Consider the following 55,398-nt stretch of genomic DNA (forward strand, 5'->3'; position numbering starts at 1 on the left):
CCTGCGGCTCGGCACGGCCGCGTTGACCACTCAGGGCATGGGCGAGGCGGAGATGGCACGGCTCGCGGTGCTCTTCGCGGGCACCCTGCGGGACGGCGGCGACGGCAGGCGGGCCCGTGAAGAAGTGCGGGACCTGGCCGGAAGATTTCCGCCGTATCCGCGCTGAGGTGGGGTAGACGCACCACCAGGCACAGCATCACGTGCAACCATCGTCGCTACCCGGATGTCCTCCACCGTATGCGTGCATCGCCGCGCGCATCGCTAGGGTGTGAGGCTGTGATGGCCAGCGAGACCTGTGGGGAAGCCCGTGCGTGAATACCTCCTGACGCTCTGCATCACGGCCGCGGTGACGTACCTGTTGACAGGGCCGGTACGGAAGTTCGCGATCGTGGCCGGAGCCATGCCGGAGATCCGTGCGCGTGACGTCCACCGTGAGCCCACGCCCCGCCTCGGCGGCATCGCGATGTTCTTCGGGCTGTGCGCGGGTCTGCTGGTCGCCGACCACCTGACCAACCTCAGCGAGGTCTTCGCCGAGTCCAACGAACCGCGCGCCCTGCTCTCCGGGGCCGCGCTGATCTGGCTCATCGGCGTCCTGGACGACAAGTTCGAGATCGACGCCCTGATCAAGCTCGGCGGCCAGATGATCGCGGCCGGTGTGATGGTCATGCAGGGTCTGACGATCCTGTGGCTGCCCATCCCCAGTGTGGGGATCGTCGCGCTGACCCAGTGGCAGGGCACCCTGCTCACGGTCGCCCTGGTCGTCATCACCATCAACGCGGTCAACTTCGTCGACGGTCTCGACGGTCTCGCCGCCGGCATGGTCTGCATCGCCTCCGCCGCGTTCTTCATGTACGCCTACCGCCTCTGGTACAGCTACGGCATCGAGGCCGCGGCCCCCGCCACGCTGTTCGCGGCCGTCCTGATGGGCATGTGCCTGGGCTTCCTGCCGCACAACATGCACCCCGCGCGGATCTTCATGGGCGACTCCGGCTCGATGATGATCGGCCTGGTGCTGGCGGCCGGCGCGATCTCCATCACCGGGCAGGTCGACCCGGACGTGATGAACCTCTACGGCTCGGAACGCAGCACGGTCTACTCGATGGTGCCGGTCTACATCCCGCTGCTGATGCCGCTGAGCATCCTCGCGATCCCGGCGGCGGACCTGATCCTCGCGATCGTGCGCCGCACCTGGCGTGGCCAGTCGCCGTTCGCCGCCGACCGGGGGCATCTGCACCACCGGCTCCTGGAGGTAGGGCACTCGCACAGCCGGGCCGTGCTGATCATGTACTTCTGGTCCGCGGTGATCGCCTTCGGCACCCTCGCGTACACGGTGAACTCGGCGTCCATGTGGATCGTCCTCGCCATCGCCATGCTCAGCGGGGTCGGTCTCTTCCTCCTCCTGCTGCCCCGCTTCACCCCCCGCGCGCCGCGCTGGGCGCAACGCTTCGTCCCTCCCCGCTACCGCCGCCGCGCGATCCCGGCGACCGCCCCGGAGCCCGCCGCCGACTGGGCGCCCTCCCTCAACGGCGCCACGGCGATCGGCGGCCGCACCCACGAACCGGAACGCAGCCCGGCGGGCGCGCGCAACTGAGCGAGGGCTCCGCGCGGAGCCGCCGTCGCCCCGATCGAGGAACCGGCCGGAGGCCGTGCGCGAGGTGTCGCGCACGGCCTCCGGCCGTCCGTCGTGCGGGCGTGCGGGCGGGGCGCGGCGCTGACGGCAAGGTAAGAATCTGACTAACACTTTGCCGATGCCATGCGAGCGCGTGACGGAGCAAAACGGCTTTATACCAGACAAGTCGGCGGGGTTTCTGCACAGACGGGCAGGTTCACTCTCATGTGTGACACCTGGCACATCGTTCAGGTAAAGACCTCATCAAATAGTTTGTGATACGGTTCACGAGAACCCGGGACAGAGTCGAAGGACCGCGCTACGACGGTCCGTTGGCGCGAGATTCTCGCTCGCCCCCGGGGTCTACGCTCGTCCATGACGACACCCTGCCCCCTTAGCAAGCGGAGTTGCCGCCATGCCGTCCAATGACGTCCGGACCCTCCTTCAGGCCGCCGTGCCCACGGCAGCCGCCGGCGCGATCGCCGCTGTCGTCAGCGGCGCGGTCGTCGGAGGAAAGGGGGCTCTCGGCGCCGTCGTGGCGGCGGTGATCACGATCCTCTTCATGGGGATCGGGCTCTACGTTCTGCAGCGCACCGCCAAATCGCTTCCTCATCTGTTCCAGATGATGGGCCTCATGCTTTACGCGGCGCAGATTCTGTTGTTGTTCATCTTTCTGTCCGCGTTCAAGGACACCACTCTGTTCCACCCCAAGGCCTTCGCGTTCACGCTCGTCGCCACCACGCTCGTGTGGATCGCCGCACAGACGCGCGCCCATATGAAGGCCAAGATCCTCTATGTCGAACCCGATGCGCCGACGGGCAACAAGCCCGAAAAATCGGGGCACTCGTCGTGAGGAGTAGGGCCGGGATAAGGGCGTGTGCGAACTCCTGCTATCGTCCGGTGCCAACTGCGGCATCGCGGGCGCGGGCATCTGAGCTGACGCCTGCTCAATCGCGAGGCTTGATGCCCCCCAGCCGCCCCCACATCCGTAACACCAGTCCAGTGCCGACCCGCGGCTGCGCGCCGCGCCGACACAACGAGGTTGCCGTACCCATGCGTCACGCCGAAGGAGCCCGTGGTGAGTGCTGACCAGACCCAGCTCGCCTTTGACTGGAGCTGTCGGATCATGTCCGACAACGGCTGTGGCTTCCCGGCTCCGGGCCTGCACTCGTTCCTCTTCAAGCCGATCGCCACGGTCGGCGGGTTCGAGTTCAACAAGGTGATGCTGCTCGCGCTGATCACCACTCTCCTGGTGATCACCTTCTTCACCCTCGCCTTCGGCAAGGCGAAGGTGGTGCCGGGCAAGCTGCAGATGATCGGTGAGGCGGGCTACGACTTCGTACGCCGCGGCATCGTCTACGAGACGCTGGGCCGGAAGGAGGGCGAGAAGTACGTCCCGCTGATGGTCTCGCTGTTCTTCTTCATCTGGATCATGAACATCTGGTCCGTGATCCCGCTGGCCCAGTTCCCGGTGTCGTCGATCATCGCCTACCCGATGGTCCTCGCCCTGGTCGTCTACGTGGTCTGGGTCTCGCTGACCTTCAAGAAGCACGGTTTCGTCGGGTTCTTCAAGAACGTCACCGGCTACGACAAGTCGCTCGGCCCGGTGCTACCGCTCGTGGTGGTCATCGAGTTCTTCTCGAACCTGCTGGTCCGCCCGTTCACGCACGCGGTGCGACTCTTCGCCAACATGTTCGCCGGTCACCTGATGCTGGTCATGTTCACCGTGGCCTCCTGGTACCTGCTGAACAGCTGGATGATCCCGGCGGCCGGTGTCTCCTTCATCATGACCATCGTCATGATCCTCTTCGAGCTCTTCGTGCAGGCCGTCCAGGCGTACGTCTTCGTGCTCCTCGCCTGCTCGTACATCCAGGGCGCGCTCGCCGAGCACCACTGAGCCCCGCGCCTCCACTACCCCCAAGAACGTCCGGTGGCCAACCCCCGCCGGTCCATGAAAGAGAAGGAAGAATCAGCATGGCTGCCATGGAGACCCTCGCCGCCCTCGAAGGCAACATCGGTTCTGTCGGCTACGGCCTCGCCGCCATCGGCCCCGGCGTCGGCGTCGGCATCATCTTCGGCAACGGCACCCAGGCTCTGGCCCGCCAGCCCGAGGCCGCCGGCCTGATCCGTGCCAACCAGATCCTCGGCTTCGCCTTCTGTGAGGCGCTCGCCCTCATCGGCATCGTCATGCCGTTCGTCTACAACTGACGAGCCCTGACGAGCAAACCTTTCAACGAAAGGCACTGATGTGATCGCCAACCTGGTACAGCTGGCGGCCGAGGAGGAGCAGAACCCGCTCATCCCGCCGGGCCCCGAGCTGCTCGTGGGCGCCATCGCCTTCGCCATCGTGTTCTTCTTCTTCTGGAAGAAGGCGCTCCCGAACATCAACAAGGTTCTGGAAGAGCGCCGCGACGCGATCGAGGGCGGTATCGAAGAGGCCGACCGCATGAAGGTCGAGGCCCAGAGCGTGCTGGAGCAGTACAAGGCCCAGCTCGCCGAGGCTCGGCACGAGGCCGCGCGGCTGCGCCAGGAGGCGCAGGAGCAGGGCGCCGAGCTCATCGCCGAGATGCGGGCCGAGGGCCAGCGGCAGCGCGAGGAGATCATCGCCGCCGGTCACTCGCAGCTCGCCGCCGACCGCAAGGCCGCCGCTTCGGCGCTGCGTCAGGACGTGGGCAAGCTCGCCACCGACCTGGCCGGCAAGCTCGTCGGTGAGTCCCTGGAGGACCACGCCCGGCAGAGCCGTGTGATCGACCGCTTCCTCGACGACCTCGAGGAGAAGGCCGAGGCCACGCGATGAACGGAGCGAGCCGAGAGGCCCTGGCAGCCGCACGGACGCGTCTCGACGCGCTGACGGACTCCACGTCCGTCGACGCGGCGCGGCTCGCCGAGGAGCTGGCCGCCGTCACCGCTCTGCTCCACCGCGAGGTGTCGCTGCGTCGGGTCCTCACCGACCCGGCGCAGTCCGGCGAGGCCAAGGCCGAGCTGGTCGGCCGCATCCTGGGCGGTCAGGTTGGCGCGACCACCGTCGACCTGGTCTCCGGTCTGGTGCGTTCCCGCTGGTCGCAGCCCCGCGACCTGGTGGACGCGCTGGAGCAGCTGGCCGATGTCGCCGACCTCACGGCCGCGCAGCAGTCGGCCACGCTCGACGACGTCGAGGACGAGCTGTTCCGCTTCGGCCGGATCGTCGCCTCGAACACCGAGCTGCGGGCCGCGCTGACCGACCGTGCCGCGGGCGGCCAGGCCAAGAGCGCGCTGCTGAGCAGCCTGCTCGGCGGCCGTGCCAAGGCCACCACCGAGCGTCTGGTGACGCGCCTCGTGACCGCGCCGCGTGGACGTAGCCTGGAGGGTGGACTCGAGTCCCTGTCCAAGCTCGCCGCCGAGCGCCGGGACCGCATGGTCGCCGTCGTCACCTCGGCGGTCCCGCTGAGCGACCCGCAGAAGCGACGCCTCGGCGCCGCCCTGGCGAAGCTCTACGGCCGACCCATGCACCTCAACCTCGACGTGGACCCCGGTGTCCTCGGCGGGATCCGGGTCCAGGTCGGTGACGAGATCATCAACGGCTCGATCGCGGACCGACTCGAGGACGCCGGCCGCCGCCTGGCGAGCTAGCACAAACTTCATAGCAGTACGTACGTGTACCTACGGCCCGGTTGGGCCGTGCAGAGGATTCACCTCGTTCAGGGGGGAGTCCCCATCCCCCCAAGTGAAACTTCGGGCCCAACAAGGAGAGCAGGGAACCCAGATGGCGGAGCTCACGATCCGGCCGGAGGAGATCCGGGACGCGCTGGAGAACTTCGTCCAGTCGTACAAGCCGGACGCGGCCTCGCGCGAGGAGGTCGGTACGGTCACCCTTGCCGGCGACGGCATCGCGAAGGTCGAGGGTCTTCCCTCGGCCATGGCCAACGAACTGCTGAAGTTCGAGGACGGCACCCTCGGCCTCGCGCTCAACCTGGAAGAGCGCGAGATCGGCGCCATCGTCCTCGGTGAGTTCAGCGGTATCGAGGAGGGTCAGCCGGTCACCCGTACCGGCGAGGTCCTGTCGGTCGCGGTGGGCGAGGGCTACCTCGGCCGCGTCGTCGACCCGCTCGGCAACCCGATCGACGGCCTCGGCGAGATCGAGACCAGCGGTCGTCGTGCCCTGGAGCTGCAGGCCCCGGGCGTCATGGCCCGTAAGTCGGTGCACGAGCCGATGGAGACCGGCTACAAGGCCGTCGACGCGATGACCCCGATCGGCCGTGGTCAGCGTCAGCTGATCATCGGTGACCGCCAGACCGGCAAGACCGCCCTGGCCGTCGACACGATCATCAACCAGCGCGACAACTGGCGCTCGGGCGACCCGAAGAAGCAGGTCCGCTGCGTCTACGTCGCCATCGGCCAGAAGGGCTCGACCATCGCGTCGGTCCGCCGCGCGCTGGAGGAGAACGGCGCGCTGGAGTACACGACCATCGTCGCCGCCCCGGCGTCCGACCCGGCCGGCTTCAAGTACCTGGCGCCCTACACCGGTTCGGCCATCGGTCAGCAGTGGATGTACGAGGGCAAGCACGTCCTCATCATCTTCGACGACCTCTCGAAGCAGGCCGACGCCTACCGCGCCGTGTCCCTGCTGCTGCGCCGCCCGCCGGGCCGTGAGGCCTACCCGGGTGACGTCTTCTACCTGCACTCCCGTCTGCTGGAGCGCTGCGCGAAGCTCTCCGACGAGTTGGGCGCGGGCTCGATGACCGGTCTGCCGATCGTCGAGACGAAGGCCAACGACGTCTCGGCGTTCATCCCGACCAACGTCATCTCCATCACCGACGGCCAGTGCTTCCTGGAGTCGGACCTCTTCAACGCCGGTCAGCGCCCCGCGCTGAACGTGGGTATCTCCGTCTCCCGAGTCGGTGGCTCCGCCCAGCACAAGGCGATGAAGCAGGTCTCCGGCCGTCTGCGCGTGGACCTCGCCCAGTTCCGTGAGCTGGAGGCGTTCGCCGCCTTCGGTTCCGACCTGGACGCCGCGTCGAAGGCGCAGCTGGAGCGCGGTCAGCGCATGGTCGAGCTGCTGAAGCAGGCCCAGTACGAGCCGATGTCCACCGAGGACCAGGTCGTCTCCGTGTGGGCCGGCACCACCGGCAAGATGGACGACGTACCGGTCGCCGACATCCGCCGCTTCGAGAAGGAGCTGCTGGAGTACCTGCACCGCAAGGAGCAGGGCCTCATGACCTCCATCAAGGAGGGCGGCAAGCTCTCGGACGACACGCTGACCGCTGTCGCCGACGCGATCACCGACTTCAAGAAGCAGTTCGAGACCGCGGACGGCAAGCTGCTCGGCGAGGACGCTCCGGCCGTCAACGTCTCCAAGTGACGTAAGGAAGGGACCTGACTCATGGGAGCTCAGCTCCGGGTCTACAAGCGTCGCATCCGATCCGTCACCGCGACCAAGAAGATCACCAAGGCGATGGAGATGATCGCCGCCTCGCGCGTCGTCAAGGCGCAGCGCAAGGTGGCGGCCTCCACGCCCTACGCGACCGAGCTCACCCGCGCGGTCACGGCGGTGGGCACTGGTTCGAACACCAAGCACCCGCTGACCACGCAGGCCGAGAAGGTCACGCGTTCCGCAGTGCTGCTGCTGACGAGTGACCGCGGTCTCGCCGGTGCCTTCAACTCCAACGCCATCAAGGCGGCGGAGAAGTTGACGGCCCGCCTCGAGGCCGAGGGCCAGCAGGTCGACACGTACATCGTCGGCCGCCGCGGTGTCGCCCACTACAACTTCCGCGAGCGCAAGGTCGTGGAGCAGTGGACCGGCTTCACCGACGAGCCCACGTACGCGGACGCCAAGAAGGTCGCGGGCCCGCTGATCGAGGCCATCGAGAAGGACACGGCGGACGGTGGTGTGGACGAGCTCCACATCGTCTACACCGAGTTCGTCTCGATGATGACGCAGCAGGCGCTCGACGCGCGTCTGCTGCCGCTCAGCCTCGAAGAGGTCGCGGAGGAGGCGCCCAAGGGCGAGATCCTTCCGCTGTACGACTTCGAGCCGTCGGCGGAGGACGTCCTCGACGCCCTGCTGCCGCGCTACGTCGAGAGCCGTATCTACAACGCGCTGCTGCAGTCGGCTGCCTCCAAGCACGCCGCCACCCGCCGCGCGATGAAGTCGGCGACCGACAACGCGGGTGAGCTGATCAACACGCTCTCCCGTCTTGCCAACGCGGCCCGCCAGGCCGAAATCACCCAGGAAATCAGCGAGATCGTCGGTGGCTCCGCAGCCCTTTCCGACGCGACCGCGGGGAGTGACAAGTAATGACGACGACTTCTGAGACGGCCGTTGCCACGGGCCGCGTCGCCCGGGTCATCGGCCCGGTCGTCGACGTGGAGTTCCCCGTCGACGCGATGCCGGAGATCTACAACGCCCTTCACGTCGAGGTGGCCGACCCGGCCAACGCCGGCGAGCTGAAGACGCTGACCCTGGAGGTCGCCCAGCACCTGGGTGACGGCCTGGTCCGCACCATCTCCATGCAGCCCACCGACGGTCTGGTCCGCCAGGCCGCGGTCACCGACACCGGCGCCTCCATCACCGTGCCGGTCGGCGACTTCACCAAGGGCAAGGTGTTCAACACCCTCGGTGAGGTGCTGAACGTCGACGAGCAGTACACGGGCGAGCGGTGGGGCATCCACCGCAAGGCTCCGAACTTCGACGAGCTCGAGTCGAAGACCGAGATGTTCGAGACCGGCGTCAAGGTCATCGACCTTCTCACCCCGTACGTCAAGGGTGGAAAGATCGGTCTGTTCGGTGGTGCCGGTGTCGGCAAGACGGTGCTCATCCAGGAGATGATCTACCGCGTCGCCAACAACCACGACGGTGTCTCCGTGTTCGCCGGTGTCGGTGAGCGCACCCGTGAGGGCAACGACCTCATCGAGGAGATGTCGGAGTCCGGCGTCATCGACAAGACCGCGCTGGTCTTCGGTCAGATGGACGAGCCCCCGGGCACCCGTCTGCGCGTGGCCCTCGCCGGTCTGACCATGGCGGAGTACTTCCGCGATGTGCAGAAGCAGGACGTGCTGTTCTTCATCGACAACATCTTCCGCTTCACCCAGGCCGGTTCCGAGGTGTCGACCCTGCTCGGCCGTATGCCCTCCGCGGTGGGTTACCAGCCGAACCTGGCCGACGAGATGGGTCTCCTCCAGGAGCGCATCACCTCGACCCGTGGTCACTCGATCACCTCGATGCAGGCGATCTACGTCCCCGCGGACGACCTGACCGACCCGGCCCCGGCCACCACCTTCGCCCACCTCGACGCGACGACGGTTCTCTCCCGTCCGATCTCGGAGAAGGGCATCTACCCGGCCGTGGACCCGCTGGACTCCACGTCCCGCATCCTGGACCCGCGCTACATCGCGGCGGACCACTACAACGCCGCGATGCGCGTGAAGTCGGTCCTGCAGAAGTACAAGGACCTCCAGGACATCATCGCGATCCTCGGTATCGACGAGCTCGGCGAGGAGGACAAGCTCGTCGTCCACCGTGCCCGTCGCGTGGAGCGCTTCCTGTCCCAGAACACCCACGTCGCCAAGCAGTTCACCGGCGTCGACGGGTCGGACGTGCCGCTGGACGAGTCGATCGCCGCGTTCAACGCGATCATCGACGGTGAGTACGACCACTTCCCGGAGCAGGCGTTCTTCATGTGCGGTGGTATCGAGGACCTGAAGAAGAACGCGAAGGAGCTCGGCGTCAGCTGACGTCAGGCGAATCGTGATCAGTGGGGGGCGAGGCCACACCTCATGGGGTGCGTCCCGCCCCCCTCTGTACTCCCTCTAGAATTGACCCAACACCCGGCGGAGGCGCCGGGTGGTGACCCGAGGAGCCACCTTGGCTGCTGAGCTGCACGTCGCGCTGGTCGCGGCCGACCGAGAGGTCTGGTCGGGCCAGGCCACCCTGGTCGTCGCGCGGACCACGTCCGGCGACATCGGCGTCATGCCCGGTCACCAGCCGCTGCTCGGTGTGCTGGAGTCGGGCCCGGTGACCATCCGTACGAGTGAGGGCGGCACCGTCGTCGTCGCTGTGCACGGCGGTTTCATCTCGTTCGCGGACAACAAGCTGTCCCTGCTGGCCGAGGTCGCCGAGCTGGCCGACGAGATCGACGTCCAGGGCGCCCAGCGGGAGCTGGAGCGCGCGAAGGCGGAGGGCGATGCCGCCGCCGAGCGCCGCGCGGATGTACGACTGCGTACGGCGGGTGCGCGCTGAGCGCAGACGCCGTGTGATGCTGTACCTCAGCCGCGGCTGGGTCTGGATGTCTACATCCCGACCCGGCCGCGGCTGAGGCGAATATGGGTGTTTTTTACGTTCCGTTACCTAGGAGACGAGGAGGTCGGTGTCGATGGTCCTCGCTCTGACTGTGTGCGGTTCGGTGATCGCGCTCGTGGTGGTCGGGCTCTTCGTCTTCGGACTGCGCCGACGCCTCATCCAGCGTTCCGGCGGAACGTTCGACTGCAGCCTCCGCTGGGCCGCCCCGGAGAAACCCGGCAGCGACGAGAACGGCAAGGGCTGGGGGTACGGCGTCGCCCGCTACAACGGCGACCGCATCGAGTGGTACCGCGTCTTCTCGTACGCGCCCCGCCCCCGCCGTGTCCTGGAGCGCGCCTCGATCGAGGTGGCCGGGCGCCGCACGCCGGAGGGCGAGGAGGAGCTGGCGCTTCTCTCCGACGCCGTGATCCTCGCGTGTCTGCACCGCGGGACCCGGCTGGAACTGGCGATGAGCGAGGACGCGCTGACCGGGTTCCTCGCGTGGCTGGAGGCAGCCCCGCCCGGTCAGCGCGTCAACGTCGCGTGATGTCTCGACCACTGATCGTTTCAGTCGGTCACCTCAGCCCGTTGCTGATCGCGTTCACCAGCTCTCCGTTGCTCGTGTCGCCGCTGAACTCCCAGAAGAAGGCGCCGCCCAGCCCCTGGTTCTTCGCCCAGGACATCTTTCCGGCGATGGTGGACGGGGTGTCGTAGCTCCACCAGTTGGTGCCGCAGTGGGCGTACGCCGTGCCGGCGATGGTGCCGGTGGCCGGGCAGGAGTTCTTCAGGATCTTGTAGTCCTCGATCCCCGCCTCGTAGGTGCCGGGGGCCGCGCCGGTCGCCGTGCCGCCGGGGGCGGACTGGGTGACGCCGGTCCAGCCGCGGCCGTAGAAGCCGATGCCGAGCAGTAGCTTGGCGGACGGGATGCCCTTCGACTTCAGCTTGGCGACGGCGTCGGCCGAGTTGAAGCCGGCCTGCGGGATCCCGGGGTACGAGGTCAGCGGGGAGTGCGGGGCGGTCGGGCCGTCCTTGTCGAAGGCTCCGAAGTAGTCGTACGTCATCACGTTGTACCAGTTCAGATGGGTCGCGGCGCCGCCGTAGTCGGCCGCGTCGATCTTGCCGCCGGAGGAGCCGTCGGCGGTGATCGCGGCGGTGACCAGGTAGTTCTGCCCGAATTCGGTGCGCAGCGCCGACATCAGGTTCCTGAAGGCCGCCGGTCCGCTGGTGTCGCAGGTCAGGCCGCAGGCGTTCGGGTACTCCCAGTCGATGTCGATGCCGTCGAAGACGTCGGCCCAGCGCGGGTCCTCCACGACGGCCTTGCAGGACTTGGCGAACGCGGCCGGGTTCTGCGCGGCCTGGCCGAAGCCGCCGGAGTAGGTCCAGCCGCCGAAGGAGTACAGCACCTTGATGTGCGGGTACTTGGCCTTGAGCTGGCGGAGCTGGTTGAAGTTGCCGCGCAGCGGCTGGTCCCAGGTGTCGGCGACGCCGCTGACGGACTGGTCGGCGGTGTAGGCCTTGTCGGTGGCCGCGTAGGCGTCGTCCAGCACGCACTGGCCGTTCTTGACGTTGCCGAACGCGTAGTTGATGTGGGTGATCTTGGCGGCGGAGCCCGAGGTGACCAGGTTCTTCACGTGGTAGTTGCGGCCGTAGACGCCCCACTCGGTGAAGTAGCCGAGGTTGATCTTCGAGCCCGGGTTCGGGTTCGTGCCGCCCCCGGTGGTCCGGACCGCCGCCGCGCCGCTGACCGGGCCGGTCTGGTCGGCGGTGTCACGGGCCTGGACGGTGTACGAGTAGTCGGTGCCGGCGGTCAGCCCGGTGTCGGTGTAGGTGGTGCCGGTGACGGTGGCGACCTTGGTGCCGCCGCGCAGGACGTCGTAGTTCTTGACGCCCTTGTCGTCGGTGGCGGCGCTCCAGCTCAGCTTCACCGAGGTGTTGGTGACGTCCGAGGTGGTCGGGGTGCCGGGGGCGGAGGGTGCCGCGTCGCCGGGGACGCTGGGGCCGCCGTCGCAACTGGCGCCGTTCAGCTTGCAGTTGGCCGGGGAGCCTGAGCCGCTCCCGTTGAAACCGAAGGAGACGGAGGCGCCGGGGGCGAGGGTGCCGTTCCAGGACTTGTTCTTGGCGGTCCAGTGGGTGCCGGAGGACGTGACGTCCGCGTCCCAGGCGGAGGTGACCGTCGTGCCGGAGGGGAAGTCCCACTCGACGGTCCAGGAGCTGATGGTCGTGGTGCCGGTGTTCTTCACCGTCCACTTGCCTTCGAAGCCGGTGCCCCAGTCCTGGGGCTTGGCGTAGGTGGCGGTCGCTTCCGTGGCCGCCTGGGCGGGGGTGGCGAGACCGACCAGGCCGGCGAGGGGGAGGAGCAGGGTCGCGAGACCCGCCGTGACTCTGTGCCTGAAGCGCATGTGCGCCTCCTTGTGGGGTGTCTTGATCATGAGCATGACGTGGCGCAGTGTGGCTGAGAATAGAAAGGTCTGGACCATAGGTCAATGGGTCTGGACCAGTGCGCTCACGTGGGACACCCCGGGGAGGGCCCGGCCGGGATCAGGCCCGCAACTCCTGTGCCAGCACGGCCGCTTGCACCCTGCTGCGCAGATCGAGCTTCCCCAGCAGACGGCTGACATGCGTCTTCACCGTCGCCTCGGCCATGTCCAGCCGTCCCGCGATCTCCGCGTTCGACAGCCCTTCGCCCAGACAGGAGAGCACTTCCCGCTCCCGCCGGGTGAGGGAGTCGAGGGCGGCCGGATCGACCGCGGGCTCCCGGACGGGCTTGGCGGCGAACTCCGCGATCAGCCGCCGGGTGACGGCCGGGGCGATCAGACCCTCGCCGCGCCCCACCGCCCGCACGGCCTCGATGAGGTCCCTCGCCTCCGTGTTCTTCAGCAGGAAGCCGGCCGCCCCGGCCCGCAACGCCCCGAAGACGTACTCGTCCAGGTCGAACGTGGTCAGCACGAGGACGTCGGCCAGTCCCTCGGCGACCACCTGCCGGGTCGCCGACACCCCGTCCAGCCGTGGCATCTGCACATCCATGAGCACCAGGTCCGGTCGCAGCTCCCGCGCGAGCGCCACCGCCCGCTCGCCGTCCGCCGCCTCCCCGACCACCTCGATGTCGGGCGCGCTGCGCAGGATCAGCACCAGCCCGGCCCGTACGGCGGACTGGTCCTCGGCGACGAGCACACGGATCATGCGGGTTCTCCTTCGACTGCGGTGCCGGACGCGGGGGTCACGCGGGCTCCCCGTCCGTGACGGGGAGGGCGGCGCGGACGCTCCAGATCTTGCCGTGCCCCGCGCTCTCGGGACCCGCCTCGAACGTGCCGCCCAGCAGGGCCACCCGCTCCCGCATCCCGACCAGTCCCGCGCCGGAGCCGGGTGCGCTCGGGCCGTCACGGTCGCCGTACGGGCTGGCCACGGCGATGTCTAGGGCGCCGTCGGCCTGGCGCAGCGCGACGGTGACCCGGCCGGGGCAGGCGTGCTTGAGCGCGTTGGTCAACGACTCCTGGACGATGCGGTAAGCCGCCAGTTCCACGGGGGCGGGGAGGGAGTCGCCGTGGTCGGCGTCGAGGGTGACGTCGAGCCCGTTGGTGCGGGCGGTGTCGACCAGCGAGCCGAGCCCGTCGAGGGTGGGCGCGGCCGACGGCTCGGCATCGTCGCCGGAGTCCCGGAGGATGCCGATCAGCCGGCGCATCTCGGCGAGCCCCGCCACGCTGTTCTCGCGGATGACCCCGAGGGCCTCTCTGGAGGTGTCCGGGTCGTCGAGGGAGAGCGCGGCCGTGGAGTGGATCGCGATCGCCGAGAGGTGGTTGGCGACCATGTCGTGCAACTCCCTTGCCATACGCGCCCGTTCGGACACCACGGCCTGGGCGCGGTCCATCTCCGCCAGCAGGGCCGTCTGCTCGGCGCGCAGCCGGGCGGCCTCGGCGGCGTCGCGGTGGTTGCGGACGATCCAGCCGGTGATGGCCGGCATGAGGGAGACCAGGCCGACCACCACCCCGATGAGCAGCGCCTCCGGTTTCCGGAAGGCCGTGAGCGGCACCACGGTGAAGGCGACGGTCACCAGGCCGGAGATCCAGGGCACCCGGCGGGCCGTGGCGGGCGGGCCGTACAGCACGGCGGCGTAGACCAGGTCGGTGAACATCAGGACCGTGATCAGGTTGCCCTGGGTGAGGGTGTCCAGGGTCAGCGCGGCCCAGCCGACCAGCAGGGCGGTGCGCGGCAGGGTCCGGCGCAGCGCCTCGCAGACGGCCATCGCGACCAGGGGCGGCAGGACCCACCAGTGGCTCTCGAACATCACGATGCCGTCGTGGGGCGTACGGGTGTCGAGGCCCAGGCCCCACAGCAGCAGACCGCCGAGGAGTCCGGCGGCGGCGATGCACAGGTCCATGCGGTGCGGGCGGGGCGGTCGTACGGCCATGCCCTCCATCCAACACGGGCGGGGCGCCCGGCGCCTGGTGCCCGCGAACGGTCCTGGACTGCATCTTTCGATGTACCGCGGCCTCGTCACCGGCGACGACGAATCGGCGGCCGAGCGCCGGGAGCCTGGAAGGGTGAACGAGAGGAGCGCATCGTGATCGTCGCGTTGATCATCGCCTGCGAAGTCGGCTTCTGGGTGCTGCTGGCACTGGCCCTGGCCGTCCGCTACCTGCTGAACAAGCGCCGGGCCAGTGTCGTGCTGCTGCTCTGCGAGCCCGTGCTGGAGCTGGTGCTGTTCGTCGTGACGGCGATCGACCTGAAGAACGGCGCCGAGCCGAGCTGGGAGCACGGGGTGGCGGCGCTCTACATCGGCTTCACCGTGGGCTACGGCCACTACATGATCAGCTGGCTGGACGGCCACGCGGCCCACCGCCTGGCCGGCGGGCCCAAGCCGCCGGGTCCGCCGAAGTACGGCCTGGCCAGGGCCCGCCACGAGGGCAGGCTGTGGACACGGACGCTGGTGGCGGTCGGGGTGGCGCTGGCCCTGCTCCAGCTGGCCGTCTGGTACGTCGGTGACGACGGGAACGTCGATTCGCTGAGGTCGTTCCAGTGGGTCGCCCTCCGGGCCGCCGGCATCCACGGCCTGGTCGCCCTCGCCTACACGATCTGGCCGAAGAAGGAACCGGACGCCCCGCGGGACGGGGACCGGGACTCCCGGTACGCGAAGGAGAGGAGCGGGCGATGAGCGGCACACCGGACAGGACGGCCGGCCGGGCCACGAGGAACCTGCTGGAGGGGACCGCCACCTTCGTGATCGGCCTGGTGCTGTGGCTCTCCACCGAGGGGGTGAAGGTCCCGGTCGTCACCTTGACCAAGGTCGGCGTGGTGATGATGTGCGTGGGGGGCGTCCTCGTCGCCACGGGCCTCTACCAGCGGGCTCGCGGAACGACGGGCGGCGGCTGAGCCCGGTCCGCGAGAGCGCGGCGGGGAGCGGCTACCGCTCCCCGCCGGGCACCCACAGCACGTCCCCGACCTCCTTGTTCGCCGTCCTCGCGAGGATGAACAGGAGGTCGGAGAGCCGGTTGAGGTAGGTCGCGGTGAGGGGGTTCATCGCGTCGGCGTGGATCTCCAGGGCGGCCCACGTCGAGCGCTCGGCACGCCGGACCACCGTGCAGGCCTGGTGCAGCAGGGCCGCACCGGGGGTGCCGCCGGGCAGGATGAAGGAGCGCAGCTTCTCCAGCTCCCCGTTGAAGCGGTCGCAGTCGGCCTCCAGCTTGTCGATGTAGAACTGCTCGACCCGCAGGGGCGGGAACTCCGGGTTCTCGACGACGGGGGTCGAGAGGTCCGCGCCCACGTCGAACAGATCGTTCTGCACCCGCACGAGGACCTTGACGACCTCCTCGTCCAGCCCGCCCAGCGCGATCGCCGTGCCGATGGCCGCGTTGGCCTCGTTGGCGTCCGCGTACGCCGAGATCCGCGGATCGGTCTTGGGCACCCGGCTCATGTCGCCGAGGTTGGTGGTGCCCTGGTCGCCGGTCCTGGTGTAGATGCGCGTCAGATTGACCATGTGACCAGCGTAGTTACGCCCCGGCCGTCCGGAAGACCCGTGTGCCCACCGTCACGGAGATCACGGTGAGGCCCACGGCGACCAGGACGCCGTACAGCATGGCCGGGGTGGCGTACGCGCCGACGTACGCGTCCCGCATCGCGTCCACCAGGTAGCGGAACGGTACGAAGTGGGACAGGAGGTCCAGCCAGCCGGGCGCCAGGGACATCGGGAGCATCAGGCCCGACAGGAGCATCGACGGCAGGGTCAGCGCGTTGACCGCCGGGCCGAACTCGTGCTGCGAGCGGGCCTTCAGGGCGAGCGCGTACGACAGCGAGGCGAGCGAGGCCGTCAGCAGGGCCACGAACGCGAAGCCGATCAGGATGCCGACGAGCGGCGCGCGCAGGCCCATGACCAGGGCCGCGAGCACCAGCAGCACCGCCTGGAACACGAAGACCGCGGTGTCGCGCAGCACCCGGCCGAGCAGCAGCGCCAGTCGGCTCACCGGGGTGACCCGCATCCGTTCGATCACTCCCGTCTGCTGTTCGAGGATGACCATGAAGCCCGCGAACGACGCCCCGAACAGGCCCAGCTGCAGCAGCAGGCCCGGCACGAGGACCTGCCAGGAGCTGCCCCGGGCACCGAGCGGGACCTCGGTGAGCAGCGGGCCGAAGAAGAGCAGATACAGCAGCGGCATCAGTACGCCGAACAGCATCGCGAAGCGGGAGCGCAGGGTCTGGCGGGTGTACCGCCCGAAGATCAGCGCGGTGTCGTGAAGAAGCATCGGAGTCCTCTGACCGGTTCTAGACGGCTACGGGGGCGGTGTCGGCGGGGGAGGGCCCGCGCCCGGTGATGGCCAGGAAGGCGTCCTGGAGCGTGGCGTCGGCCGAGCCGCCGTGGGTCAGCTTCAGCGCGCTCGGGGTGTCGTCCGCCACGACCTGGCCCCGGTCGACGACGACGATCCGGTCGGCGAGGGCGTCCGCCTCGTCGAGGTAGTGCGTCGTCAGCAGGACCGTGGTGCCGTGCTCGTCGCGCAGGCGGCGGACCAGCTCCCAGAGGTCGGCGCGGCTGCCGGGGTCGAGCCCGGTCGTCGGCTCGTCGAGGAAGAGGACCCGGGGGCGGTGGGTGAGCGCCATGGCGATGTCGAGGCGCCGCCGCTGGCCGCCGGAGAGCGTGGCGCACTTGCGGTCCAGCAGCTCGGTCAGATCCAGGTCGCGGGCCAACTCCGCGGCCCGCTCCGCGGCCTGGCTCTTCGTCAGACGGTAGAGCCGCCCCTGGGTGACCAGCTCCTCCCGCACGGTGATCTGCGGGTCCACACCGCCCGACTGCGCCACGTAGCCGCAGGCCCGGCGCACCCCGACGGGGTCGGTCGCCAGGTCGTGGCCCGCGACCGTGGCCGCGCCGCCGGTCGGGGGCAGCAGGGTGGTGAGCATCCGCAGGGTCGTGGTCTTCCCGGCGCCGTTCGGGCCGAGGAGGCCGAGGATCTCGCCGGGGCGCACGGTGAGGTCGATGTCGCGCACGGCCTCCACGGGGCCGCGCTTCGTCCGGAAGGTACGGCTCAGACCGGCCGCACTGATGATGGGCATGCCACCAGAAAAACAGAGTCACTGAAATTTTGCAATGACACCAAACTTTGTAGGGCTCCAGCGAAATTCCGCGGGACGACGCGGCGACCTACGATGTGCCCATGGCAGAGGGGCTCAGGGAGCGCAAGAAGCGTGAGACGAGGCAACGGATCTCGGACATCGCCACCGGTCTGTTCCTGGAGCACGGCTTCGTGACCGTCACCATCGCGGAGGTGGCCGACGCGGCCGACGTCTCCGTGAACACGGTCTACAACTACTTCCCCGCCAAGGAGGACCTCTTCTTCGACCGCAGCGCCGGCATCGTCGACCGGCTCGCCCGCTGGGTGCGCGCCCGCGACCGCGGCGAGTCGGCCGTCGCCGCCGTGCTGCGCGAACTGCGCGCCGAGGTCGAGGCGGTCTCGCCGCGCGTCGGCCTGATGGAGGGTTACGACCGCTTCATGAAGGCCATCCACGAGGCGCCCGCCCTGCGTTCCCGGCTGTGGAGCATCCAGCAGGAGATCCAGGACAACCTGGAGGCGGCCCTGCGCGAGGAGACCGGCGCCGACCCCGACGACTCCCTGCCGACCCTGATCGCCGGTCAGATCAACTGGGTCCACCAGACGGTGATGGCCGTCATCGGGCGCGAGATGCTCGCCGGGCGCAATCCGGACGAAGTGTCCCGAGAGGTGCTTCTTCTCCTGGGCGAGATGGAGGGCCTGTTGAGCGAGAAGGTGCTCAACTACGCCGTGCGACCCTTCCAGTGAGTGCTGCTGGTGTGATGTCCGTCCATTGAGACGTGACTCGCGTTACTAAGCGGTCACACGGCCCCTCACGAGCGCTAGTGTCCGGCCGAGAGGTCAGTCATCGACAGCGCGTACCAGGGGAGTCGCACAGTGGCACGGAAGCTCGCCGTGATCGGAGCCGGACTCATGGGGTCCGGCATCGCCCAGGTGTCCGCGCAGGCGGGCTGGGACGTCGTCCTGCGCGACGTCACCGACGAGGCGCTCAACCGTGGCATCGGCGGCATCAGGGCGTCGTACGACAAGTTCGTGAGCAAGGGGAAGTTGGCGGCCGAGGACGCCGAGGCGGCACTGGGGCGGATCACCGCCACCACCGACCTCGACGCGGCGGCCGACGCGGACATCGTCGTCGAGGCCGTCTTCGAGAAGCTGGAGGTGAAGCACGAGATCTTCCGGGCGCTCGACAAGGTCGTCCGCGAGGACACCGTGCTCGCCTCGAACACCTCCGCCATCCCGATCACCAAGATCGCGGCGGCGACCGAACGGCCCGAGCGGGTCGTCGGCGTCCACTTCTTCTCGCCGGTGCCGATGATGCAGCTCTGCGAACTGGTGCGCGGCTACAAGACGAGCGACGAGACGCTCGCCGCCGCACGGGAGTTCGCCGAGTCGGTCGGCAAGACCTGCATCGTCGTCAACCGGGATGTCGCCGGCTTCGTGACGACCCGTCTCATCTCCGCCCTCGTCGTCGAGGCCGCGAAGCTGTACGAGTCGGGCGTCGCCACCGCCGAGGACATCGACCTCGCCTGCAAGCTGGGCTTCGGCCACGCGATGGGACCGCTGGCCACGGCGGACCTGACGGGCGTCGACATCCTGCTGCACGCCACCAGCAACATCTACACCGAGTCCCAGGACGAGAAGTTCGCCCCTCCGGAGCTGATGCGCCGGATGGTGGACGCCGGTGACATCGGACGCAAGAGCGGGCAGGGCTTCTACACCTACTGACGCGGACCGGGCTGACACCCGGCCCCACGTCATGGGCGGCCCCTCCCAGGCATGTGAACGCATGAGCCTCTCCGGCCTCACCCCTTGAGGTGAATTCGGTATCGGTTCGCTCACAGACGGCAACCTGGCGGTGTCAAACACCGTCAGACGTTGCATCACCCACATCACGGAGTACGAGACGCACTCACGGGAGCGCTTATGTACATCAGGGGCGACCACGCCGAGCTGGTCGTCGGGGGCCGCCTCGACGTACGCAGCGCGGCGGACGCCCGTACGGTCCTGCACTCGGCCGTCGACGACGGAGCCGGCGACCTGGTGCTCGACCTGTCAGAGCTGGACTCCTGGGACGCCACCGGACTCGGGGTGATCATGGGAGCCCACCGGCGGGCGGGACGGTGCGGACGGCGGCTCGTGCTGCGCGATGTGCCACCGCAGATGCAGCGGCTGCTCGTGGCCACCCGGCTGCACCGCATCCTCGCGATCGAGGGCGGAATCGGTCTGGAGTCGTTGCCCCGCGTGTGAACGCGTGTGCGGGCTCGTACGTATGGCTCGGTGTGTGCGGGACACCCGGTCGGCACGACCCTCCGGTCGGCACGACCCCTCCGGTCGTCAGGGGGGACTGAAACCCAGGGGACCAGTGCGGACCATGAGGGCGAAACGCACCACGCTCGCAATCCTCACGAGACTGTGATGTCTCGGACGGCGCGGGACCCCGGACTGTCGGAGATACTGTGCGAAGGTTTAGGGTTCGGCTGCCCGCCGCCAGCTACCCTCGAGCGGGTTCCGGACCAGAAGCGACAGCGCGGTGTGCGACACGGCCGGGAGGGGCTCCAGCACACGAGACGCTTTTGGGGGGCTAGGACCGATGGACCCGAACAACCGGGGACCCGAAGAGTACGGCCATGACGACGGACAGGCGCAGAGCAAGCGTCCGCCACGGGACGCGCTGACGCAGGATTTCGACCGGCACGCCCCGGCACTCGCCCGCACCGTCCAGCTCGTCTCGGGTGACTTCCTGCTCACCGTCAATCCCGTCGACGGCAGCGAGATAGAGAACTGCCCACCGGGCGAACTGCCTGGTCAGCCCGTTAAGCACACGCCCGCCGAGCGCGCCGTCATCGACCGCGCCGCCCGGCCGCCGGTGCCCCCGGGCCCCTCGCTGCCCCGACTGCCCCTGCTCCAGCGCGACGAGGAGAGGGCGCGTCTCGTACGGCTGCTCGCGCGGGGCCGCTCCGTGCGCCTGACCGGAGCCCCCGGCTCCGGTCGCACCACGCTCCTCGACGCGGTCGCCGAGGACTGCGCGGATCTGGCCCCCGACGGCGTCGTCCGGCTGAGCGGTTTCCGACGTACGGTCGACGACCTGCTGTACGAACTGTTCGCAGCCGTGTACAGCACACCGCTGTTCCGGCCCGCCCGGCAGCAGATCCTCGACATCGTGCGGGACATCGGCGCGGTGGTCGTCCTGGACGACCTGGAGTTCGGCGGGATCGCGCTCGACGAACTGCTCGACGCCACCCCCGAGTGCGCCTTCCTGATCGGGGCCACCCCCGACACCCCCCTGCCGTCCGCCGACGCGCCCCTGGAGGAGATCGTCCTCGGCGGCTTCGACAGGGCCGGCAGCAAGCAGCTCCTGGAGCGCGTCGTCGGGCGGACGCTCACCGAGGACGAGTCGAACTGGGCCGGTGACCTCTGGTTCGAGTCCGAGGGACTGCCGCTGCGCTTCACCCAGGCCGGGGCACTGCTCAGGCAGCGGGATCGGCAGCGGGCCGGTGCGGACGCCGTCGACGAGTTCGGGGTCTTCCAGGAGGCGCCGCCCGTCGACGCGCCTTTCGACGCCGTCCCGGACGGGCACGACGTGCCCCTGCCGTCGCTCGCCGAAGGGGCCGCGCCCGCCGCGTTGCTCGCCTCCCGGCTGAGCGCCTCCGCCCGCGAGACCCTCAGGTTCGCCGTCGCGCTCGGCGGGGAGATCCCGCACCAGGCGCACCTGCCCGCCCTGGTGGGCGACACCCACGCCGACGCCGCCCTCGGCGAGCTGGTCGGCTGCGCCCTGGTGACACCTGTCGGTGCCCGCTACCGGCTCGCGGCCGGGGTGCGGACGCAGTTGGAGGCCGCCGGGTACGCCGATGACGCGGAGACGCGCGCCCGCACAGCCGCCCAGCACTACGCCTGGTGGGCCGGACACCCCTCGGTGACCCCCGAGCGGGTCTCGGCCGAGGCGGACGCCGTCCTGGCCGCCCTCACCGCGCTCGTGCCCGTGACGACCCCGCCCGGCGAGGACGAGGAGAGCGCCGCCGTGGTGCTGGCCCGGCAGGCCGCGCCCACGTTCGCCGCCGGGCTGCGCTGGAACGCCTGGGAGCGGGCGCTCCGCGCCGGCGCCGAGGCGGCCGCTCTCGTCGGCGAGACCGGTGAAGAGGCCTATTTCCACCACGAGCTGGGCGTCCTCGCGCTCTGCTCCGGGCAGTTGGAGCGGGCCCGGGCGGAGCTGGAGGCCTCCATCGGGCTGCGCAACGTCCTCGCCGACAAGCGCGGCACCGTCGCCGGACGCCGGGCTCTCGCCCTGGTCGCCGACCGCTCCGGGGCGACACCGCCCGGGGGGCGCACGGCGGCGGGGGAGGAGGTGCCGGACGCCCGGCACGAGGAGTCGGCCTCACCGCCCGGAGGCGTGCCGTCGGCATACCCGTCGGCGGGCCTGGCCGGGGCCGGTCTCGGGGCCACGGGCCCCGGCGGGGCCGGTTTCGGGACGCCGACCGGCTCGGGGGTGTGGGGAACGGGGGTGGCCGCGAACGCCGGAGCCTCCTCGACGCCGATGGCCGGCGACAGCACGCTCGTCACCCAGCGGGCCGGCTCCAGGTCGCCCGCGCACAGGCTGAGCAGTCTCAAGACCCTGGTCGGCGGCGCCCGGCGCAATCTCGTCGCGGCGGGTGCGGGTGCGCTCCTCGCGGCCGTCCTGGGCACCGTCGTGACCCTCGGCGCGACCTCCGACCGCAACGGTGACACCCCCGCCGAGAAGGTGGGCGTCAACCCGTCCGCCAGCGAGGGCACCGACGACGGGGGCCTCGTCGCGGACCGTCCCAAGGCGGGCGACGAGAACGACACCCCGGGCACCCTGCCCGAACCGACCGACCCGGGACCTGACGGCACCTACGGCACGTCGGACGATCCCACCCCTTCGGACACGGCGGGGCCCTCGGACGACCCGAGCGGTACGAAGGGGCCGTCGGGCAAGCCGTCGCCTTCGCCGTCGAAGACCTCCCCGAAGCCGACGCCGTCCGAGAGCGACGACGAGTCGGAGTCGCCGACTCCTACGCCCACCCCCACTCCCACTCCTACGCCCACACCGACGCCGAGCGAGACCGAGGAGACCGACGACCCGCCACCCCCCGGCACCACCGACACCGCCACCGCCCCCACGGCGACGACCGCCTCGGCGACCGTGCCCGAGCCTCCGGCCGACACCGTGGCCTGACGGCGACGGGGCGGCCGCGCCGGGAGGAGACGGCAAGCCGCGCCGCGCGAGGGCGGCTCGTTCCCCGTGCTCTGCGCGGTGCGGTGCGTGGCCGTCGGGGATCAGGAACGGTTCCGTGCCTCCTCGGCGAGGCGGCGGCGGGCGTCCGGCCAGGCGATGGGCAGATCGGCCGACGGGGCCTGCCAGAAGGTGAAGACCGAGTCCTTCATCACGGGCCGCAGGCCGGTCATGATCGACCGGTGCGGTTCGGTCCTCGCGTACGTGTACAGCGCGTCCTTGTCCTCCCACGCCGACAGGGTCCAGAACGTGCGCTTCAGGGGTTCGGCTACCAGCGAGGCGCCGTAGGCCCCGGGCGCGCCGGAGACCTGCTTCCACGCGGACAGGGATCGCAGGAAGAAGCGCGGTACGTCCTTGAACGACCGGACCTCGAACCGCGAGGCCATGACGAACGCCTCGGTGTCCGGTGCGGGGGTGTTGACCGTGGTCCAGGGCAGGGTGGGCATGGCTGTGGCCCTCTCCGAGAGATATTAGATACCTTCACTATCTATGTTAGACAGTGGAGGTATCCAACTTCTAGTGCGGAGGGCGACCGATGCGTGTCTCCGAGCTGAGCCGCCGCAGTGGTGTCTCCGTCGCGACGATCAAGTACTACCTGCGTGAGGGGTTGCTCCCGGCCGGGCGGCAGATCTCGGCGACGCAGGCCGAGTACGACGAGAGCCATGTGCGCAGGCTCCGGCTGATCCGTGCGCTGATCGGCGTCCGGGGGCTGTCCGTCAGTACCACCCGGGAGCTCCTGGGTGCCCTGGCTGAGCACGCCGGGGACACCCATCTACAGCTGGGTCTCGCCCTGGGGGCCATCCGGCTCGGCGAGGAAACCATCGAGGCCCCGTCGGAGACGGCGAAGGTCGACGCCCTCGTCGAGGAACTGGGCTGGCACGTGCACGAGTCGGCACCCGCCCGCGCGGTCCTGGCCGAGACCCTGGCCACGCTGCGCACGCTGGGCGCCCCGCTCGACTGGCAGGCGCTGCTGCCGTACGCCCGCCTCGCGGAGCGCACCGCGACCCTCGACCTCGACCAACTGGACGGGATCGAGGACCCGTTGGAGGCCGCCGAACGCGCGCTGCTGCTGACCGTCCTCCTGGAACCCGCACTGCTGGCGCTGAGGCGCATGGCCCAGCAGAACGAGTCGGCGCGCCGGTACGCCGGGGGCTGAGGCAGTGCCGCCCCCGGCGTCGAGTACGCGCAGATCCGCGCATCTCCGCTCGCGCGGCGGTGCGTCCACCGGCCCGGCGGGCCTACGCGGCGGTGGCGACCGCTTCAGAACAGGCGCAGCTTGTCGTCCTCGATGCCGCGCAGGGCGTCGTAGTCGAGGACCGCGCAGCCGATGCCGCGGTCGGTGGCGAGGACTCGGGCCTGGGGCTTGATCTCCTGGGCGGCGAAGATGCCGCGGACCGGCGCGAGATGGGGGTCGCGGTTCAACAGCTCCAGGTACCGCGTGAGTTGCTCGACGCCGTCGATCTCGCCCCGCCGCTTGATCTCCACCGCGACGGTCGCGCCGTCGGCGTCCCGGCACAGGATGTCGACGGGGCCGATGGCGGTCATGTACTCGCGACGGATGAGGGTGTAGCCCTCGCCCAAGGTTTCGATGCGGTCGGCGAGGAGTTCCTGCAGGTGTGCCTCGACGCCGTCCTTGATCAGCCCGGGGTCGACGCCCAGCTCGTGCGAGGAGTCGTGGAGGACCTCCTCCATCGTGATGATGAGCTTCTCGCCCGCCTTGTTGACGACGGTCCAGACGCCCTCCTCGTCCCCGGAGCCCTCCTTCAGCGTGCAGGGCGGGGACATCCAGTTGAGGGGCTTGTAGGCCCGGTCGTCCGCGTGGATCGAGACGCTGCCGTCGGCCTTCACCAGGATCAGGCGAGGGGCCGAGGGGAGATGGGCGGTGAGCCGGCCCGCGTAGTCGACGGAGCAGCGGGCAATGACGAGACGCATGGTCGGCAACGCTACTCGACGCCGACGGGTGCGCGCGATTCGGCTGCCGGAACAGCCGTCGCCGTACTCCGCTCCTCTGCCGTCGCACCCCGCCGGACGGCGTTCGACGACCCCGCCGCTTCCGCCCGGTCACTGTCGCCCTCTGTCACGTCCTCCCGCCCCTCATGTGGACCTTCGTCGTCCCCCGGCATGTGCCGCTGTCAACTCCTGTTCGGCATTGGCTGATTGTGTGCGTCACACGCCCTGTCGGTGCGCGCAATCTCCTGGTGCGGTCACCTTCGGTTGCTTACCGTAGAAACTGGAGGTCGCGGAGCGTGCACTCTGCGTGTTCGCCGACCGATCTCCGCCTTGTCCGTCAACCCCTGTTGTTGTGGGGGTGCGAGAGGAGAACCCATGTCGCTCGACGTCTCACCGGCCCTACTCGAACAGGCCGAGCGAGGCGAGGTCGACGAAGCCGCCTTCGTCGACTGCGTCCGGACCTCCCTGCCTTACGCGTGGGAGATGATCAGCTCTCTGGTGGCCCAGCTGAAGGTCGACGGCGGAGAGTTCGCCGACAACCAGACGCCCCCGCCGGACGAGCAGGCGCGCGGGCAATTGCTGCGCGCGCTCGCCAGTGACGCGATTCGCGGCGCGCTTCAGCGGCACTTCGGTGTACGGCTTGCCTTCCAGAACTGCCACCGGGTGGCGGTGTTCCCGCTGGACCCGTCCGTGGACGACAGGCTGGCCCGCTTCACCTCGATCCGCGGTCAACTCCTCAACCAGTCCCCGGAACTCCGGGACTGCTGAGGGCATGACGCGCCACAGCTTGCCGCTCCCATCGCGGGAGGTGCATCGGTAACCGGGGCGGCAAGCTCCCCGCAGTGGCTCAGCCGAGGTGAGGCAGCACCTCGGCACCGAGTCGCCGTACGTTCTCCTCCGTCGCCGCCAGATCGCCGGAGCCCTCGACGAGCAGGGCGAAGCGGGAGATGCCCGTCCGTTCGCTGGTCGCCGCGAGCCGGTCGGCGCACAGCCGCGGGGTCCCCACCGGGTGCAGCCCGCAGAGCAGTTCGGTGTAGGCCAGCGGGTCGCGCATGGCGCGAGCGCGGCCGTCGACGGTCACATGCGCGTCGAGGCCCTGCTTCAGCCAGCCCGGCATCGCCTTGGTGAGCGCCTCCACGGCGTCGGTGCGCCGGTCCGCGATCTGGCAGACACCGGCCGAGACATGGGCCGCGCCGGAGATCTCCTCCGGCGAACGGCCCGCCGCCCGGGCGCTGGCGCGCCACAGCGCGACCATCTCGGCCTTCTCCTCGTCCCCGACGTGCATGCCCAGCAACATCGACAGCCCGCGCTCGGCGGCCAGCTTCACACTCGACGGCGAGGTGCAGGCCACGACGACCTCCGGACCCGGTGTCTCGTCCAGGTCCTCCGCGGGCCTCGGGACGACGGGCACCTCACGGAAGCTGAATCGTTCCCCCGACGCCGACACCGACGGCTCACGCAGCCAGCGCATGAGCAGATCGAGTGATTCCGGGAAGCCCTTCTCGTACGCCTCCAGCCCGGAGCCGAAGACCTCCAGATCGACCCACGGCCCACCGCGCCCGACGCCCAGGGAGAAGCGTCCGCCGGAGGTCACATGCAGCAGCGCGGCCTGTTCGCCCAGGGCCACGGGGTGGACGGTGGGCAGCACACTGACCGCCGTGCCGACCCGGATGCGCCGGGTGCGCCCCAGCAGTAACGCGGCGAGGGTGATCGCCGACGGGCAGGTGCCGTACGGCACGAAGTGGTGCTCGGCCAGCCAGACCGCGTCCAGCCCGGCCTCGTCGGCCACTTCGGCGGTCCGTACCGCCCGGTGGAGCGCCTCCCCCTGGCCCTGGCCGGGGAATTGGGCTCCCAGTACAAATGTTCCTACGTGCATCGCTCTTCCTGCTTCCTCGGCTCCGACTCGGGAGCTCCCCCACCGGCATAACCCCGTGACACGTGCCGAAGACACGGCCTGGCGACGAGATTTGCGGATTGTCTGCAGAATGCGCCGGGCGGAGGGCGTTCTGAGGGGATTGGTGACGTACGCATACCCCCACCGGGCCCGCGTAGGCTGGACGCCAACCCTGCTCCCTGTATAGCCCCGTGAGGTGTCCCGTGTCCCCGCGTCGCAACCGCCCCAAGGGCGATGGTTCGTCGGGTCCGTCAGGCCGCGGTACGGACGAGGACCGTTCGGACCGGTACGGCGGCTGGCAGACCAGCGAGCCGTGGCGGGGCGAGGAGTGGAGCGTGCGCCATGTGGCGGGCGCGAGCGCGGCCGGCAAGACCTACCGCTGCCCCGGCTGCGACCAGATGATCCCCTCCGGGGTGCCGCACGTCGTCGCCTGGCCCGAGCACTCCGGCGTCGACGAGCGCCGGCACTGGCACAAGGCCTGCTGGAACGCGAAGGACCGCCGCACCTCCCGGGTGCAGCGGTCCCGTAACGCGCCGAGGTTCTGACACCTCGCGGACTCCGGTCGTGGTCTCGGTCAGACGTCCCGCTTCTCCAGCAGGGCGTACGCGCCGACGAACCCGGCGACCACCAGGGCGAGCATGATCCACAGCGGATCCCAGCCCGACGGGCCGGACTGACTGATCTCCGCACCGTAGAAGACGCTGAGCTGGCTCGGGATCGAGTACTCCAGCAGGAACTCCTGCACGTCCTTCAGCGACTCGGAGAACATGAAGATCGCGATGACCAGAGGCGCGAGGAAGACGCCGAGCATGATGGTGATCGCGCCGGCCGAGTGCCGGATCAGCGAGCCCATCAGCAGCGACAGCAGCCCGAAGAGCGCGAGGAACAGGCTCACGCCGACAGTGGCCTTGAACCACTCCTCGCCGTCGGGGCTCACCACACCGTTGTCCTCCAGGATCGCCACCTGGGCGAAGCCGACGAACGCGGTGGTGACCAGGGTGACCGTGAAGGTGAGCGCGAAGAACACGATGGCCTTCGCGAGCAGTACCCGGCCGCGGTTCGGGCAGGCCGTCATCGTGGTCCGGATCATGCCCGTGCCGTACTCGGACGCGGTGGTCAGCACCCCGAGCGTGATGATGCAGACGCTGCCGATCATCAGCCCGAACAGACCGAGGCCCAGCGGGGACTCGCCCTCCAGGTTCATGTCCGTGGAGGCCGCGATCAGGGAGAAGAGCAGTCCGAGGCCGATCACCAGGACGACGAAGACGCCCAGCGTCCACACCGTCGAGCGGACCGACTTGATCTTCGTCCACTCCGAGGAGATCGCGTGCCCGAGGTGGGTGCGCACGACCGGGATCGGCGAGGTGTACGAAGTGCCCGGCGCGCCCTGCCAGTTGGGGGCGGGCGGCTGCTGGGTGAGGGGCGGCTGGGGCGTGCTCATCGGGCGTCCTCGGACTTCGTCAGGTCGGCGGCGGGCGCGGGGGCCGCGGGTGCGGGGGACGGGGCGGGCGCGGCCGCGGGCTGCGCGGGGGCCGGGGGCGCGGCCGGGGGCGCGGACTGGGCGTACGGGTTCGGCTGGGGTTGCGCGGGCGCCGGAGCGGGCGCTGTGGGCGCCGGGGCGCCGTAGGGACCGGCCGGCGGCTGACCCTGCGGTGCGGGGTGGCCCTGCGGCGCGTACGGCGTGCCGCCCTGCTGCGGTGCCGGCGGGGCGTACCAGCCCGGCTGGCCCTGCCCGGGCACCGGCATCGGCGGCTGCGTGCCGGGCGGCAGGGGCTGCTGGAGACCGGCCTTCTGGTCGGTCGTCGAGCGGTAGTCGACGGCGCCCTGCGTCATCCGCATGTACGCCTCCTCCAGCGAGGCCTGGTGCGGCGACAGTTCCCACAGCCGTACGTCGGCGCCGTGCGCGAGGTCGCTGATCCGGGGGAGCGGCAGGCCCATGACACGCAGTGCCCCGTCCTGCTCGGGCAGCACCTGGCCCCCCGCCTCGGTCAGTGCCGCCGTCAGCTTCTCGCGCTGCTGCGGCTCGGTGTCCGGCGTCCGGACGCGCGCGAAGTCGGCGGAGTTCGCCGAGATGAAGTCCTTGATGCTCATGTCGGAGAGCAGCTGCCCGCGCCCGATCACGATGAGGTGGTCGGCGGTCACCGCCATCTCGCTCATCAGGTGCGAGGAGACGAAGACCGTACGGCCCTCGGCGGCGAGCGCCTTCATCAGGTTGCGGACCCAGAGGATGCCCTCGGGGTCGAGGCCGTTGACCGGCTCGTCGAAGAGCAGGACCTGGGGGTCGCCGAGCAGGGCGGCGGCGATGCCGAGCCGCTGGCCCATGCCGAGCGAGAAGCCCTTGGAGCGCTTCTTGGCGACGTCCTGGAGGCCGACGACACCGAGCACCTCGTCCACCCGGCGGGCCGGGATGCCCGACAGCTGGGCCAGGGACAGCAGGTGGTTGCGGGCGTGCCGGCCACCGTGCACCGCCTTGGCGTCGAGGAGCGCACCGACCTGACGGGCAGCGTTCGGCAGCTTGCGGTACGGATAGCCGCCGATCGTCACCTGCCCGGAGGTCGGATTGTCCAGGCCCAGGATCATGCGCATCGTCGTCGACTTGCCCGAGCCGTTGGGGCCCAGGAAGCCGGTGACGGCCCCCGGCCGCACCTGGAAGGAAAGGTTGTACACGGCTGTCTTGGCGCCATAGCGCTTCGTCAGGCCGACTGCCTCGATCATGCTCCGCACCCATCGAACGGTTCGTGACGTCTCGGAATCGTCTCAGGACGTCGGGGCGCACGCCCCCGTAAGGATTAGGACCCTATCGGGGCGCTGACGGTTGCGCCCAAGAGGAAGTAAAACCGCGCAGGTCACGGGCCGGTTGCTTTGGCATGTACGTAACCGCTGGTCAAGCCCCGCTCACGCGTCGCGCCGCTTCAGCGTCAGAAACCCGCCGAGCAGGGCCGCCACCACCCACAGCGCCATGACGGCGAGGCCGCCCCAGGGGCCGTACGGCGTGTCGTCGTCGACCGGGGTGACCACCTGCATGATCTTGCTGCCGGCCTGGTCGGGGAGGTAGCGGCCGACCTTCTCGGTGGCGCCGACGTTGCCCAGGATGTTGGAGATCAGGAAGAAGAACGGCATCAGGATGCCGAGCGACAGCATCGGGCTGCGCAGCATCGCCGCGACGCCCATCGAGAACATCGCGATCAGGGTCATGTAGAGCCCGCCGCCGAAGACCGCGCGCAGGACACCCGGATCGCCGATCTCGGCCCGGTGCGAGCCGAGCATCGCCTGTCCGAGGAAGAACGTGACGAAGCTGGTCGCGAGTCCCACCGCGAAGGAGAGGGCGGTGGCCACCGCGATCTTGCTGAAGAGGAAGGTGCCGCGCTGGGGGACGGCGGCCAGCGAGGTCCGGATCATGCCGGTGCTGTACTCGTTCGACACCACGAGCACCCCGAACACGATCATCGCCAGCTGCCCGAGCGTCATTCCCGCGAAACTGATGAAGGTCGGGTCGAACGAGAGCCGGTCGTCGCGGCTCAGATTGTCGAACTCGTTCTTCGACAGCAGGGAGATCAGCACGCCGAGCGCGATCGTGACGATCCCGGCCAGCGACAGCGTCCACACCGTGGAAGCCACCGAACGGATCTTGGTCCACTCCGAGCGGACGACCTGGGCCGTGGTCACGGTCAGCCCTCCCGCTGCCAGCCGACGCCCCAGGCGGGGGCGGTGGGCGGGCTCGCCACCGGGGGGCCGTCGTGCGCGTGGTACTCCACCGACTCGGCGGTCAGCCGCATGAACGCCTCCTCCAGCGAGGCTTGTTGGGGGCTCAGCTCGTGCAGCACGACCTGGTGCTGGGCGGCCAGCTCGCCGATCTGCTCCGGTTTCCCGCCGTCCACCTCCAGCGCCCCGTCGCCCGTCTCCACGACCATGACACCGACCGCGTTCAGCACGTCGAGCAGCTGTTCCCGCTGGGGGGTGCGGATCCGTACGTACGACCGCGAGTTCCGCTGGATGAACTGTGCCATCGAGGTGTCGGCGAGGAGCCGCCCCTGTCCGATCACCACGAGGTGGTCGGCGGTCAGCGCCATCTCGCTCATCAGGTGCGACGACACGAAGACGGTCCGGCCCTGTGCCGCGAGGGACTTCATCAGATTCCGGATCCAGTGAATGCCTTCGGGATCGAGCCCGTTGACCGGCTCGTCGAACATGAGAATCCGCGGATCCCCGAGCAGTGCGCCGGCGATGCCGAGCCGCTGCCCCATACCGAGCGAGAACCCCTTCGCCTTCTTCCTCGCGACCGACGTCAGTCCGACCGTGTCCAGCACCTCGTGCACCCGGGCCCTGGGGATCCCGTTGCTCTGCGCGAGGCACAGCAGGTGGTTGAAGGCGCTGCGGCCGCCGTGCATGGCCTTGGCGTCCAGCAGCGCCCCGATGTACGTCAGCGGGTCCCTCAGCCGGTCGTAGTGCGTGCCGTCGATCCGGACGTCCCCCGCCGTCGGGCGGTCCAGCCCCAGGATCATGCGCATCGTCGTGGATTTCCCGGCTCCGTTGGGTCCGAGGAAACCGGTGACGATCCCGGGCCGCACGGCGAAGGTCAGGTTGTTCACCGCGACTTTCTCGCCGTACCGCTTGGTCAGCCCGTCGAGCTCGATCATGCGGCCACGCTAGAACGGGGGCCGGGGGCCTGCCACCGGAGTACCGCCTTGTCACGGCCCCGAGCAAGGAGCGCGAAGAACGCGGGGACGCGACCGGCCGGGTTGCGGGGAGCGGGGCATAGACGGCTCTGGCTGAGGGCGGCGGGGCATAGGCGGCTCAGGCTGTGGGGCGGCGGCACAGACGGGTCGGGGAGAGTGGTGCGGCGGGGGCGGCCTGCGGTGGGAAGACGGCTCCGCAGCTGGGGTGGGACAGGCAGAGCGGGCCGGGGCTGGGGGGCGGATGCGCCATGTGCCCGGGGCGGCCGGGTAGAGGTGGCTCAGGCTGGGGGCGGCGGCACAGACGCGACGGCTCGGAGGGCGGCGCGGTGGAGACGGGCTGCGCGGCAGGGCCGGTTCGCAGCCGGGCCTGGGGGCGGTTGGGGGAGCGCCCCGTGGCGGAGGCGAGAAAGAGATGGGCCGGGATGGGGGCGAGGTAGAGGCCGCTCAGGTTTGGGGCGGCGGCACAGACGGGACGGCTTGGAGGGCGGCGCGGTGGAGGCGGCCTGTGTGGAAGGCCGGTTCGCAGTCGGGGTGGGGGCGGTTGGAGGGGAGCGCCCCGTGGCGGGGGCGAGAGAGTGACAGGCCGGGATGGGGGCGAGGTAGAGGCCGCTCAGGCAGTGGGCGGCGGTACAAGTGGTCTGCCCCGGTGAGTGGCGCGGTGGAGGCGGCCTGTGCGGGAGGGCCGGTCCGCAGCTGGGGCCGGGGACAGACGGGCCGGGGACAGACGGGCCGGGGACGGGCCGGGCGGGCGATGGGCGCGGCCCGGTGGATGCCCCACGTGCCGCAGGGCGGGCTTGCCGGAGGCGGTGAGATGGGGCGGCCATGGTGCCCTGGATGCCGAAGGCCCGCGCCCCCCGAAGGGGAGACGCGGGCCCACGTGCCTCGTCCGGTGTGGCCGGCAGGAGACGGTGTTACCGGGACTGCTGGGCCGGGACCCCGCGGGAGATCGGCTCGTCGTCGGTGACCGGCGTGCTCGCGGCGGCGACCGCCGCACCCGTGAGGGTCGCCAGCATCTCGCGCACGTTCGTCAGCTGGGCGTTGATCGAGTCGCGGCGGTTGGTGAGCGCCGCCAGCTCGCGCTCGGATTCCGAACGGATCCGGTCGGCCTTGGCGTTCGCGTCCGCGACGATGTCCTCGGCCTGACGCTGCGCGGTCTCCACCGTCTGGCGGGCACGGCGCTCGGCGTCGGTGCGCAGCTTCTCGGCCTCCAGGCGGAGCTGCTCCGCGCGGTGCTCGATCTCCGCGAGGCGCTTCTCGGCCTTCTGCTGACGCGACGCGAGGTCCCGCTCGGACTGCTCGCGACGCTTGGCGAGGTTCGTCTCGAAGTCGGCGGCGGCCTGCGCGGCCTTCGCACGGGTCTCCTCGAAGAGGGCGTCCGCCTCCTCGCGCTTGGACTGCGCGTCCTTCTGCGCCTCGGCACGCAGCTGCGAAGCGTCGCTCTTGGCCTTCTCGACGATCCGGACGCCCTCGTCCTCGGCCTTGGCCTTGCGCTCCGCGGAGAAGGACTCCGCGTCGTTGCGCACCTGCTGGGCCGCCGACTCGGCGAGCTCACGGTGCTGCTCGGCGGCGCGGCGGGCCTCCTCGCGCAGGTCCTTCGCCTCCTCCTCGGCGAGGCGGAGGATCTTCTCGACGCGCGCGCCGAGACCGGCGTAGGAAGGCTCGGCATCGGTCACCGCCGCCTGGGCGTTCTGCGTCTCGAGGTGGAGTTCCTCGATGCGCTTCTCCAGAGCGGTGATGCGGGCGAGAGCGGAGTCACGGTCGGAGACGAGCTTGGAGATACGTTCGTCCACCTGAGCGCGGTCGTATCCACGCCGCACAAGCTCGAAGCCGTAGGGGGAAGTGTCGCTCATGGGGTTCCTGTCGAATGAGACCGGTGAGGTGATAGGTGGAATCCTAGGGGGCGAAGCGGCGTGTCATCGAGCAGATGCACGTTTGATCTGGAGAATGACACCCCTTTTGAGTGGCCGACCATCGGAATACTTGCCAGAAACTTTGCGTAAAGGCCTGAAAGCACAGATGGCAAGCACAGAACGAGCACAAATTGGTGTCTGTAGTACCAGGGCGGGGCGGGAAGATACCCGCAACACCCCGGCACCGCTAGCCGTCTGACGACTTGCCACCCGAACGAGTCGCACCAGCCGCGGCACCCGTCTTGACTCCACCGTCCTTGCCGCTCGACGGGGCCTCAAAAGACTCCAACGCGACCAGGACGTCCTGGACACGGGAGATCTCCGCATTGATGTCCTCGCGGCGGCGGACCAGCACCTCCAGCTCGCGCTTGCCCTCCTCGACCGTGCGGCGGGCCTCGCGGATCGCCTCGGCCTTCAGCTCCTCGGCCTCACGGACGAGCGTGGACTTCTTCTGCTCGGCCTCCTTCAGAAGACCCTCGGCCTTCTTCACCGCGGCGATACGCACCTTGCCCGCCTCGGAGTTCGCCTCGGAAACGATCTCCTTGGCCTTCGTCGTCGCCTTCTCCAACTGCTCCTCGGCCGCCTTGATGAGCGCGTCACAGCGGTCACCGGTGGATTTCATCGTCTCGGCGGCCTCACGGCGGGCCCGCGTGTGCAGTGCCTCGATCTCGGCCGTGATGCGGTCGCGCAGCTCCTCGGCCCGCTCCCTTATGGCGGTCGCGTCCCGGCGCGCGCCGACGAGCAGCTCGTCGGCGTCGGTACGGGCCTTCTCCACCGTGGAGTTGCCCTCGACGGTCGCCTCCGCGACCAGCCGCTCGGCCTCCTTGCGGGCCGCGCCGACCATGGAGTCGGCCTGCCCCTCGGCGTCCGCGGTGGTCTGCAGTGCCTGCGTCTGCGCCTCGGTGAGCAGCTTGTCGGCCTCGGCAGCCGTCTCCGAGATGAGCTTGTCGACCTGCTCGGCGGCCTCGGAACGCCGCTTGTTGGCGTCCTTGCGGGCCTGGTCGAGGGTGTTGTCGGCCTCCTCGCGGGCGTGCGCCATGAGCCGGTCGGCCTCCGCCTCCGCCTGGGCCCGCGCGCGCTCGGCGTCGGCCCGTACCCGCTCGGCGTGCTGCTGCGCGGAGCCCACCGTCTCGGCGGCCTCGGCCCGCAGCCGCTCGGCCTCGTCGGTGGCCTCGCCGATGAGCCGGTCGGCCTTGGCGACGGACTCGGCCCGTACCCGCTCGGCCTCCTCGTTGGTCTCCCGGGTCAGGCGCTCCGCCTCGGCCGTCACCTCGGTGATCAGGGTGTCGGCCTGGGTCGCCGCGTCCGAACGGATGCGGTTGGCGTCGTCGCGGGCCTCCGCGCGGGTGCGCGAGGCGTCCTGGTCGGCCCGCGCGACGGTGTCCGAAGCCTCCGTACGCACCCGCTGGGCGTGCTCGGACGCGTCCGAACGCACCCGCTCCGCCTCGGCGATCGCCTCCGCGACCGTGCGCTCGGCGAGCGACTTGGCGGCCTCCGACTCCTCCCGGGCCTCGCGGCGCACCCGGTTGGCGTCCTCGGTGGCCCGCTCCCGCTCCGCGTAGGCGTCGGCGCGGACCCGGTCCGACTCCTCCTCGGCCTCCCGGCGCATCCGGTCCGCCACGTGCTCGGCCGTGTTGCGCAGCCCGGCGATCTCCTCCTGGGCCTGCTCGTGCAGCCCGGCGACGGAGTCCCGCACCTGCTGCGCGTGCTGCTCGGCCGCCGACACCATCTCGCCGGCGCGACGCTCGGCCTCCTCGACCAGCCGTACGGCCTCGGCCTGGGCCTCCTCGACGCGCTTGCGCGCCGAGGCCAGCAGTTCCTCGCTCTGCTCGCGCGTCCGCAGCCGCTCCTGGTCGGCCTCCTGCCGGGCCGCGCCGAGGAGCTCCTCGGCCTCGCGGCGGCGCCGGGCGGCCTCCTCCTGCGCGGCGGCCAGCGCCTGGGACGCCTCCGTGGCGAGCCGCTCGGCCGCGGCCTGTGCCTCCGCCCGTACCCGGTCGGCGGTGTCCTGCGCCTCGGACTTCAGCCGCTCGGCCTCGGCCGCGGCCTCCGACCGCAGCCGTACGGCGATGGCCTCGCCCTCGGCGCGGGACGCGGACGCGTCGGACGCGGCCTCGTCGCGCAGCCGCTCGGCCTCGGCCTCGGCCTGCGCCTGCAGCGTACGGATGCGCTCGGCGGCCTCGGTACGCAGCCGGTCGCTCTCCTCGCCGGCCTCACGGCGGATCCGCTCGGCCTCGGCGCGGGCGTCGGCGAGCGCCTCCTCGGCGGAGGCCAGCCGGGCCTCGGCCTCGCTCTGCAGCCGGGTCAGCTCCTCGGCCGCCTCCGCCTTGCGGGCCTCGACGCCGCGCTCGGTCTCCTCGCGCAGCTCACGGGCGGCGCGCTCGGCCTCGGCCTTCAGCTCCTCGGACTGCTCCTCGGCCTCGGCGCGGTGGCGCTCGGCCTCCTTGCGGGTGCGCTCCAGCGTCTCCTCGGCCTGGCGGCGCAGCGTCGAAGCGCGTTCGATGGCCTCGGTGCGGACCTTCTCGCTGTCCGCGGTGGCGGTCTGCCGCAGCTCGTCGGCGTCCGTCCGGGCCTTGGCGAGCAGCTCCTCGGCGGTCTTGGCCGCCTCCTCGATCTGCTGGACGGCCTCCCGCCGGGCCTCGGAGCGGATCCGCTCGCCCTCGGCGACCGCGTCGGAGCGCAGCTGCTCGGCCTCGCCGCGCAGCCGGCGCGCCTCCTCCTGCAGCTCGACGGTCTTGGCGCGGTACTCCTTGGTGTCGTCCTTCGCCGTGCCCTTGAGCTGTTCGGCGAGGTCGTGGGCCTCGGCGCGCAGCCGGTCCGCCTCGGCCTCGGCCTCGGCGCGGATGCGCTCGGCCTCCTCGGCGGCGGCCTTGGTGGTCTTGCGGGCTTCCTCGGACGCCTTGTTCAGCACGTCCTCGGCGGTCTTGGCCGTCTTGGCGAGCTGGGAGGCGGACTCCTCCGCTGTGATCGAGCGGGCCTTCTCGGCGGCCTCGGCGACGATCTTCTCGGCCTCGGCCTTGGCGTCGGCGACGACCTCCTCGGCGGACGCCTTGGTGGCCTCGGCCTCCTTCGTGGCCTCCTCGACCAGCCGGGCGACCTGCTCCTTCGCCGTACGCGTGCGCTGTTCGTTGGTCGACTCGGCGGCGGTGACGGCCTTGGCCGCGTTCTCCTTCGCCTCCGTGACCAGCTTCTCGGCCTCGGCGCGCGCCTCGCGCAGCGCCGCCTCGGCCTCCGCCATGCGTTGTTCGGCGGTCCGGCTCAGCTCGGCTGCCTGGCGGCGGGCGGAGTCCGACTCGGTGGCGGTGGAGGTGCGCAGCTGCTCGGCGTGCTCGGTGGCCTCCTGAGCCTGGGTGGACGCCGCGTTCAGCAGCCGTTCGGCCTCGGCGCGGGCCCGGCGCAGGATCTGGTCGGCCTCGCTGCGGGCGGCTTCCGAGTCGCTCTGGAGCCGCTGGCGGGCCTCGGCGGCGAGCCGCTCGGCCTCGGCGCGGGCGGCGGCCAGCGCCTGCTCGGCCTCCGCGCGCGACTCGTCGACGAGCCGACGGGCCTGGGACTCGCTGCGGGCGCGCAGCTGCTCGGCCCATGCCACGTTCTCGTTGACGTGCGACTCGACCGTCTGGCGGCGCTCCGACAGCTCCTGGTCGAGCTGCTGTCGGCGGGTGACCGCCTCCTGGTGCAGCTCCGCCTGGAGGCGCGCGGCCTGCTCGGCGTGCTCCTGGAGGATCCGCTGCGTCTGCGCCCGGGCCTGACTCAGCTCCCGCTCGGCGTCCGCGCGCAGCTGGTCGGCCTGCATCTGGGCCTGGCGGAGCATCTGCTCGGCCTGGTAGCCGAGGTCGCCGCCGTTGTCGTAGGCGGGCCGGGACATGAGGGTGCGGCGCGCCTCGTGCAGCTTGGCGCGCAGCACCTCGACCTGGTAGCCGAGGTCCTCGGCGTGCTGGATCGCCTTTTCCCGCTCGGTCTTCAGCCGCTCCATCTCGGCCTCGAACCGAGAGAGGTGGTCGACGTCAGCCGCCGGCTCTCGCTCCTGGCGTTCGTAGCCCCGCACTGCGCGGTCCCATCCGTCCCCTGGTCGCAACCTCTGGCAAACGAGCTCCGTCCAACCGCCGAACGGTGCCCCCGGGGAATGGTGTCAGATCAACGGCGGAGCACGGGCTGCCGCCCTCACCCTCGTCCCCCGAAACCTGGACCCCGGCCCTCGGGCAGCCGCTCATGGATCTTCGCGGTGCCCTTGGATCCCGCTCCTCGGAAGGCGGCAGGACCCGGGCCGTCCCCCTCGAAGGCGACGGCCGACCCCAACCCTACCGGCCCATATGTACGGGGGTCAGTGCTCAGGTGACTCAACTGGCGCCGAAGTGACCAGTTCTGTCAGTACGCCATGACAATCCTTGGGGTGCAGGAACGTGATCCGTGACCCCATGGAACCGACTCGCGGCTCCTCGTACAGGACGCGTACGCCCTTTTCCTTGATCGCGGCCGCCTCGCCGTCGACATCCGCCGTACCGAAGGCGATGTGGTGGACCCCCTCGCCGTTCTTCGCCAGCCACTTCGCGACGGTGGAGTCCTCGCGGGTCGGCTCGAGAAGCTGCAGGTAGGAGGCGCCGCCGTCGTCCGTGCTGTTGATCTTGAGCATGGCCTCCCGCACGCCCTGCTCCTCGTTGACCTCGGAGTGGTACACCTCGAAGCCGTACGTGGCCCGGTAGAACTCGACGGTGGCGTCGAGGTCGAAGCAGGCGATCCCGATGTGGTCGATTCGCGTCAGCATGATGTCAGTGCAGCGCTCCCGGAGCGGTTACGCAACGTGCCAGCGATCACACCGACAGCCCGATGACGGCACGGAGTGCCACTCAGTACATTCGAAGTAAACCCTCGTTCACTCCTCGGCTGTGCAAGCTGGAAGGGGATCGCACCTCATGTCTGGTTCGAACGGCAACACATCGGTGATCGTCGCGGGCGCCCGTACGCCCATGGGACGGTTGCTCGGTTCGCTGAAGTCCTTCTCCGGAGCCGACCTCGGCGGCTTCGCGATCAAGGCCGCCCTGGACCGTGCGGGGATCGGTGGCGACCAGGTCCAGTACGTGATCATGGGCCAGGTGCTCCAGGCCGGGGCGGGGCAGATCCCGGCGCGCCAGGCAGCGGTCAAGGCCGGCATCCCGATGAACGTGCCCGCGCTCACCATCAACAAGGTCTGTCTTTCGGGCCTCGACGCCATCGCGCTCGCCGACCAGCTGATCCGCGCCGGTGAGTTCGACGTGATCGTGGCGGGCGGCCAGGAGTCCATGACCAACGCCCCCCACCTGCTCCCGAAGTCCCGTGAGGGCTACAAGTACGGGGCGATCCAGATGCTCGACGCGATGGCGCACGACGGGCTCACGGACTCCTTCGAGAACATCGCCATGGGCGAGTCCACCGAGAAGCACAACACCCGCCTCGGCATCCTCCGCCCCGAGCAGGACGAGATCGCGGCCCTGTCCCACCAGCGCGCCGCCGCCGCCCAGAAGAACGGCCTCTTCGACGCCGAGATCACGCCGGTGGAGATCCCGCAGCGCAAGGGCGAGCCGGTCGTTTTCAGCCAGGACGAGGGCATCCGGGCCGAGACGACCGCCGAGTCGCTGGGCAAGCTGCGTCCGGCCTTCGCCAAGGACGGCACGATCACGGCCGGGTCCGCCTCGCAGATCTCCGACGGCGCCGCCGCCGTGGTCGTCATGAGCAAGGCCAAGGCGCAGGAGCTCGGCCTGACGTGGCTCGCCGAGATCGGCGCCCACGGGAACGTGGCGGGACCGGACAACTCGCTGCAGTCGCAGCCGTCGAACGCCATCCAGCACGCTCTGAAGAAGGACGGCCTGGCGGTCGACGACCTCGACCTCATCGAGATCAACGAGGCCTTCGCCGCGGTCACCGTGCAGTCAATGAAGGACCTCGGGGTTTCCCCGGAAAAGGTGAACGTCAACGGTGGTGCGATCGCTCTCGGACACCCCATCGGCATGTCCGGCGCCCGGCTCGTCCTTCACCTCGCCCTGGAGCTGAAGCGGCGCGGCGGAGGTGTCGGCGCCGCCGCGCTGTGCGGCGGCGGCGGTCAGGGTGACGCGCTGATCGTGCGGGTACCCAAGGCCTGAGGCCCGTCGGTTCCGGGCGTACGTGGCCCGTCGTCTTCTCGGATCGGAGCTGTGATGCAGGACGTCCCCGCACTGGTGGCACAGGCCAGGGAAGGGCGGCCCCGGGCCGTCGCCCGGCTGATCTCCCTGGTGGAGGGGGCGTCCCCGCAGTTGCGTGAGGTCATGGAGGCGCTGGCACCGCTCACGGGCGGCGCGTACGTCGTGGGCCTCACCGGCTCGCCCGGTGTGGGCAAGTCCACGTCCACGTCGGCGCTGGTGACCGCGTACCGCAGGGCCGGCAAGCGGGTCGGGGTGCTGGCGGTGGATCCGTCCTCGCCCTTCAGCGGTGGCGCACTGCTCGGCGACCGCGTCCGGATGTCGGACCACGCCTCCGACCCCGGCGTGTACATCCGTTCGATGGCGACCCGGGGCCATCTGGGTGGCCTCGCCTGGGCGGCCCCGCAGGCGATCCGCGTCCTGGACGCGGCGGGCTGCGACGTGATCCTCGTCGAGACGGTCGGTGTCGGCCAGTCCGAGGTGGAGATCGCCTCGCAGGCCGACACGTCCGTGGTGCTGCTGGCACCGGGCATGGGGGACGGCATCCAGGCGGCCAAGGCCGGGATCCTGGAGATCGGTGACGTCTACGTCGTCAACAAGGCCGACCGGGACGGCGCGGACGCGACCGCGCGCGAGCTGAACCACATGCTGGGGCTCGGCGAGTCCCGTGGGCCCGGCGACTGGCGGCCGCCGATCGTCAAGACGGTCGCCGCGCGGGCCGAGGGCGTCGACGAGGTCGTGGAGGCGCTGGAGAAGCACCGTGCGTGGATGGAGGAGCGGGGGGTCCTCGCGCAGCGGCGGCGGTCCCGTGCGGCGCGCGAGGTGGAGACCATCGCGGTGACCGCCCTGCGGGAGCGGATCGGGGACCTGCACGGTGATCGGCGGCTGGATTCCCTGGCCGAGCGGATCGTGGCGGGGGAGTTGGACCCCTATCGGGCGGCGGACGAGTTGGTGGCCGGGTTGACGGAGGGCTGACCTCGGGTCTCTCGGCCCCGCCACGGTGGCCGTAGGACGGCGACTCCTCGCCGACACCCGGGCCGCACTCCGTGGCGACGGGCCCACGGCGTGCCGTACGGCTGCCATCCGCCCCACGAATCCACAGGTCACCGTCAACACACCGCGACTTCTATGCGGTCAGAGGTTCGACGGAAGCCCCCGTCCTTGGCTCGATCGAGGCGGGGCTTTCGTCATGTCCGTGAAGGAGACCCGCCCGCCTCCTGAACAAGTCGTCTCATGTGGCGAGGCGGCGATGGCAGATCAGTGTGCGGGCGATGCTGGTGCAGACCGGGAAGTGCTCGGCCTTGCGCCTCGTAGCGGCGGCGCGGCCGGCTCAGAGGTGCGCGGGCCGGGGGGCGCGGCTCACGCGGCCACCGCCTGGATGCGGTTCTTCTCGGCGCGATAGAGCCAGTAGGCGGCCCAGAAGCCCGTGACGCCGATCAGGACCATGGCGGCGATCACCGGCCACTGCCACGGGTCGGAGACGTGCAGCGCGAGGAACCAGACCTTGTCCGTGGAGCCGCTGAGTTTGATGCCCAGCGGCGCCAGGCCCTGCGGGAACAGGCCGAGGATGCCGACGGCCATGGCCGTCCACAGGAGTGTCTGGCGTTTGGCGGACATCGTCTCGAACGGGGACTTGCCGGCCTCGTCCTCGCCGGCGGCGGTCGACGCCGGGGCGCCCGAGCGCATCAGGTGCAGCAGTTCCGGGCCGTTGTCCCGCAGTTGTTTCGCCGCCACCGAGCCGAGCAGTACATGGCTGAGCACACCCGTGAGCAGGGCGACCGGGAGGCTCGCCCACAGCAGCGCGGGCTGCTCCAGCGCGTGGCCCGCCCAGGCGACCCCGAGCGCGGGGCACATGGCCAGCGCGACCAGGAAGAACATCAGGAACGACTGGCCCGTGACGTCGCCGTGGTCCATCGGCGAGTTCTTGCTCTTGTGCGGGTCCGGGCCGGGCACCAGGACCGCGACGGAGGCCCAGATCAGCAGGCCGGAACCGCCGCCGAGCGCGGCGAGGTTGCCCGCGAGCGCCCACGGCACCAGCGCGGGGTCACCGTGCACGAGAGATCCGGCGAGCGTCAGCAGCAGCGTGAGCGGGCCGAAGACGATCAGCCAGGCGAGCTGCCGTGCACGGACGTCGGCCTTCTCCTTCCCGGGCACCGTCAGGGTCAGCCAGAGCGCGGTGCCGTCCTGGCCGTAGAGGTGGGCGCAGGTCGCCGCGGCCATCAGCGCGCCGGCCGCGCCGACGAACGGGAACGCGGCGGTGAAGTCGAAGATCAGCGGGAACAGCGCGGTGATGACCGCGAAGGCCGGGCCGAGCACGATGCTCTGGGTGCGCATCGGGTCGCGCCACCAGGTGCGCAGCTCCTTGAGGCAGATCATCCCCACGTCGCCGCGGAACAGCCGGGGTCGCCGTACGGCCTCGCGTGCGGAGGAGCCCCGGACGACCGGGCGGGCCAGCCGCTGCGGCCCGAGGAGCGCGCTCCACGCGGCGAACAGCGCCGCCACCAGCACGGCCAGCGCGAGCAGCGGACCGAACGTCCACAGCCAGTCGCCTCGGCCCGCCGCCTCGACGGCGAGCAGTCCCCAGCTGGAGGGCAGTGCCCGCACCACGGTGGAGAAGGTGGGCGGGAAGCCGTACTCCAGCAGCAGGTAGATCCCGATCATCAGGACCCAGGAGAAGGAGCACAGGGAGACGATCGCGGCGGTGACGGTCGCGGTGATGGCGCCGCCGATACGGGAGCGGGCCAGTACGCGGAACAGCAGGGTGACCACCCGGGACAGCAGCACCACGAGCAGCAGGAGCAGCACCACCGCGGGGACCGACACCACGACGGCCTGCCAGCTCAGCCGGGCCGCGAAGGCGATCATGGCGCCGAACGCCAGCACGGTGATCGCGGTGGTGACGGCGACCAGCGCGGCGGCGAGCAGGCCCATGGCCAGGGTGCGGCGCGGGATCGGCTGGCGGTGGAAGTGCTCACCGTTGAGGGCGGGTTCGCCCGCGAAGATCGGGCCGACGATCCAACCCAGCGCCCACAGCGCGAAGGTGACCGCGAGGACGTCCATCAGCATCCGCGGCTGGGAGAAGTCGAGGAACGCCAGGATGACCGTGGTGACGGCGAGACAGATCCCGGCGGACCAGCCCAGGCCGCTCAGGGCCATCTTGGAGTCGGACGTGCTGTGGCGCAGCACGGCCAGTTTCATACGGATCAGGACGCCAACCACGACAGTCCCTCCCCGCCGCCGATCGTCACGCCGACCAGGTCGACGAAGGTCTCCTCGAGCGTGCGGCCGCCGCGCACGTCGTCCAGCGGACCCTCCGCGACGACGCGGCCGCGGGCCATCACGCCGACGGTGTCGCACAGTTCCTCGACGAGTGCCATGACGTGGCTGGAGATCAGGACCGAGCCGCCGCGGTCGACGAACCGCCGCAGGATCCGCTTGATGGTGGCGGCGGAGACGGGGTCGACCGCCTCGAAGGGCTCGTCGAGCACCAGCATCCGGGGGGCGTGCAGCAGGGCCGTGGCCAGGCCGACCTTCTTGCGCATACCGGTGGAGTAGTCCACCACCAGGGTGCGTTCGGCGGAACCGTCGAGCTCCATGACGGCGAGCAGCTCATCGGCGCGGCGGTCCACCTCACCGGCGTCGAGTCCGTGCAACTGGCCGAGGTAGGTGAGCAGTTCACGGCCGGTGAGCCGTTCGGGCATGGCCAGCCCGTCGGGCAGGACGCCCAGCAGGCGGCGCGCCTTCAGCGGCTCCTCCCAGATGTCGACGCCGTGGACCTCGGCCGTGCCCGCGTCGGGCCGGAGGAGGCCGACGGCCATCGAGAGGGTGGTGGTCTTGCCCGCTCCGTTCGGTCCGACAAGTCCGTAGAAGGAGCCGGGCCGTACGGTGAGATCCACGTGATCCGCCGCCGTGTAGTCGCCGAACACCTTGTGCAGGCCCGCGAGGCGGAACGCGGGTTCCTCTCCCGCCGCTTCCCTGCCGGTCGTGTCCGTCATGGTCGTGTGCTGAGTTACGTCGTCCACCGCGTTCCTTCTACGTGAGACACAGGGCGGCCCAGCGGAGTGCGGGCCTCTCGGTCCTGCTGGCGATCCTGCCAACCATCCTGTCCCGCGTACGAGTTGGCTTACCTGACAGGCCGGAACACGGCGGTCTGCGTCCCCCTACGAGGCCGGATCGCGGCTGGAGCCCTTCCACATGACCGGTAGCGACTTGCCGCCGCCGGGGCCCCGCCCCGGACCCCGTTCGCGCATCCCCCCGCGCCCCTGCGGAACGCCCGTCGCGAGCTGCTAACTTGGCCGCGTGTTCCTTCACCTTGCGTAGAGACGCCCCCCCGCAGGCGACGTGTCGTCGTCGCGCGGGGCATCGGTGTCCCCGCACGCCCTCAGGTGAGGAACCTTTCGCATGTCCGCGACCTCCTCGCGGCCGTCGTACGCAGCGGTGCTCCGCATCCCGTACGCCCGCCGCGCCTTCGCCGCCGTACTCGTCGGCCGGCTCTCCTACGGCATGGTGCCGGTCGCCGTGCTGCTCGCCGTGACCCGTGCGACGGGGTCCTACGCCGTCGCCGGTACGGTCATGGCCCTGTTCGGGGCCACCAGTGTCTCCCTGTCGCCCGCCAGGGCGGCGCTCGTCGACCGGTACGGCCCCCGCCGGGCGCTGCCGCCGATGGCCTCGTCGTACGCCGTGCTGCTCGGGCTGCTGGCGGTGGCCAGTTGGCGGCCGGGCGCCTCCGGCCCGGTGCTGGGCGCGGTCGCTGTGGCGGCGGGCGCCTGTACGCCGCCGCTCGGGCCGACGATGCGCACGGTGTGGAGCGAACTCGCCGCCGACCGGGGGCTGTTGCCGCGCGCGTACAGCCTCGACGGGGTCGCGGAGGAACTGCTGTTCGTGTCGGGGCCGTTGGTGGTGGGCGCAGTGGTGCAGGTCGCCGCTCCGGCCGCCGCCGTGGCCCTGGGTGCCGTGCTGGTGGTGGCGGGGACCTTCGCTTTCGTCGCGTCCCCGGCCGTGGCGCGCATGCCGGGGCGGGGCGCGGTGTCCGAGAGGCCGACGGGCCGACGCCGGTCGTGGGGCGTCGCCGGCATCGTGCCGCCCGTCGTCGCGGCCGGCGGCGTCGGGCTCTCGCTCGGCGCGCTCGACCTGCTGGTGCTGGCCTTCGCCGAGCAGCGGGGCCACGGGGACGACGTGGTGGCCTGGATCTTCGCCGCGCTGTCCGCCGGGAGCGCGGTGGGCGGACTGCTGTACGGCGCGGTCGAGTGGCGCTCCGGTGCACGCGTACGGCTGTCGCTGCTGGTGGCGGGTCTTGGCCTCGCCCTCGCGGGTGCCGGGCTCGCCCCGGGCCTCGCCGTCCTCACCGGCGCCGTCGTCTGCGCCGGGCTCTTCGTCGCCCCGGCCCTCACCACCGCGTACCTCGTCGCCGACGCCTGCGCCCCGGCCGCCGCCCGCACCCGGTCCGGCGCCTGGGTCAACACCGCCGTCAACGCGGGCGTCTCGGCGGGAGCGGCCGCCTCGGGGCTGCTGGTGGCCCGGGTCTCGCCCACCCTCGGCTTCGCCCTCGCGGGCGGCACGGCCCTGCTCGCGGCGACCGTGGTGGGGGTGGGGAGCCGGCGGGGCCGTCCGGCCGGGTCGGCGGCCGGAACGGCGGGGCACACGACCGAGCAGGTCGCGAGCGCCGAGGCACGGGCGGCGCGGTCGCCGTGAGGTGAGCCGACCGCGCGAACGCCGGTAGGGGCACCCGGTCTCGGGTGCCCCTACCTGGGGTGAGGAAGGCCGTGTACCTCTGGGGGGGGAGGTGTCGGACTTCCCGGCGTGGAAGGAGGAGTCGGGGCTCCCGGGATGTGGGGGGAGAGCGCCGGTCCTCCTGGAGGGCGACGTCCGGCCGAGGGGGTCGGCGGGGTCGGTCCTCCCGGTGGTTCGACGGGACCGCGAGGGATCAGTCCTCCGAGCGGTCGGCGGTGAGCTTGCCGGAGTCGGGGTTCACCCTCCAGTCGCTGCCGGTGCCGTCGGCGGCCGTGGTGTCGACCTCCCAGGCCTGGTCCGCGCTCTCCTCGTCGAGGTCGACGGAGGTCACGGTGCCCTTGTCCGCGGCGGCTTCGGCGGCCTCGGCGGCGGTCACGGAGCTGCCCTTCAGCGCGGCCCGGATCTGCTGGGTCTCGGCGGCGTCGTCACCGTCGTCGTCACGGTCGGCGTGCGAGCCGAGGACCTTGCCGGTGGCGGGGTCGACCTGGACGCTGAACCACTTGCCGCCGCCGGTCAGCACGTCGACGTCCCAGATCAGCTTGGTGCCCTCGTCGTCGAGGTCGGCGGAGACCGCCGTACCGTCCTTGTGCTGCAGCGCCGTCCTGATCGCCTCGGCGGCCGTGACCTGGCCGGCCTTCGCCTCGGCCGCGTTCTCGGCCTTGTCCTCGGCGTCCTGGTCGGTGTCGCGGGCGGCCCGGTCCTCGGCCTTGTCGTCCGCCTTGTCCTCGGCCGTGTCGTCGGAGTCGTCGTTCACGTCGTCGCGGTCGTGGTCACCGTTCGACACCGACACGGTCTTCTTCGCCGGCGCCTCGTCGTCACCCGAGACCGCGATGGCGGTCGCGGTGCCGCCGCCGATCAGGGCGACGGCCGTGACGGTGGCGATGACGATGTTGCGCTTCATGAGGTTCCTCCAGGATGCGACTGGCTGCAACCAGTAACGGATGATGTCGCCGGTTGCAGATTGTTTGTCTGGCTTGTTCGCCTCGTCTGCTTTCGACGGGAACCAATCTGGCCGATCGACGCTGAAGCGGACCTGAAGCCCCCTGAAGACCGCTTCAGGTTCGGTTTGCCAAGCTGAACGCATGCGCCTGTTGATCGTGGAAGATGAGAAGCGGCTCGCGGTGTCGCTGGCCAAGGGCCTGACGGCCGAGGGGTACGCCGTGGACGTCGTCCACGACGGGATCGACGGACTGCACCGGGCGAGCGAGGGGTCCTACGACCTCGTGATCCTCGACATCATGCTGCCCGGCATGAACGGCTACCGCGTCTGCGCCGCCCTGCGCGCCGCCGGCCACGACGTGCCGATCCTGATGCTCACGGCCAAGGACGGCGAGTACGACGAGGCCGAGGGGCTCGACACGGGCGCCGACGACTATCTGACCAAGCCGTTCTCGTACGTCGTCCTCGTGGCCCGGGTGAAGGCGCTGCTGCGGCGGCGCGGGCCCTCGGGCGGTGCCTCGCCCGTGCACGAGGTCGGCGATCTGAAGGTCGACACCGCCGCCCGGCGCGTGTTCCTCGCCGAGGACGAGATCACGCTCACCACCAAGGAGTTCTCCGTCCTGGAGCAGCTCGTCATGAGAGCCGGTGAGGTCGTCTCGAAGGCCGACATCCTGGAGCACGTCTGGGACTTCGCCTACGACGGCGACCCGAACATCGTCGAGGTCTACATCAGCGCGCTGCGCCGCAAGCTCGGCTCCCCGCTCATCAAGACCGTACGCGGGGCCGGATACAGACTGGAGGGCCGCTCGTGAAACGCCGTCTCGGCTCGGTACGGGCCCGTGCGACCCTCGCCGCGACCGTCGTCGTCGCCGTGGCCCTGGTGGCCGCGGGCGCCGCCGTCCTGCTGTCGCTGCGGTTCACCCTCACCGACAAGGCGGACGCGGAGGCCGACTCCGTGGCCCGCAACGCGGCCTCGGCGCTGGCCAGCGGCTTCGCCTACGCCGAACTGCGGCTGCCCGACGGCGACGAGAACCCGGTCGAGGTCCTGGACCGCGACGAGAAGCCCGTCGCGGTCGGCGAGGACGTCGAGGGCCTGGACGTGTCCGCCATCGACTCGGACCGGCTGAACTCCGAGACCAACGACGACGCCGACGACCGGGCGGAGGGCGACAAGGACGCCGAGGACGGGGGCAGCCTCCGGGCGGGCGAGATCGCCGACGAGACCTGGTACGGCGAGGGCACCGCGACCGTCGAAGGGGACACGGCGGACTACCGGTTCGCCGGGGTCGACGTGGTCACGCCGGCGGGCGTGCCGCTCACCGTCTACGCGGGCGCCCCGATGTCCACCGAGGAGGAGGCCGTCGGCACCGCGCTGACGACGATGCTCATCGGGCTGCCGCTGCTGCTGCTGACCGTGAGCGGGGTGACGTACGTCGTCACCGGGCGGGCGCTGCGCCCCGTCGAGGGCATCCGTGCGGAGATGGCGGCGATCACGGCCTCCGAGGACCTCTCCCGACGCGTCCCCGAGCCGGACACGCACGACGAGGTCGCCCGGCTCGCGCGCACCACGAACGAGACGCTGGCGGCCCTGGAGGCCTCGGTGGAGCGGCAGCGCGCGTTCGTCGCGGACGCCTCGCACGAACTGCGCAGCCCCATCGCCTCGTTGCGCACCCAGCTGGAAGTGGGTGCCGCGTACCCGGAGTTGCTGGACCTGGACGGGGCGGTCGAGGACACCGTGCGGCTGCAGAGCCTCGCCGCCGACCTGCTGCTGCTCGCCCGTCTGGACGCGGGGGAGCGGCCGCCGCCGGACGCGCGGTTCGACCTGGCGAAGGTCGTACGGGAGGAGGTGGCGTCCCGGGAGGGCGTGACGCTGGACGGCGTGGACTCGGTGGAGGTGCGCGGCTCGCGCAACCAGATCTGCCGCGTCCTCGGCAACCTCCTGGACAACGCCGACCGCCACGCCCGCGACCGCGTCGCCGTCACGCTGCGCACCACGCCGGACCGGGTGGTCCTCCAGGTGGTGGACGACGGCACGGGCGTCCCGCCGGCCGACCGCGACCGTATCTTCGAACGCTTCGTCCGCCTGGACGAGTCCCGGGCGCGGGACGACGGCGGCGCGGGCCTCGGACTCGCCATCGCCAGGGACATCGCCGTACGCCATGGAGGCACCCTGACGGTCGGCGACGCCCCGGGCGGCGGAGCCCTCTTCGAACTGAGGCTGCCCTGGGAGGCCCCGGGCACCTGAGGGGCGCGGGGCCCCGGCTCGCCGCGCCCACCCCGAAAGCGGGCCACGGCCAGCCCGAAGAAGGGCTACGGCTTGCCTCGATGGCTCCTCAGGTGCTCCGCGATCGGCGTCAGGGACTTGTGCAGCTCCTCCAGCGCCTCCTCCGGCAGGAGATCGATGAAGTGCCGCCGCACGGAGGCGACATGATGCGGCGCCACCCGCTGCATGGTCGCCATGCCGTGCTCCGTGAGCACGGCGAACAGCCCGCGCCGGTCGGACTCGCAGTTCTCCCGGCGCACCAGGTCGGCGTTCTCCATCCGGGTGATCTGGTGCGAGAGGCGGCTCTTGGACTGGAGCGTGGCGGCGGCGAGGTCGCTCATCCGCATCCGCCGCCCCTCCGACTCGGAGAGGTTCACCAGGATCTCGTAGTCGTTCATTGTCAGGCCGAACGGCTGCAGATCCCTTTCGAGCTGGTGCGTCAGCAGCCTGTTGACGTCCAGATGGGTGCGCCAGGCGCACTGCTCCGCATCGGTCAGCCAGCGCGTGGCCGTTTCGGTCTCCATGAATGAAGTCTACCTAAAAGGTTGAAAGGCGAACTAGTGAGGGTTCGGTGGTGCCACTCGTACGGACAGGTCGGGTCTTACGGGTTGAGGCATGACAACGCGCACACGTTCGATGTCACACTCCGCAGACTACCGCTCACAGCCCGAAGCGACGCTGGAGGTCCCCCAGCTGTCCGGGAAGGCGCGGTGCCCCCGCCGGCTGTCCGTGATGCCCGGGTACCCCACCGCCGCCGGGTACGCCCGGCTCGTGCGGGACCATGCCCGTGGCCTGCTCGGCCATGAGGGTCTCGGAGGACTGGAGCAGCACCGTGCCCGCCCCCACGAACTCGAACTGGTGCTCCTCGCCGGACGCCCCGCCGATGCCCGTCATCGCACGTAGACCGCCCATGACACCTGTCATGTAGCCGTGGTCGTAGTGGTGGCACGGCGAGGGGCAGTCGGCCCACCCGACCAGGGCCTGCGGGTCGACCCGGATGGGGGGTTCCATGAACACCACCGGGCCGTTGGAGGCCGCCACGAACTTGCCCGTGCCGATGAGGGTCAGGAAGCCCGGGACGATCGACTGCTTCATCGCGAGACTTGGCTGAAAAGCGAGGAGGTTGCCCGAGCGAATGGTCAGGTTGCCGTCCTCCAAGTCATACGAATTGACGTCGAAGGCCCGGTCGGCGAGGAGCATCTTGCCGGATCCCTGGGCCACGACCCAGTCGCTCGCGTGCAGAGGCGAATGGAACGAGGACCGGACGAGGCGATCGAGTCCGCCGTGCCCGATGCCGTTGAACTCCATCTGGCCGTAGTAGGCGATCATCTTGCCCTTCTGCAGGAACCACTGGCTCCCCTTGAGCTCCACGCAGAAGGTGTAGTTGTTGACGTTGTCGTCGGACGGCAGCGTCATCGGGTCGAAGACGGTCGGGCCGGCGACCGGGGCCCCGTACATGCTCACAGCTTCTCCTCCGAGGCCTGGACGTACACCGCACCACTGCCGCTCAGCTCCAGCTGGAACGCCTCGCCGGAGCCCCGGCCCACCATGTCGCGCCAGCCGAGCGCGGTGGACAGCTTGTTGCGTACGTCGCCGTGGTGCGCCACGTACGCCTGCGGGTCGACATGGACCGGGCGCTGGGGGGTGATCGGGACCTCGATCACCCCGCCGTGCGCCATGACGGCGACGGCGCCGTGGCCCTTGAGGGTCGTGGTGAACAGGCCCTGGCCCGTCACCTGGCCCCGCACCATGCCCATGACGCCGCCCTGCGAGCCCATGAACATCGTGCCCTGCTGGAGGGTGCCGTCGAAGGCCAGCAGCCGGTCGGCCTCGACATAGAGGGTCTCGCCGGTCAGGTTGATCACCTGGATGTGGTGACCACCGTGCCCGAACAGGACCGTGCCGCTGCCCTCGACGGTCATCAGCGGGGTCGCCTCGCCCGCCACCCGGCGGCCGATCATCGACGCGATACCGCCCTGCCCGCCCTGCATGTTGGGGGTGAACGACACCTCGCCCTTGTAGGCGAGCATCGCGCCGCGCTGGCTGAACAGCCGCTGGCCCGGCATCACGGTCGCCTCGATCATCTTCGAGTTGATCTCACGGAAGGCCATGTCAGACGTCCCCCGCCACCGTGTTGCGCTCGCTGGGCTGGACGTAGACGAGCCCGTCGCCCTCGAAGCGGATCTGGAAGGCCTCGCCGCCGCCCTCGCCCATGAACGTGCGGAACGTCACACCGGACTGGAAGGACTGCTGGAGGTTGCCCTGGTGCGCGATGTACGCCCCCGGGTCCACCGTCAGCGGGTACTGGTGACTCACCCGCAGCACCACCGCCGGGCCGTCGGACATGATCGCCGCCTGGCCGTGGCCCTCGATCGTCGTGGTGAACAGACCGTTGCCCTGCGAGGCGCCGCGCAGCCCCGTGAAGCTCGTGCCCGTCCGCAGCCCGGAGTCCGTCGCGAGCAGATTGCTCGACTCCACGTACAGCTTGTCCCCCTGAAGGTTCACGAGGTTGATCTCGGAGGCCCGGTCCGCGAACCAGCAGGTCCCTTGCCCGGTCACCTCCATCAACGTCATCTGTTCGCCCGTGAGGCGGCGCGTCACCATCCCGCGCAGACCCTCACCGCCGCCGCTGAGCTTCTTGAACGTCATCTGGCCGTCGTAGGCGACCATCGATCCGTTCTTCGCCTTCACGGCGTCCCCGGTCATGTCGACGGCCAGCACTTTGCTGCCTTGAAGTCGGAACATTGCCACGGGGTGACGTTAACCGGCCGATGGCCGGACAGGACAGGGCCCAGAGGGGGATCTCGACCCTGAAGGGACCCTAGGGGGTGTTTCGAATGTCCCGCACAGCACCCACGGCGCCCGGCACGCTCCCCCACTCTCGGCTTCGCTCGAGCGGGAGGGGCCCCCACCGCCGCACCGGCCGAAAGTCCAAGTACGTCCAGTACGAGGGCTTTCGTCCGGCACGCCGAGAGCACGCACCGGACACCGCGGGCACCGCACAGGACTTTCGAAACACCCCCTCGGGGACCTCCCGGGAACGCCGGATGTCAGAATGGGGCCGAGCTTGTGCTTCCGTTCACAAAGACCGAAGGTGACCCGTGGACATAAAGACCGTCTCCGCCCTCCGCCGCCTGCGCCTCGTCTCCGCCCCCGAGGCCGTCTCCTTCCTGCTGCTGCTCGTCTGCTCGGTGCTGAAGCGGACCACGGAGTTCAACGCGGTGCCCGTGATGGGCTGGGTCCACGCCATCCTCTTCATCCTGTACCTGATCTTCTGGGCCGACGCCTGGAACCGTACGAAGTGGTCGCTGAAGACCGCCGCGCTCTACTTCGCCCTCTCCGTCCTGCCCACCGGCGGCTTCTTCGCCGACCGCAAGCTGCGGCGCGAGGCGGAGGACGCGGTGATCGCGACCCGCGCCCGCAAGGAAGGGGTCGTGAACGCGTGATCGTCGCCTTCTCCGTGACCCCTCTCGGCGTCGGCGAGGACGTGGGGGAATACGTCGCCGAGGCCGTACGGGTCGTCCGTGAATCGGGTCTGCCGAACCGGACCGACGCCATGTTCACCTCGATAGAAGGTGACTGGGACGAGGTCATGGACGTCGTGCGCCGAGCCGTCGCCGCCGTCGAGGAGCGCGCGCCCCGCGTCTCCCTCGTCCTCAAGGCCGACATCCGCCCCGGCGTCACGGACGGCCTCACCTCCAAGGTGGAGACGGTGGAACGCCACCTGTCGTAGCGCGCGCAGACGCGCAGGCGGTGGGCGTCGTGGCCGGCCGCGGTCACGCTGTCGCGACTCCCGGGAACCCCGATCCCTCCGGGTCGGGGTTTTCTCATGCCCTGCCGTTTGAGCGATCGCTCAAATCGGGGTACGGTCGTGCCCACCACATTGAGCAGTCGCTCAAAAAACTTCACCGGCCCGGGGGAACACGGATGGGGCTCTACATCGAGGCACGAGTACGGGCGGACCTGGAGGAAGTGTGGGCCCGCACCCAGGACCCGGCCCTCCACCAGCGGTGGGACCTCCGCTTCACGGAGATCGACCACCTCCCACGGGCGGCGGGCGAGCCGCAGCGCTTCCGGTATGCCACCCGCGTTCTCCCCGGCCTGACGGTCGCCGGGACCGGGGTCTCGGCCGGGGAGAAGGAGCGGCCGGACGGCACCCGGACCTCCGCGCTGCGATTCGCCTCGCCGCACCCGCTCTCCCTGATCGCCGAGGGCAGCGGCTACTGGCGCTACGTCCCGGACGGCGAGGGCGTCCGCTTCCTCACGGGCTACGACTACCGGCCCCGCTGGGGCCGCCCGGGCGCCCTCGCCGACCGGGTGCTGTTCCGCCCGCTCATGGGCTGGGCCACCGCCTGGTCCTTCGACCGTCTCCGCCTGTGGCTGGAACGGGACATCACCCCCGAACGGGCCCTGCGGCGCTGGCTCGCCGAGGCGGTCGTCCGCGTGCTGACGATCGTGGCCGCCTGCGCCGGGCTCGCGTACGGGGCGTGGGGGGAACCGGCGGGCGTCCTGGCGCCGCTCGCGCTGTTCGCGACTCCGGTCCTGGCGGTGTCGGCGGTCCTGGCCGCCCTGCTGGTACCGCCCCTGCCCGGCACCCCGTCCGCCCGCCGCTGCCTGCGGACCGCACCCGCACGCGCGCGTGCGCCCCGTCTGCTCGCGACCCTGGAGGGATGAGCGGCATGGACGCCACGACTCCGGGGAACGTCCCGTCCCCCTCCGCTTCGCCGGCCCACGCCTCGATCTTCCGTACCGTCATGGGCGCGGACTTCGACCGGCTCCATCCCGAGCTGCGCCGCCGCTTCTCGGTCGGACTGGCGAGCGGGCAGGCGTGCACGGGCCGGGGCGTGATGGACCGCATCTGGCACGGGCGGGGCCTGGTGAAACCGTTCCTCGCGCTCGGCGGCACCCGGAACATCCTCGTCCCGCGCGAGGGGCGGCACGTTCCCTTCACCATCGAGAACGTGCCGTACGCCGACGGTTTCGGCCGTGAGACGGTGACCTTCGTGCGTACCTTCGACCTGCCCGGCCGGCCCCGCCGGTTCGACGCCCAGATGGTGCTGGCGCCCGAGGGCGACCGGGTCCTCGACTACCTCGGCACCCACCAGCACCTCGCAAGCGACCTGCACTTCCGTGCGGAGCCCGACGGGTCACTGCTGATCCGCTCCGGCGAGCACCGTTTCCGCGAGGGGCCGGTCGATGTCCGTGTCCCCGGCCTCATCGGCGGTGACGCCGAGGTGCGCGAGCGCTTCGACGAGCGGACGGGTCGCTTCCGGATCCAGGTGCGGGTGGTGAACAGGCACCTCGGGCCGCTCTTCGGCTACGAGGGTTCCTTCACCGCGACCTTCCAGGACGTCCGGGTGTGCGGGGTCCGGCCCGGGTTGCGGCCGGTCCGTGAGGAGGCGCGGGCGTGAGCGCGGCGACCCGGACGAAGCTGCTGGAGGGCGCGCTGCGCACGCTCGTCGAGCAGGGGATCGCCAAGACGTCCGCCCGTACGATCGCCGCGACCGCCGGGGTGAACCAGGCGCTCGTCTTCTACCACTTCGGGTCCGTGGACGAACTCCTCGCGGCGGCCTGCCGGTACGGGGCCGAGCAGCGGGTCGCCCGCCACCGGGAACGGATGGCGGCGATCGGCTCGCTCTCCGAACTGCTGGCCTTCGGGCGGGAGATGCACGTGGAGGAGCGCGCGGCGGGGCATGTGGCCGTGCTGGGGCAGCTCCTCGCGGGGGCGCAGACCCACCCGCGGCTGGCGCCGGCGACGGCCGCCGGGCTGGACCTGTGGATCGCGGAGGTCGAGGGGGTGCTGCGACGGGTCCTCGCGGCCTCGCCGCTCGGGGAGTTCGCCGACGCGGGTGGGCTGGCCCGGGCGGTGGCGGCGTCGTTCGTGGGGCTGGAACTGTACGAGGGGGTCGATCCGGAGGGGGCGGGAGAGGCGCTGGGGGCGCTGGAGCAGCTCGCGGCGCTCGCCGCCGCTCTCGACGGCCTCGGGCCCGTGGCGCAGCGGGCGGTCAGGCACCAGCTGCGGAAGGCCGCCGGGCGTTGAGGCGCCGACGGTCGTTCGTAGGGAGCGTGGGGCGACCGAAAGGCGAGACGGGGCTGACCAGCATATGACCGGCCGGTAAGGTCGATGCCGTGCCGAAGCCGCTCAGCCTCTCCTTCGACCCCATCTCGCGCGCCGACGAGCACTGGAAGCAGCGCTGGGGAAACGTCCCGTCCATGGCCGCGATCACGTCGATCATGCGTGCCCAGCAGATCCTGCTGGCGGAGGTCGACGCGGTGGTCAAGCCGTACGGGCTGACGTTCGCGCGCTACGAGGCCCTCGTGCTGCTCACCTTCTCGCAGAAGGGCGAGCTGCCGATGTCCAAGATCGGCGAGCGGCTCATGGTGCACCCCACGTCCGTGACGAACACCGTCGACCGCCTGGTCAGGTCCGGCCTGGTCGACAAGCGCCCGAACCCCAACGACGGCCGGGGCACCCTCGCCTCCATCACCGACAAGGGCCGCGAGGTCTGCGACGCCGCCACCCGTGACCTCATGGCGATGGACTTCGGCCTCGGCGTCTACGACGCCGAGGAGTGCGCGGAGATCTTCGCGATGCTCAGGCCGCTGCGGGTGGCGGCGGGGGACTTCGAGGAGAGCTGACCGGAGGCGGTCAGGCGGCGGCCGGGTTCGGGGCCGTCTCCTTGATGATCAGCGGCTCGACCTCGCGGCTGACCTTGCGTTCCACGAAGAAGGCGGCCGTGGGCACGGTGCCGGCGAGCAGCACCCAGGCGAGACGGCCCAGCGGCATCTTCGCCTTGCTGCCGAGGTCGAAGGCGAAGACCAGGTACAGCACGTAGAGCCAGCCGTGGGCGAAGCCGACCACGGTGACGAAGCCGTCGAAGCCGTCGAGGCCCAGCAGACGCTTCCCGATCACGCCCACCGTCAGCAGGATCAGCAGCACGGCGGTGACGTAGGCCATCACCCGGTAGCGGGTCAAGACGCTCTTCTTCATGGCGTCGAGCGTAACGGGTGCTTCTCGGCGCCCGGCGCGCGCGTCCTGACCTGCGTCGCTGTCGTTTACTAGGACGTCCTAGTAAATTGGTCCCATGGACGCTGACGCCATCGAAGAGGGCCGCCGCCGCTGGCAGCACCGTTACGACTCCGCGCGTAAGCGGGAGGCCGACTTCACGACGCTCTCGGGGGATCCGGTGGAGCCCGTGTACGGACCCCGGCCGGGGGACGTGTACGAGGGGTTCGAGCGGATCGGGTGG

At 70.6% G+C, this 55,398-nt stretch carries 57 protein-coding genes (2 of these 57 running past the window's edge); 33 read left to right on the top strand and 24 right to left on the bottom strand.

Annotated elements, in window-relative coordinates; translation table 11 throughout:
• The 12 genes from glyA to RM704_RS33620 form a co-directional block, all read left to right on the top strand.
• On the top strand, positions 1–166 hold the end of the coding sequence (gene glyA / locus RM704_RS33565) for a serine hydroxymethyltransferase (RefSeq protein ID WP_033526584.1). 1,073 nt of this gene lie to the left of the window's left edge; only the last 166 of its 1,239 coding nucleotides appear in the window; the start codon falls outside the window, past its left edge; its stop codon occupies positions 164–166.
• 141 nt (positions 167–307) lie between these two features.
• Positions 308–1,591 carry an MraY family glycosyltransferase gene (locus RM704_RS33570; RefSeq protein ID WP_033526517.1) on the top strand — a complete coding sequence of 428 codons (1,284 nt, stop codon included), beginning with the start codon at positions 308–310 and terminating at the stop codon, positions 1,589–1,591.
• 433 nt (positions 1,592–2,024) lie between these two features.
• Entirely contained in the window at positions 2,025–2,462 is a 438-nt protein-coding gene (locus tag RM704_RS33575; protein WP_033526516.1) for a Cg1360 family ATP-synthase-associated protein, read from the top strand.
• Between the two features lie 225 nt (positions 2,463–2,687).
• Positions 2,688–3,506 carry a F0F1 ATP synthase subunit A gene (atpB, locus tag RM704_RS33580; protein ID WP_498076442.1) on the top strand — a complete coding sequence of 273 codons (819 nt, stop codon included), beginning with the start codon at positions 2,688–2,690 and terminating at the stop codon, positions 3,504–3,506.
• A gap of 77 nt (positions 3,507–3,583) precedes the next feature.
• Positions 3,584–3,817: an ATP synthase F0 subunit C gene (gene atpE / locus RM704_RS33585; RefSeq protein ID WP_013000660.1), complete on the top strand. Its 234-nt coding sequence runs from the start codon at positions 3,584–3,586 to the stop codon at positions 3,815–3,817.
• Positions 3,818–3,857: 40 nt separating this feature from the next.
• A complete protein-coding gene (locus RM704_RS33590; RefSeq protein ID WP_033526514.1) occupies positions 3,858–4,406 on the top strand; it encodes a F0F1 ATP synthase subunit B in 549 nt (182 codons plus the stop codon).
• Entirely contained in the window at positions 4,403–5,218 is an 816-nt protein-coding gene (locus RM704_RS33595; RefSeq protein WP_033526513.1) for a F0F1 ATP synthase subunit delta, read from the top strand. Before RM704_RS33590 ends, RM704_RS33595 begins: the two co-directional genes overlap by 4 nt.
• A 133-nt stretch (positions 5,219–5,351) precedes the next feature.
• Positions 5,352–6,947 (top strand): F0F1 ATP synthase subunit alpha, encoded by a 1,596-nt coding sequence (gene atpA / locus RM704_RS33600; protein WP_033526512.1) that lies wholly within the window; start codon positions 5,352–5,354, stop codon positions 6,945–6,947.
• Positions 6,948–6,968: 21 nt separating this feature from the next.
• Positions 6,969–7,883, top strand: coding sequence for a F0F1 ATP synthase subunit gamma (locus RM704_RS33605; RefSeq protein ID WP_033526511.1), 915 nt, complete (start codon positions 6,969–6,971; stop codon positions 7,881–7,883).
• Complete coding sequence (gene atpD / locus RM704_RS33610; RefSeq protein ID WP_033526510.1) at positions 7,883–9,319, top strand: F0F1 ATP synthase subunit beta; 1,437 nt, start codon at positions 7,883–7,885, stop codon at positions 9,317–9,319. The genes RM704_RS33605 and atpD overlap by 1 nt, the downstream gene beginning before the upstream one ends.
• 130 nt (positions 9,320–9,449) lie before the next feature.
• Positions 9,450–9,824 carry a F0F1 ATP synthase subunit epsilon gene (locus RM704_RS33615; protein WP_033526509.1) on the top strand — a complete coding sequence of 125 codons (375 nt, stop codon included), beginning with the start codon at positions 9,450–9,452 and terminating at the stop codon, positions 9,822–9,824.
• A 133-nt stretch (positions 9,825–9,957) separates the two neighbouring features.
• On the top strand, positions 9,958–10,410 hold the full coding sequence (locus RM704_RS33620; RefSeq protein ID WP_033526508.1) for a DUF2550 domain-containing protein: 453 nt from the start codon (positions 9,958–9,960) through the stop codon (positions 10,408–10,410).
• A gap of 28 nt (positions 10,411–10,438) precedes the next feature.
• Here RM704_RS33620 and RM704_RS33625 read toward each other — a convergent pair whose 3' ends face one another.
• The 3 genes from RM704_RS33625 to RM704_RS33635 form a co-directional block, all read right to left on the bottom strand.
• Positions 10,439–12,262, bottom strand: a complete 1,824-nt coding sequence (locus RM704_RS33625) for a glycoside hydrolase family 18 chitinase (RefSeq protein ID WP_033526507.1) — start codon at positions 12,260–12,262, stop codon at positions 10,439–10,441.
• A 139-nt stretch (positions 12,263–12,401) separates the two neighbouring features.
• A complete protein-coding gene (locus tag RM704_RS33630; protein WP_033526506.1) occupies positions 12,402–13,043 on the bottom strand; it encodes a response regulator in 642 nt (213 codons plus the stop codon).
• 37 nt (positions 13,044–13,080) lie between these two features.
• Positions 13,081–14,268, bottom strand: coding sequence for a sensor histidine kinase (locus RM704_RS33635; RefSeq protein WP_033526505.1), 1,188 nt, complete (start codon positions 14,266–14,268; stop codon positions 13,081–13,083).
• Between the two features lie 153 nt (positions 14,269–14,421).
• On the opposite strand from RM704_RS33635, the gene RM704_RS33640 reads away from it, so the two are divergent.
• Both RM704_RS33640 and RM704_RS33645 read left to right on the top strand, forming a co-directional pair.
• Positions 14,422–15,012 carry a hypothetical protein gene (locus tag RM704_RS33640; protein ID WP_033526504.1) on the top strand — a complete coding sequence of 197 codons (591 nt, stop codon included), beginning with the start codon at positions 14,422–14,424 and terminating at the stop codon, positions 15,010–15,012.
• On the top strand, positions 15,009–15,230 hold the full coding sequence (locus RM704_RS33645) for a DUF5708 family protein (RefSeq protein WP_033526503.1): 222 nt from the start codon (positions 15,009–15,011) through the stop codon (positions 15,228–15,230). Before RM704_RS33640 ends, RM704_RS33645 begins: the two co-directional genes overlap by 4 nt.
• A gap of 31 nt (positions 15,231–15,261) precedes the next feature.
• On the opposite strand, the gene RM704_RS33650 is transcribed toward RM704_RS33645, so the two are convergent.
• Genes RM704_RS33650 through RM704_RS33660 form a run of 3 tightly spaced genes read right to left on the bottom strand, consistent with a single transcriptional unit; the run spans position 15,262 to position 17,399 of the window.
• Positions 15,262–15,834, bottom strand: a complete 573-nt coding sequence (locus RM704_RS33650) for a cob(I)yrinic acid a,c-diamide adenosyltransferase (RefSeq protein WP_033526502.1) — start codon at positions 15,832–15,834, stop codon at positions 15,262–15,264.
• Between the two features lie 13 nt (positions 15,835–15,847).
• Positions 15,848–16,597 (bottom strand): ABC transporter permease, encoded by a 750-nt coding sequence (locus RM704_RS33655; protein WP_033526501.1) that lies wholly within the window; start codon positions 16,595–16,597, stop codon positions 15,848–15,850.
• Positions 16,598–16,616: 19 nt separating this feature from the next.
• Positions 16,617–17,399: an ABC transporter ATP-binding protein gene (locus tag RM704_RS33660; protein ID WP_033526500.1), complete on the bottom strand. Its 783-nt coding sequence runs from the start codon at positions 17,397–17,399 to the stop codon at positions 16,617–16,619.
• A 101-nt stretch (positions 17,400–17,500) separates the two neighbouring features.
• Between RM704_RS33660 and RM704_RS33665 the strand changes: the two genes are divergently transcribed.
• The 4 genes from RM704_RS33665 to RM704_RS33680 all read left to right on the top strand — a co-directional run bounded on the left by RM704_RS33665 (position 17,501) and on the right by RM704_RS33680 (position 22,586).
• Complete coding sequence (locus RM704_RS33665) at positions 17,501–18,142, top strand: TetR/AcrR family transcriptional regulator (protein WP_033526499.1); 642 nt, start codon at positions 17,501–17,503, stop codon at positions 18,140–18,142.
• A gap of 129 nt (positions 18,143–18,271) precedes the next feature.
• On the top strand, positions 18,272–19,120 hold the full coding sequence (locus RM704_RS33670) for a 3-hydroxyacyl-CoA dehydrogenase family protein (protein ID WP_033526498.1): 849 nt from the start codon (positions 18,272–18,274) through the stop codon (positions 19,118–19,120).
• A gap of 198 nt (positions 19,121–19,318) precedes the next feature.
• On the top strand, positions 19,319–19,642 hold the full coding sequence (locus RM704_RS33675) for an STAS domain-containing protein (protein WP_033526497.1): 324 nt from the start codon (positions 19,319–19,321) through the stop codon (positions 19,640–19,642).
• Between the two features lie 343 nt (positions 19,643–19,985).
• A complete protein-coding gene (locus tag RM704_RS33680; RefSeq protein WP_033526496.1) occupies positions 19,986–22,586 on the top strand; it encodes an orc1/cdc6 family replication initiation protein in 2,601 nt (866 codons plus the stop codon).
• Positions 22,587–22,687: 101 nt separating this feature from the next.
• Here the strand turns inward: RM704_RS33680 and RM704_RS33685 are convergent, their stop codons facing one another.
• The gene (locus RM704_RS33685) at positions 22,688–23,089 is read right to left on the bottom strand and encodes a hypothetical protein (protein WP_033526495.1); all 402 of its coding nucleotides are present in this window, start codon (positions 23,087–23,089) and stop codon (positions 22,688–22,690) included.
• An 89-nt stretch (positions 23,090–23,178) separates the two neighbouring features.
• Here RM704_RS33685 and RM704_RS33690 point away from each other — a divergent pair, with 89 nt between their 5' ends.
• Entirely contained in the window at positions 23,179–23,799 is a 621-nt protein-coding gene (locus RM704_RS33690) for a MerR family transcriptional regulator (protein WP_033526494.1), read from the top strand.
• A gap of 104 nt (positions 23,800–23,903) precedes the next feature.
• Here RM704_RS33690 and nucS read toward each other — a convergent pair whose 3' ends face one another.
• Complete coding sequence (gene nucS, locus RM704_RS33695; protein WP_033526493.1) at positions 23,904–24,575, bottom strand: endonuclease NucS; 672 nt, start codon at positions 24,573–24,575, stop codon at positions 23,904–23,906.
• A gap of 393 nt (positions 24,576–24,968) precedes the next feature.
• On the opposite strand from nucS, the gene RM704_RS33700 reads away from it, so the two are divergent.
• Positions 24,969–25,361, top strand: a complete 393-nt coding sequence (locus RM704_RS33700) for an SCO5389 family protein (RefSeq protein WP_005480204.1) — start codon at positions 24,969–24,971, stop codon at positions 25,359–25,361.
• 79 nt (positions 25,362–25,440) lie between these two features.
• Here the strand turns inward: RM704_RS33700 and RM704_RS33705 are convergent, their stop codons facing one another.
• Entirely contained in the window at positions 25,441–26,469 is a 1,029-nt protein-coding gene (locus RM704_RS33705) for an LLM class flavin-dependent oxidoreductase (protein WP_033526492.1), read from the bottom strand.
• 221 nt (positions 26,470–26,690) lie between these two features.
• On the opposite strand from RM704_RS33705, the gene RM704_RS33710 reads away from it, so the two are divergent.
• Positions 26,691–27,032: an Rv1322 family protein gene (locus RM704_RS33710; RefSeq protein WP_033526491.1), complete on the top strand. Its 342-nt coding sequence runs from the start codon at positions 26,691–26,693 to the stop codon at positions 27,030–27,032.
• A gap of 29 nt (positions 27,033–27,061) precedes the next feature.
• Here RM704_RS33710 and RM704_RS33715 read toward each other — a convergent pair whose 3' ends face one another.
• From RM704_RS33715 to mce, 7 genes are all read right to left on the bottom strand, one after another.
• Positions 27,062–27,928 (bottom strand): ABC transporter permease subunit, encoded by an 867-nt coding sequence (locus RM704_RS33715; protein WP_033526490.1) that lies wholly within the window; start codon positions 27,926–27,928, stop codon positions 27,062–27,064.
• Complete coding sequence (locus tag RM704_RS33720) at positions 27,925–29,202, bottom strand: ABC transporter ATP-binding protein (RefSeq protein WP_311591801.1); 1,278 nt, start codon at positions 29,200–29,202, stop codon at positions 27,925–27,927. Before RM704_RS33720 ends, RM704_RS33715 begins: the two co-directional genes overlap by 4 nt.
• 180 nt (positions 29,203–29,382) lie before the next feature.
• Complete coding sequence (locus tag RM704_RS33725) at positions 29,383–30,153, bottom strand: ABC transporter permease (RefSeq protein ID WP_033528227.1); 771 nt, start codon at positions 30,151–30,153, stop codon at positions 29,383–29,385.
• Between the two features lie 2 nt (positions 30,154–30,155).
• A complete protein-coding gene (locus RM704_RS33730) occupies positions 30,156–31,124 on the bottom strand; it encodes an ABC transporter ATP-binding protein (protein WP_033528228.1) in 969 nt (322 codons plus the stop codon).
• A gap of 950 nt (positions 31,125–32,074) precedes the next feature.
• A complete protein-coding gene (locus RM704_RS33735; protein WP_033529339.1) occupies positions 32,075–33,013 on the bottom strand; it encodes a coiled-coil domain-containing protein in 939 nt (312 codons plus the stop codon).
• 247 nt (positions 33,014–33,260) lie between these two features.
• Complete coding sequence (scy, locus tag RM704_RS33740) at positions 33,261–37,112, bottom strand: polarized growth protein Scy (RefSeq protein ID WP_033529338.1); 3,852 nt, start codon at positions 37,110–37,112, stop codon at positions 33,261–33,263.
• 276 nt (positions 37,113–37,388) lie between these two features.
• Complete coding sequence (gene mce, locus RM704_RS33745; RefSeq protein ID WP_033529337.1) at positions 37,389–37,829, bottom strand: methylmalonyl-CoA epimerase; 441 nt, start codon at positions 37,827–37,829, stop codon at positions 37,389–37,391.
• Positions 37,830–37,977: 148 nt separating this feature from the next.
• On the opposite strand from mce, the gene RM704_RS33750 reads away from it, so the two are divergent.
• Together RM704_RS33750 and meaB are read left to right on the top strand one after the other, a co-directional pair.
• A complete protein-coding gene (locus RM704_RS33750; RefSeq protein WP_033529336.1) occupies positions 37,978–39,180 on the top strand; it encodes an acetyl-CoA C-acetyltransferase in 1,203 nt (400 codons plus the stop codon).
• Positions 39,181–39,234: 54 nt separating this feature from the next.
• Positions 39,235–40,191 (top strand): methylmalonyl Co-A mutase-associated GTPase MeaB, encoded by a 957-nt coding sequence (meaB, locus tag RM704_RS33755; protein ID WP_033529335.1) that lies wholly within the window; start codon positions 39,235–39,237, stop codon positions 40,189–40,191.
• A 384-nt stretch (positions 40,192–40,575) separates the two neighbouring features.
• On the opposite strand, the gene RM704_RS33760 is transcribed toward meaB, so the two are convergent.
• On the bottom strand, positions 40,576–42,435 hold the full coding sequence (locus RM704_RS33760; protein WP_157856734.1) for a hypothetical protein: 1,860 nt from the start codon (positions 42,433–42,435) through the stop codon (positions 40,576–40,578).
• Positions 42,420–43,211 carry an ABC transporter ATP-binding protein gene (locus tag RM704_RS33765; protein WP_033529333.1) on the bottom strand — a complete coding sequence of 264 codons (792 nt, stop codon included), beginning with the start codon at positions 43,209–43,211 and terminating at the stop codon, positions 42,420–42,422. The genes RM704_RS33760 and RM704_RS33765 overlap by 16 nt, the downstream gene beginning before the upstream one ends.
• 406 nt (positions 43,212–43,617) lie before the next feature.
• Here RM704_RS33765 and RM704_RS33770 point away from each other — a divergent pair, with 406 nt between their 5' ends.
• On the top strand, positions 43,618–44,907 hold the full coding sequence (locus RM704_RS33770; RefSeq protein WP_052146220.1) for an MFS transporter: 1,290 nt from the start codon (positions 43,618–43,620) through the stop codon (positions 44,905–44,907).
• Positions 44,908–45,139: 232 nt separating this feature from the next.
• Here the strand turns inward: RM704_RS33770 and RM704_RS33775 are convergent, their stop codons facing one another.
• Positions 45,140–45,847, bottom strand: coding sequence for a PepSY domain-containing protein (locus tag RM704_RS33775; RefSeq protein ID WP_033529332.1), 708 nt, complete (start codon positions 45,845–45,847; stop codon positions 45,140–45,142).
• Positions 45,848–46,028: 181 nt separating this feature from the next.
• Between RM704_RS33775 and RM704_RS33780 the strand changes: the two genes are divergently transcribed.
• Together RM704_RS33780 and RM704_RS33785 are read left to right on the top strand one after the other, a co-directional pair.
• Positions 46,029–46,697 (top strand): response regulator transcription factor, encoded by a 669-nt coding sequence (locus tag RM704_RS33780; protein ID WP_033529331.1) that lies wholly within the window; start codon positions 46,029–46,031, stop codon positions 46,695–46,697.
• Complete coding sequence (locus RM704_RS33785) at positions 46,694–48,130, top strand: sensor histidine kinase (RefSeq protein ID WP_033529330.1); 1,437 nt, start codon at positions 46,694–46,696, stop codon at positions 48,128–48,130. Before RM704_RS33780 ends, RM704_RS33785 begins: the two co-directional genes overlap by 4 nt.
• Before the next feature lie 65 nt (positions 48,131–48,195).
• Here the strand turns inward: RM704_RS33785 and RM704_RS33790 are convergent, their stop codons facing one another.
• The 4 genes from RM704_RS33790 to RM704_RS33805 form a co-directional block, all read right to left on the bottom strand.
• Entirely contained in the window at positions 48,196–48,672 is a 477-nt protein-coding gene (locus RM704_RS33790) for a MarR family winged helix-turn-helix transcriptional regulator (protein WP_033529329.1), read from the bottom strand.
• A gap of 136 nt (positions 48,673–48,808) precedes the next feature.
• Positions 48,809–49,606, bottom strand: a complete 798-nt coding sequence (locus RM704_RS33795; protein ID WP_033529328.1) for an AIM24 family protein — start codon at positions 49,604–49,606, stop codon at positions 48,809–48,811.
• A 2-nt stretch (positions 49,607–49,608) separates the two neighbouring features.
• Positions 49,609–50,259 carry an AIM24 family protein gene (locus RM704_RS33800; RefSeq protein ID WP_033529327.1) on the bottom strand — a complete coding sequence of 217 codons (651 nt, stop codon included), beginning with the start codon at positions 50,257–50,259 and terminating at the stop codon, positions 49,609–49,611.
• Between the two features lies 1 nt (position 50,260).
• The gene (locus RM704_RS33805; protein ID WP_033529326.1) at positions 50,261–50,893 is read right to left on the bottom strand and encodes an AIM24 family protein; all 633 of its coding nucleotides are present in this window, start codon (positions 50,891–50,893) and stop codon (positions 50,261–50,263) included.
• A 356-nt stretch (positions 50,894–51,249) separates the two neighbouring features.
• On the opposite strand from RM704_RS33805, the gene RM704_RS33810 reads away from it, so the two are divergent.
• The 6 genes from RM704_RS33810 (at position 51,250) to RM704_RS33835 (ending at position 54,787) form a co-directional block, all read left to right on the top strand.
• Positions 51,250–51,594 carry a DUF3817 domain-containing protein gene (locus tag RM704_RS33810; RefSeq protein WP_033529325.1) on the top strand — a complete coding sequence of 115 codons (345 nt, stop codon included), beginning with the start codon at positions 51,250–51,252 and terminating at the stop codon, positions 51,592–51,594.
• A complete protein-coding gene (locus RM704_RS33815) occupies positions 51,591–51,881 on the top strand; it encodes an MTH1187 family thiamine-binding protein (protein WP_033529324.1) in 291 nt (96 codons plus the stop codon). The genes RM704_RS33810 and RM704_RS33815 overlap by 4 nt, the downstream gene beginning before the upstream one ends.
• A 194-nt stretch (positions 51,882–52,075) precedes the next feature.
• Complete coding sequence (locus RM704_RS33820) at positions 52,076–52,822, top strand: hypothetical protein (protein WP_033529323.1); 747 nt, start codon at positions 52,076–52,078, stop codon at positions 52,820–52,822.
• Between the two features lie 5 nt (positions 52,823–52,827).
• Positions 52,828–53,559 (top strand): DUF4166 domain-containing protein, encoded by a 732-nt coding sequence (locus RM704_RS33825; protein WP_052146219.1) that lies wholly within the window; start codon positions 52,828–52,830, stop codon positions 53,557–53,559.
• Positions 53,556–54,188 carry a TetR/AcrR family transcriptional regulator gene (locus RM704_RS33830; protein WP_033529322.1) on the top strand — a complete coding sequence of 211 codons (633 nt, stop codon included), beginning with the start codon at positions 53,556–53,558 and terminating at the stop codon, positions 54,186–54,188. The genes RM704_RS33825 and RM704_RS33830 overlap by 4 nt, the downstream gene beginning before the upstream one ends.
• An 89-nt stretch (positions 54,189–54,277) precedes the next feature.
• Positions 54,278–54,787, top strand: a complete 510-nt coding sequence (locus RM704_RS33835; RefSeq protein WP_033529321.1) for a MarR family winged helix-turn-helix transcriptional regulator — start codon at positions 54,278–54,280, stop codon at positions 54,785–54,787.
• A gap of 10 nt (positions 54,788–54,797) precedes the next feature.
• Here the strand turns inward: RM704_RS33835 and RM704_RS33840 are convergent, their stop codons facing one another.
• The gene (locus RM704_RS33840; RefSeq protein WP_033529320.1) at positions 54,798–55,139 is read right to left on the bottom strand and encodes a DUF3817 domain-containing protein; all 342 of its coding nucleotides are present in this window, start codon (positions 55,137–55,139) and stop codon (positions 54,798–54,800) included.
• A gap of 94 nt (positions 55,140–55,233) precedes the next feature.
• Here RM704_RS33840 and icmA point away from each other — a divergent pair, with 94 nt between their 5' ends.
• Positions 55,234–55,398: the beginning of a coenzyme B12-dependent isobutyryl-CoA mutase large subunit gene (icmA, locus tag RM704_RS33845; RefSeq protein ID WP_033529319.1), read on the top strand. The gene runs 1,536 nt beyond the window's last position; 165 of the gene's 1,701 nt are visible here — the first part of the coding sequence; its start codon is at positions 55,234–55,236; its stop codon lies beyond the right edge, outside the window.

This window comes from Streptomyces gottesmaniae (genome assembly GCF_031845845.1).
Classification (GTDB): Bacteria; Actinomycetota; Actinomycetes; order Streptomycetales; family Streptomycetaceae; genus Streptomyces; species Streptomyces akebiae.

What these genes read in the sequence shown, in the direction of transcription:
- RM704_RS33680 (WP_033526496.1), top strand. Translation starts at nt 19,986, where the DNA reads ATGGACCCGAACAACCGGGGACCCGAAGAGTACGGCCATGACGACGGA.
- RM704_RS33665 (WP_033526499.1), top strand. Translation starts at nt 17,501, where the DNA reads ATGGCAGAGGGGCTCAGGGAGCGCAAGAAGCGTGAGACGAGGCAACGG.
- RM704_RS33800 (WP_033529327.1), bottom strand. Translation starts at nt 50,259, where the DNA reads ATGGCCTTCCGTGAGATCAACTCGAAGATGATCGAGGCGACCGTGATG.
- RM704_RS33690 (WP_033526494.1), top strand. Translation starts at nt 23,179, where the DNA reads ATGCGTGTCTCCGAGCTGAGCCGCCGCAGTGGTGTCTCCGTCGCGACG.
- RM704_RS33795 (WP_033529328.1), bottom strand. Translation starts at nt 49,606, where the DNA reads ATGTACGGGGCCCCGGTCGCCGGCCCGACCGTCTTCGACCCGATGACG.
- RM704_RS33720 (WP_311591801.1), bottom strand. Translation starts at nt 29,202, where the DNA reads ATGATCGAGGCAGTCGGCCTGACGAAGCGCTATGGCGCCAAGACAGCC.
- RM704_RS33620 (WP_033526508.1), top strand. Translation starts at nt 9,958, where the DNA reads ATGGTCCTCGCTCTGACTGTGTGCGGTTCGGTGATCGCGCTCGTGGTG.
- RM704_RS33790 (WP_033529329.1), bottom strand. Translation starts at nt 48,672, where the DNA reads ATGGAGACCGAAACGGCCACGCGCTGGCTGACCGATGCGGAGCAGTGC.
- nucS (WP_033526493.1), bottom strand. Translation starts at nt 24,575, where the DNA reads ATGCGTCTCGTCATTGCCCGCTGCTCCGTCGACTACGCGGGCCGGCTC.
- RM704_RS33825 (WP_052146219.1), top strand. Translation starts at nt 52,828, where the DNA reads ATGGACGCCACGACTCCGGGGAACGTCCCGTCCCCCTCCGCTTCGCCG.
- RM704_RS33575 (WP_033526516.1), top strand. Translation starts at nt 2,025, where the DNA reads ATGCCGTCCAATGACGTCCGGACCCTCCTTCAGGCCGCCGTGCCCACG.
- RM704_RS33650 (WP_033526502.1), bottom strand. Translation starts at nt 15,834, where the DNA reads ATGGTCAATCTGACGCGCATCTACACCAGGACCGGCGACCAGGGCACC.
- atpA (WP_033526512.1), top strand. Translation starts at nt 5,352, where the DNA reads ATGGCGGAGCTCACGATCCGGCCGGAGGAGATCCGGGACGCGCTGGAG.
- RM704_RS33700 (WP_005480204.1), top strand. Translation starts at nt 24,969, where the DNA reads ATGTCGCTCGACGTCTCACCGGCCCTACTCGAACAGGCCGAGCGAGGC.
- RM704_RS33735 (WP_033529339.1), bottom strand. Translation starts at nt 33,013, where the DNA reads ATGAGCGACACTTCCCCCTACGGCTTCGAGCTTGTGCGGCGTGGATAC.
- RM704_RS33715 (WP_033526490.1), bottom strand. Translation starts at nt 27,928, where the DNA reads ATGAGCACGCCCCAGCCGCCCCTCACCCAGCAGCCGCCCGCCCCCAAC.
- RM704_RS33605 (WP_033526511.1), top strand. Translation starts at nt 6,969, where the DNA reads ATGGGAGCTCAGCTCCGGGTCTACAAGCGTCGCATCCGATCCGTCACC.
- RM704_RS33675 (WP_033526497.1), top strand. Translation starts at nt 19,319, where the DNA reads ATGTACATCAGGGGCGACCACGCCGAGCTGGTCGTCGGGGGCCGCCTC.
- RM704_RS33765 (WP_033529333.1), bottom strand. Translation starts at nt 43,211, where the DNA reads ATGACGGACACGACCGGCAGGGAAGCGGCGGGAGAGGAACCCGCGTTC.
- RM704_RS33645 (WP_033526503.1), top strand. Translation starts at nt 15,009, where the DNA reads ATGAGCGGCACACCGGACAGGACGGCCGGCCGGGCCACGAGGAACCTG.
- RM704_RS33770 (WP_052146220.1), top strand. Translation starts at nt 43,618, where the DNA reads ATGTCCGCGACCTCCTCGCGGCCGTCGTACGCAGCGGTGCTCCGCATC.
- meaB (WP_033529335.1), top strand. Translation starts at nt 39,235, where the DNA reads ATGCAGGACGTCCCCGCACTGGTGGCACAGGCCAGGGAAGGGCGGCCC.
- RM704_RS33775 (WP_033529332.1), bottom strand. Translation starts at nt 45,847, where the DNA reads ATGAAGCGCAACATCGTCATCGCCACCGTCACGGCCGTCGCCCTGATC.
- RM704_RS33595 (WP_033526513.1), top strand. Translation starts at nt 4,403, where the DNA reads ATGAACGGAGCGAGCCGAGAGGCCCTGGCAGCCGCACGGACGCGTCTC.
- RM704_RS33780 (WP_033529331.1), top strand. Translation starts at nt 46,029, where the DNA reads ATGCGCCTGTTGATCGTGGAAGATGAGAAGCGGCTCGCGGTGTCGCTG.
- RM704_RS33625 (WP_033526507.1), bottom strand. Translation starts at nt 12,262, where the DNA reads ATGCGCTTCAGGCACAGAGTCACGGCGGGTCTCGCGACCCTGCTCCTC.
- RM704_RS33750 (WP_033529336.1), top strand. Translation starts at nt 37,978, where the DNA reads ATGTCTGGTTCGAACGGCAACACATCGGTGATCGTCGCGGGCGCCCGT.
- RM704_RS33820 (WP_033529323.1), top strand. Translation starts at nt 52,076, where the DNA reads ATGGGGCTCTACATCGAGGCACGAGTACGGGCGGACCTGGAGGAAGTG.
- RM704_RS33630 (WP_033526506.1), bottom strand. Translation starts at nt 13,043, where the DNA reads ATGATCCGTGTGCTCGTCGCCGAGGACCAGTCCGCCGTACGGGCCGGG.
- RM704_RS33660 (WP_033526500.1), bottom strand. Translation starts at nt 17,399, where the DNA reads ATGCCCATCATCAGTGCGGCCGGTCTGAGCCGTACCTTCCGGACGAAG.
- RM704_RS33705 (WP_033526492.1), bottom strand. Translation starts at nt 26,469, where the DNA reads ATGCACGTAGGAACATTTGTACTGGGAGCCCAATTCCCCGGCCAGGGC.
- mce (WP_033529337.1), bottom strand. Translation starts at nt 37,829, where the DNA reads ATGCTGACGCGAATCGACCACATCGGGATCGCCTGCTTCGACCTCGAC.
- RM704_RS33635 (WP_033526505.1), bottom strand. Translation starts at nt 14,268, where the DNA reads ATGGCCGTACGACCGCCCCGCCCGCACCGCATGGACCTGTGCATCGCC.
- atpE (WP_013000660.1), top strand. Translation starts at nt 3,584, where the DNA reads ATGGCTGCCATGGAGACCCTCGCCGCCCTCGAAGGCAACATCGGTTCT.
- RM704_RS33805 (WP_033529326.1), bottom strand. Translation starts at nt 50,893, where the DNA reads ATGTTCCGACTTCAAGGCAGCAAAGTGCTGGCCGTCGACATGACCGGG.
- RM704_RS33655 (WP_033526501.1), bottom strand. Translation starts at nt 16,597, where the DNA reads ATGCTTCTTCACGACACCGCGCTGATCTTCGGGCGGTACACCCGCCAG.
- RM704_RS33840 (WP_033529320.1), bottom strand. Translation starts at nt 55,139, where the DNA reads ATGAAGAAGAGCGTCTTGACCCGCTACCGGGTGATGGCCTACGTCACC.
- RM704_RS33730 (WP_033528228.1), bottom strand. Translation starts at nt 31,124, where the DNA reads ATGATCGAGCTCGACGGGCTGACCAAGCGGTACGGCGAGAAAGTCGCG.
- RM704_RS33685 (WP_033526495.1), bottom strand. Translation starts at nt 23,089, where the DNA reads ATGCCCACCCTGCCCTGGACCACGGTCAACACCCCCGCACCGGACACC.
- atpD (WP_033526510.1), top strand. Translation starts at nt 7,883, where the DNA reads ATGACGACGACTTCTGAGACGGCCGTTGCCACGGGCCGCGTCGCCCGG.